Origin of the sequence: Flavobacterium calami (genome assembly GCF_038290035.1) — a bacterium.
GTDB lineage: Bacteria > Bacteroidota > Bacteroidia > Flavobacteriales > Flavobacteriaceae > Flavobacterium > Flavobacterium calami.
Genome location: NZ_JBBYHS010000008.1, coordinates 1 through 57,671, shown reverse-complemented (window position 1 = coordinate 57,671; position 57,671 = coordinate 1). Strand labels below are relative to the sequence as shown.

Annotated in this window: 42 protein-coding genes and 1 tRNA gene (1 of these 43 running past the window's edge); 24 read left to right on the top strand and 19 right to left on the bottom strand. The window is 33.1% G+C overall.

What is annotated here, in order from left to right; translation table 11 throughout:
- The 4 genes from AAEO57_RS08585 to AAEO57_RS08570 form a co-directional block, all read right to left on the bottom strand.
- Positions 1 to 1,615: the 5' portion of a DUF6909 family protein gene (locus AAEO57_RS08585; RefSeq protein ID WP_341691607.1), read on the bottom strand. The gene continues 62 nt to the left of window position 1, outside the view; only the first 1,615 of its 1,677 coding nucleotides appear in the window; the start codon lies at positions 1,613 to 1,615; its stop codon lies beyond the left edge, outside the window.
- A gap of 131 nt (positions 1,616 to 1,746) precedes the next feature.
- Complete coding sequence (locus tag AAEO57_RS08580; protein ID WP_341691605.1) at positions 1,747 to 2,463, bottom strand: ParB N-terminal domain-containing protein; 717 nt, start codon at positions 2,461 to 2,463, stop codon at positions 1,747 to 1,749.
- Positions 2,464 to 2,477: 14 nt separating this feature from the next.
- Complete coding sequence (locus AAEO57_RS08575; RefSeq protein WP_341691603.1) at positions 2,478 to 3,962, bottom strand: GH3 auxin-responsive promoter family protein; 1,485 nt, start codon at positions 3,960 to 3,962, stop codon at positions 2,478 to 2,480.
- A gap of 13 nt (positions 3,963 to 3,975) precedes the next feature.
- The gene (locus tag AAEO57_RS08570; RefSeq protein ID WP_341691601.1) at positions 3,976 to 4,473 is read right to left on the bottom strand and encodes a peptidase; all 498 of its coding nucleotides are present in this window, start codon (positions 4,471 to 4,473) and stop codon (positions 3,976 to 3,978) included.
- Positions 4,474 to 4,683: 210 nt separating this feature from the next.
- Here AAEO57_RS08570 and AAEO57_RS08565 point away from each other — a divergent pair, with 210 nt between their 5' ends.
- Together AAEO57_RS08565 and AAEO57_RS08560 are read left to right on the top strand one after the other, a co-directional pair.
- On the top strand, positions 4,684 to 4,860 hold the full coding sequence (locus AAEO57_RS08565) for a Sec-independent protein translocase subunit TatA/TatB (protein ID WP_163409457.1): 177 nt from the start codon (positions 4,684 to 4,686) through the stop codon (positions 4,858 to 4,860).
- Positions 4,861 to 5,092: 232 nt separating this feature from the next.
- The gene (locus AAEO57_RS08560; RefSeq protein WP_341691599.1) at positions 5,093 to 6,490 is read left to right on the top strand and encodes a glycosyl hydrolase family 8; all 1,398 of its coding nucleotides are present in this window, start codon (positions 5,093 to 5,095) and stop codon (positions 6,488 to 6,490) included.
- Positions 6,491 to 6,553: 63 nt separating this feature from the next.
- Here the strand turns inward: AAEO57_RS08560 and AAEO57_RS08555 are convergent, their stop codons facing one another.
- From AAEO57_RS08555 to AAEO57_RS08545, 3 genes are all read right to left on the bottom strand, one after another.
- Entirely contained in the window at positions 6,554 to 7,201 is a 648-nt protein-coding gene (locus AAEO57_RS08555; RefSeq protein WP_341691597.1) for a hypothetical protein, read from the bottom strand.
- Between the two features lie 127 nt (positions 7,202 to 7,328).
- Positions 7,329 to 7,958, bottom strand: coding sequence for a hypothetical protein (locus AAEO57_RS08550; protein WP_341691595.1), 630 nt, complete (start codon positions 7,956 to 7,958; stop codon positions 7,329 to 7,331).
- A 130-nt stretch (positions 7,959 to 8,088) separates the two neighbouring features.
- Positions 8,089 to 10,212: a Tex family protein gene (locus AAEO57_RS08545; protein ID WP_341691593.1), complete on the bottom strand. Its 2,124-nt coding sequence runs from the start codon at positions 10,210 to 10,212 to the stop codon at positions 8,089 to 8,091.
- 118 nt (positions 10,213 to 10,330) lie between these two features.
- Here AAEO57_RS08545 and AAEO57_RS08540 point away from each other — a divergent pair, with 118 nt between their 5' ends.
- Entirely contained in the window at positions 10,331 to 10,600 is a 270-nt protein-coding gene (locus tag AAEO57_RS08540; protein ID WP_341691591.1) for a DUF1294 domain-containing protein, read from the top strand.
- A 149-nt stretch (positions 10,601 to 10,749) separates the two neighbouring features.
- Here the strand turns inward: AAEO57_RS08540 and AAEO57_RS08535 are convergent, their stop codons facing one another.
- Positions 10,750 to 11,181: an RpiB/LacA/LacB family sugar-phosphate isomerase gene (locus AAEO57_RS08535; protein ID WP_341691588.1), complete on the bottom strand. Its 432-nt coding sequence runs from the start codon at positions 11,179 to 11,181 to the stop codon at positions 10,750 to 10,752.
- Between the two features lie 802 nt (positions 11,182 to 11,983).
- On the bottom strand, positions 11,984 to 12,217 hold the full coding sequence (locus AAEO57_RS08530; protein WP_341691586.1) for a putative signal transducing protein: 234 nt from the start codon (positions 12,215 to 12,217) through the stop codon (positions 11,984 to 11,986).
- A 174-nt stretch (positions 12,218 to 12,391) separates the two neighbouring features.
- Between AAEO57_RS08530 and rnr the strand changes: the two genes are divergently transcribed.
- From rnr to AAEO57_RS08515, 3 genes are read left to right on the top strand one after another with little or no spacing between them, the layout of a single operon-like run.
- Entirely contained in the window at positions 12,392 to 14,572 is a 2,181-nt protein-coding gene (gene rnr / locus AAEO57_RS08525) for a ribonuclease R (protein ID WP_341691584.1), read from the top strand.
- Between the two features lie 22 nt (positions 14,573 to 14,594).
- On the top strand, positions 14,595 to 15,263 hold the full coding sequence (locus tag AAEO57_RS08520) for a head GIN domain-containing protein (protein ID WP_341691582.1): 669 nt from the start codon (positions 14,595 to 14,597) through the stop codon (positions 15,261 to 15,263).
- 11 nt (positions 15,264 to 15,274) lie between these two features.
- A complete protein-coding gene (locus AAEO57_RS08515) occupies positions 15,275 to 15,952 on the top strand; it encodes a LysE family translocator (RefSeq protein ID WP_341691580.1) in 678 nt (225 codons plus the stop codon).
- Positions 15,953 to 16,164: 212 nt separating this feature from the next.
- Here the strand turns inward: AAEO57_RS08515 and AAEO57_RS08510 are convergent.
- Both AAEO57_RS08510 and folB read right to left on the bottom strand, forming a co-directional pair.
- A tRNA-Cys gene (locus AAEO57_RS08510) sits at positions 16,165 to 16,235 on the bottom strand.
- A gap of 94 nt (positions 16,236 to 16,329) precedes the next feature.
- Positions 16,330 to 16,689 (bottom strand): dihydroneopterin aldolase, encoded by a 360-nt coding sequence (gene folB, locus AAEO57_RS08505; RefSeq protein WP_341691578.1) that lies wholly within the window; start codon positions 16,687 to 16,689, stop codon positions 16,330 to 16,332.
- A gap of 106 nt (positions 16,690 to 16,795) precedes the next feature.
- On the opposite strand from folB, the gene AAEO57_RS08500 reads away from it, so the two are divergent.
- From AAEO57_RS08500 to AAEO57_RS08485, 4 genes are all read left to right on the top strand, one after another.
- A complete protein-coding gene (locus AAEO57_RS08500; RefSeq protein WP_341691576.1) occupies positions 16,796 to 18,913 on the top strand; it encodes a glutamine--tRNA ligase/YqeY domain fusion protein in 2,118 nt (705 codons plus the stop codon).
- 612 nt (positions 18,914 to 19,525) lie between these two features.
- Positions 19,526 to 19,852, top strand: a complete 327-nt coding sequence (locus AAEO57_RS08495; RefSeq protein WP_341691574.1) for a YtxH domain-containing protein — start codon at positions 19,526 to 19,528, stop codon at positions 19,850 to 19,852.
- 70 nt (positions 19,853 to 19,922) lie between these two features.
- Entirely contained in the window at positions 19,923 to 20,273 is a 351-nt protein-coding gene (locus tag AAEO57_RS08490) for a competence protein (protein WP_341691572.1), read from the top strand.
- 2 nt (positions 20,274 to 20,275) lie between these two features.
- Positions 20,276 to 20,527 (top strand): DUF6327 family protein, encoded by a 252-nt coding sequence (locus AAEO57_RS08485; protein ID WP_341691570.1) that lies wholly within the window; start codon positions 20,276 to 20,278, stop codon positions 20,525 to 20,527.
- 23 nt (positions 20,528 to 20,550) lie between these two features.
- On the opposite strand, the gene AAEO57_RS08480 is transcribed toward AAEO57_RS08485, so the two are convergent.
- Entirely contained in the window at positions 20,551 to 21,534 is a 984-nt protein-coding gene (locus AAEO57_RS08480) for an SPFH domain-containing protein (RefSeq protein WP_341691568.1), read from the bottom strand.
- A gap of 257 nt (positions 21,535 to 21,791) precedes the next feature.
- Entirely contained in the window at positions 21,792 to 23,297 is a 1,506-nt protein-coding gene (gene gltX, locus AAEO57_RS08475; protein ID WP_341691566.1) for a glutamate--tRNA ligase, read from the bottom strand.
- A 164-nt stretch (positions 23,298 to 23,461) separates the two neighbouring features.
- On the opposite strand from gltX, the gene AAEO57_RS08470 reads away from it, so the two are divergent.
- The 6 genes from AAEO57_RS08470 (at position 23,462) to AAEO57_RS08445 (ending at position 34,389) form a co-directional block, all read left to right on the top strand.
- The gene (locus AAEO57_RS08470) at positions 23,462 to 26,848 is read left to right on the top strand and encodes a hypothetical protein (RefSeq protein WP_341691564.1); all 3,387 of its coding nucleotides are present in this window, start codon (positions 23,462 to 23,464) and stop codon (positions 26,846 to 26,848) included.
- On the top strand, positions 26,845 to 27,264 hold the full coding sequence (gene ybeY, locus AAEO57_RS08465) for an rRNA maturation RNase YbeY (protein ID WP_341691562.1): 420 nt from the start codon (positions 26,845 to 26,847) through the stop codon (positions 27,262 to 27,264). The genes AAEO57_RS08470 and ybeY overlap by 4 nt, the downstream gene beginning before the upstream one ends.
- A gap of 556 nt (positions 27,265 to 27,820) precedes the next feature.
- Positions 27,821 to 29,692, top strand: coding sequence for a tRNA uridine-5-carboxymethylaminomethyl(34) synthesis enzyme MnmG (gene mnmG, locus AAEO57_RS08460; RefSeq protein WP_341691560.1), 1,872 nt, complete (start codon positions 27,821 to 27,823; stop codon positions 29,690 to 29,692).
- A 434-nt stretch (positions 29,693 to 30,126) separates the two neighbouring features.
- Positions 30,127 to 30,975, top strand: coding sequence for a class I SAM-dependent methyltransferase (locus AAEO57_RS08455; RefSeq protein ID WP_341691558.1), 849 nt, complete (start codon positions 30,127 to 30,129; stop codon positions 30,973 to 30,975).
- A gap of 451 nt (positions 30,976 to 31,426) precedes the next feature.
- Positions 31,427 to 32,005 (top strand): OmpH/Skp family outer membrane protein, encoded by a 579-nt coding sequence (locus AAEO57_RS08450; RefSeq protein ID WP_341691556.1) that lies wholly within the window; start codon positions 31,427 to 31,429, stop codon positions 32,003 to 32,005.
- A 104-nt stretch (positions 32,006 to 32,109) separates the two neighbouring features.
- Positions 32,110 to 34,389, top strand: coding sequence for a helix-turn-helix domain-containing protein (locus tag AAEO57_RS08445; protein ID WP_341691554.1), 2,280 nt, complete (start codon positions 32,110 to 32,112; stop codon positions 34,387 to 34,389).
- Between the two features lie 99 nt (positions 34,390 to 34,488).
- On the opposite strand, the gene AAEO57_RS08440 is transcribed toward AAEO57_RS08445, so the two are convergent.
- The gene (locus AAEO57_RS08440; protein WP_341691552.1) at positions 34,489 to 35,451 is read right to left on the bottom strand and encodes an HU domain-containing protein; all 963 of its coding nucleotides are present in this window, start codon (positions 35,449 to 35,451) and stop codon (positions 34,489 to 34,491) included.
- Positions 35,452 to 35,692: 241 nt separating this feature from the next.
- On the opposite strand from AAEO57_RS08440, the gene dprA reads away from it, so the two are divergent.
- On the top strand, positions 35,693 to 36,793 hold the full coding sequence (gene dprA, locus AAEO57_RS08435) for a DNA-processing protein DprA (protein WP_341691549.1): 1,101 nt from the start codon (positions 35,693 to 35,695) through the stop codon (positions 36,791 to 36,793).
- A gap of 78 nt (positions 36,794 to 36,871) precedes the next feature.
- Here dprA and trpS read toward each other — a convergent pair whose 3' ends face one another.
- Positions 36,872 to 37,846, bottom strand: coding sequence for a tryptophan--tRNA ligase (gene trpS, locus AAEO57_RS08430; protein ID WP_341691547.1), 975 nt, complete (start codon positions 37,844 to 37,846; stop codon positions 36,872 to 36,874).
- Positions 37,847 to 38,049: 203 nt separating this feature from the next.
- Between trpS and AAEO57_RS08425 the strand changes: the two genes are divergently transcribed.
- Positions 38,050 to 38,814 carry a lysophospholipid acyltransferase family protein gene (locus AAEO57_RS08425; RefSeq protein ID WP_341691545.1) on the top strand — a complete coding sequence of 255 codons (765 nt, stop codon included), beginning with the start codon at positions 38,050 to 38,052 and terminating at the stop codon, positions 38,812 to 38,814.
- Positions 38,815 to 39,320: 506 nt separating this feature from the next.
- On the opposite strand, the gene recA is transcribed toward AAEO57_RS08425, so the two are convergent.
- The 4 genes from recA to AAEO57_RS08405 form a co-directional block, all read right to left on the bottom strand.
- Positions 39,321 to 40,328, bottom strand: a complete 1,008-nt coding sequence (recA, locus tag AAEO57_RS08420) for a recombinase RecA (RefSeq protein WP_341691542.1) — start codon at positions 40,326 to 40,328, stop codon at positions 39,321 to 39,323.
- A gap of 156 nt (positions 40,329 to 40,484) precedes the next feature.
- Positions 40,485 to 40,997 carry an acyl-CoA thioesterase gene (locus AAEO57_RS08415; protein WP_341691540.1) on the bottom strand — a complete coding sequence of 171 codons (513 nt, stop codon included), beginning with the start codon at positions 40,995 to 40,997 and terminating at the stop codon, positions 40,485 to 40,487.
- 27 nt (positions 40,998 to 41,024) lie between these two features.
- Positions 41,025 to 41,408 (bottom strand): DoxX family protein, encoded by a 384-nt coding sequence (locus AAEO57_RS08410; protein WP_341691538.1) that lies wholly within the window; start codon positions 41,406 to 41,408, stop codon positions 41,025 to 41,027.
- Positions 41,409 to 41,415: 7 nt separating this feature from the next.
- Positions 41,416 to 42,564 carry a DNA polymerase III subunit gene (locus tag AAEO57_RS08405; protein ID WP_341691537.1) on the bottom strand — a complete coding sequence of 383 codons (1,149 nt, stop codon included), beginning with the start codon at positions 42,562 to 42,564 and terminating at the stop codon, positions 41,416 to 41,418.
- 450 nt (positions 42,565 to 43,014) lie between these two features.
- Here AAEO57_RS08405 and AAEO57_RS08400 point away from each other — a divergent pair, with 450 nt between their 5' ends.
- The 6 genes from AAEO57_RS08400 to AAEO57_RS08375 all read left to right on the top strand — a co-directional run.
- Entirely contained in the window at positions 43,015 to 43,467 is a 453-nt protein-coding gene (locus AAEO57_RS08400) for a hypothetical protein (protein WP_163409408.1), read from the top strand.
- Between the two features lie 183 nt (positions 43,468 to 43,650).
- Positions 43,651 to 44,943, top strand: coding sequence for a hypothetical protein (locus AAEO57_RS08395; protein ID WP_341691533.1), 1,293 nt, complete (start codon positions 43,651 to 43,653; stop codon positions 44,941 to 44,943).
- 106 nt (positions 44,944 to 45,049) lie between these two features.
- Positions 45,050 to 45,475: a hypothetical protein gene (locus AAEO57_RS08390; RefSeq protein WP_341691531.1), complete on the top strand. Its 426-nt coding sequence runs from the start codon at positions 45,050 to 45,052 to the stop codon at positions 45,473 to 45,475.
- The gene (gene sprC, locus AAEO57_RS08385) at positions 45,472 to 46,944 is read left to right on the top strand and encodes a gliding motility protein SprC (protein WP_341691529.1); all 1,473 of its coding nucleotides are present in this window, start codon (positions 45,472 to 45,474) and stop codon (positions 46,942 to 46,944) included. Before AAEO57_RS08390 ends, sprC begins: the two co-directional genes overlap by 4 nt.
- A 1-nt stretch (position 46,945) precedes the next feature.
- A complete protein-coding gene (locus tag AAEO57_RS08380) occupies positions 46,946 to 50,632 on the top strand; it encodes a PorP/SprF family type IX secretion system membrane protein (protein WP_341691527.1) in 3,687 nt (1,228 codons plus the stop codon).
- A 124-nt stretch (positions 50,633 to 50,756) separates the two neighbouring features.
- Positions 50,757 to 57,671 (top strand): hypothetical protein (locus AAEO57_RS08375; protein ID WP_423972144.1); only part of this gene is annotated, 6,915 nt, incomplete at its 3' end.

Sequence of the window (57,671 nt, the reverse complement as noted above, 5' to 3'; positions counted from 1 at the left end):
TAGTTCCCAAACCGCCTGATGCCAATGTGCTCCCTGTTTCTAAAGGATTATCTGATGCATAATATGCATATCGAACCTTGATATCCTGCGGAACACTTTTTCTGATTTTTGAAGCAGATTGTATGGCTTTTTGGTAATAAGAACCTTCCATTTCAAGGCCAATTACACCCCAGGTCGATTCATGAAAGAATTTTAACAACTCCCTGTTTTGTAATGAGGTTCCCAAAACGGTAACCATTGCACCTTCGTAAACGGCGATATCATTCCCTTCAAACATAGCACCTGTTAATTCATTTTCGAAGAAATAATTATCGGCTGTCCCTTCGTTAATATGTGCAGACGGAATCATAATGTCTCCTTTTCCTCCTTCAAGAATTCCGGCTTTACCCATTATTGAAACTGATTTTACATTTAGTAAAGTTTCTTTTTTATAAGGTTTCAAAAGTTCATCGATTGTTTCATAAGCCTGCTCGCCAAAAGCATAATCCATTACAATTATAACTGGTTTTTCTTCACCAACATTTGCATGCGTAAATGCTGTTTTTGACCAGTCAATTTTAGCCGTATCAAAAATCTGAACATCGATATTGGTTCCGGATGTATCCGGTAATGAAATCATTCCGTTTTTCAGAGCTAATTCTTCTACTAAACTTCTGGTTTCCTTGGCAGCAGATTTACTCAATTCTTCATAAATAAAGAAATCTGACTTGTCTTTAAATTTTGTTTTTAGCAAAGGCGTTGCAAAAATAGAATTCATAACGCTGTGCATGTTTGCACTGATTACATGAATGGGTCTTTTTAAAAGATTATTCGCTTTTAAAACTTCCTTGATATTGGTTGCCCAGATTTCACCGTGAATATGATGTCCTAAACGTTCTCTTAAAACAGGACTAAAAGTTATAGTTCTTTTATTGTTGTCAATCACTTCTTCAATAGCCAGTTTTCCGAGCCAGTAAATAACATGCAGAAAACGATCCGGAGCATTTTCAGATCCGAAAGCATCATAAATATCTAAAACTTCTTCGAATGTTCTGGCTAAAATATTGGCTACGTGAGAGATTGCTTTTTCTTTTTCAATCTGAGAAAGTTTTTTAGTCTGCGTTACAGCTTGTTCCAATTTTAGCCAGTCACGTGATACTTCTCCACCATCATCCAACAAAACCCTGTTTTTGATTTTATGAGATTCGATGAAAATAAATGTCAAATGGGTCAGAATATCGTAAATGTCTGAACGGCCACGAGTGATCTCCACATTCATTTGTTCCTCGTCGATTCTGTAGCAGTTTCTTCTTCTTTTTGGAGGAACAATTGGCTGAAAATGTGATTTAGAATAGCCTTCGTCTGAAGTTAAATTTATAAAACGGCATTGCTCAATTCCGATTGGAAGACGTTCAATAACGTACAAAAGCCCGTTTAATTCGACTTTTTCTTCAGCAATATTTCCGTAGATTTCAGGACGTAATGCCAATAATGATTCGCGCAAGCCATCGCCAGAAACACCCATTGGTTTATAAAAACCACGGTTGAATAAATGGCGCATCGTAATGTACATTCTTTCTATCGCCGCAGATGATTCCTGCGCTCTTGATCTTGATATATGTTTGGTTTCTTTCATGTTTTTTTATTTTAAAATCTTATGAAAAAGAGAGGATTTGGGTCGTTTCAAATAAACGAAAGTAGGAATTATATATGTCGTTTATGTAAATAGCAAATTTAGATATTATTAAATCCTCCGAATCTCGTAAATCACTTGTTGTTTTTTATTATATGATCGTATTCAAAATCCTTCAATATAGGTTTAATATATTTTAAAATTTCTTCTGTGTTATCTTCTTCATTTTCAGCATTTCTAATCCATACAGCAGGAATATTTATTCCTAATTTCAAATAAGCACTTAATTTATGATGACCATCTAAAATATAACTTGAACTGTAATAACCGGTATTTATATTATATGATTCAAAAACTATTATTTTAGGTCTAATTCCCTTTTCTATTAAATCAATATAATATTCTATTCTTTCTAAATTTAAATCTTTTTTAAGAATTGTAAAAAAGTAATCTTCATTTTCAAATGGAAATGGATAAAACCCATTACTAAACTTTTCAATTTCTGGAACTGATTCAGAATATATCACTTGATTTTCATGATGAAACGAACATTTTTTCAGATTTAATTCATTGAAAAAAATTTCATACTTTCCATTAGAAAATAAATCTAAAAAAGAAGTAATTGATTCTAAAATCTGATCTTCATTTCCATTTATTAAAACACTATCTAATTTATTTGTTAGTTTGTACCGGTCTTCACTTGCAAAATTTGAAATTGCATAATATTCTCCCACACTCCCTCTGCAATCAGGCCAGTTAACAACTAATGCTTGCTTAACTATTAAACAACTTAAAAAGCTATCTGACAATATTCTAATTATATTTTGTCCTCTGCTAACTTCTACTATCATTAAAAATCTAATTTTTACCTCAAATTATCCGCAATTTTCCTATCATTGGATAATCTCGGAATTTTATTCTGTCCACCTAATTTTCCCTGTGATTTCATGTATTCCTGAAATCCGTTTTTTGAAACTTTGGTAATGACTACTTTCTGCAAAACATTTCCTGTGATTAAATCATCGTAATAAATGTTTTGTTTTCGCATTGAATCATCAATTGCTTCGGCGAAAGCCTGCATGTTTTCCGGCTCTTTTTCAAATTCAATCAGCCATTCGTGATATGGTAATCCGCTGGATGGCGTAATTTGTGGAGCAACGGTAAATTCGTTTATTACGATATTAGTTTCGGCAGTTGCTTCTTTCATAGCGTTTTCAACTTCATTAGCAATAACGTGTTCACCAAAAGCAGAAATATAATGTTTAATGCGCCCTGAAACTATTACACGATATGGTGCCAGAGAAGTAAACTGAACAGTATCTCCAATGTTATATCCCCAAAGCCCCGCATTTGTAGAAACAATCAAAGCATAATTTATGCCCAGTTCTACTTCGCCAATTGTATATCTTTTTGGATTTTTGGTAAAGAATTCATCTGCTTTTATAAACTCGTAGAAAATACCTGAGTTCAGCAAAAGAAGCATTCCTTTTTGTTTTTGTGAATCCTGATAAGCAAAAAATCCTTCAGAAGCCGGAAACAACTCGATACTGTCTACTTTCTTACCAATAATCTGTTCAAATTTAGCGCGGTAAGGCTCGTAATTTACTCCACCGTAAATAAACAGACTGAAGTTTTTGAATATCTCGCTGATCTTTTTTCCATTGCTTTTTTCCTGTAATTTTTCAAAATACATCTGAACCCAGGATGGTATCCCTGAAATTACCGACATATCTTCTTTAATCGTTTCATCAACAATAGCATTAACTTTGGTTTCCCAGTCTTCGATACAATTCGTTTCCCAGGACGGCATTCTGTTCTTCTGCAAATATTTCGGAACAAAATGCGCGACAATTCCGGAAAGCCTTCCAAATTTGATTCCGTATTTTTCAGTCAGAATAGGGCTTCCCTGCAAAAAGATCATTTTTCCATCCACAAAATCTGCTTTCCCTGTTTCGTTTATATAATGAAGGATTGCATTACGTGCCGCTTCGACATGAAATGGCATCGATTCTTTGGTTAGCGGAATATATTTTGCACCCGAAGTAGTTCCGGAAGTTTTGGCAAAATAAATAGGTTTTCCTTTCCAGAGAATATTTTCTTCACCAACCTTAACTTTATCAATATATGTTTTTAAATCCTCGTAATCGCGAATCGGAACATTTTTCTGAAAATCTTCAAATGTTTTTATGCTATCAAACTGATGGTCTCTTCCGAATTCGGTTTCTTTGGCATTTTTTATCAGACTTTTAAAAACCTCAAATTGGGTTTCAACAGGCTTGTTTGCCCATCGAATTGTTTGATTGTATATTTTTCGTGCAAATATTTTTGCTGCTAATGATTTAATAGACATTCTTTTAAATATATTATTTTTTGCCGTTTTTGTTTTTATTCTGAGTCTTTTCGTTTTCAATTGCTTTTACCTCATCCCTTAATTTCAGTTCTTCTTCGGAGGCTTTCATATTAACTTCAGAAGCAGGCTCATCTGTTTCTGCCAAGATGGAGTCTTTGTTGAATTTTGCATATTCCAGTTCGCCTTTTAAAACCTTTTGTACACCCTGAATGTAAGCTTCATTTTTCTTTAAGGCCGTTTCAAGCGAATCTGATTTTATTGCCAGTTCGGTTGCATTTCGTTTCAATTCTGAAGATGAATATCCTGGAATAAATTCGCGAAGCGGTGTAAAAGCAATGATATAAGTTGTTACAGAAATTAAAAAAATACCGCCGAGAGTTAATACAACAAAAACATTCATTAAGGTAAGTCTGAATGAAAAAATCTCTTCAAAAGTATCTTCATTCAAAATAACCAGACGGTTTTTGATGAACAGTTTTTTTCTTAAATTTCTTTTCTTTTTCTTGACCATTCTGCTTCTTTATTACGAGCAAATATAGTAATTAATCGTCTTGTGAAAATGCAGGAAAAATAAGCCAATACACTTATTTATTGATTTTATAAAATATTTAACGCTGTCAAAAACAAATATTTTAAGTCAAAATCTCTTGTTGTTTGTATATTCTGTATACCTTTGCGGTAAATTTTAAAATCAATTTGCTTAGGCATTAAATATAAAACCATGGGAAGATTAGGTCTTACAGAAATCCTTGTAATAGTAGGTATTGTGATTTTACTTTTTGGAGGTAAAAAAATTCCAGAATTAATGAAAGGTTTAGGAAGCGGAATTAAGGAATTTAAAAATGCTGCCAAGGACGACCAGCCTGCTGCTAAAAAAGAAGAGGAAGAAGCAAAATAAAAATAAGCTTTTCAAAATTTATAATCCCGGATTACAATATTGTAGTCCGGGTTTTTTTTACCTTATTTAGTATACATAAATGATTTCTAAAAATGCCTTAAATAATCATTGAGTTATCCTTCATTAATTCATAACAGATTCTGGCATAACTAAAAATGAAATCGGAATTTCAGTTGTGTTTTTTTATTTATATAAAAAATCTTACTTTTATCGTCCCTAAATTTATATAAATATGAAAAACCTATTTCTATTGGTGAGTATTTTTCTATGTATCGAAAATTATTCACAAACAAAACCCTTCCCTGCCAATATTGTTTTTAATAATGGCTTAATGGCAACCTCAAAAAACAGTCAGGATGCTAAAACTAATTATGATACCTGGAAAGCAAATTTTGTCGAAGAATGTTCTAATGGCAGATACAGAGTAAAATTCAATTCCTGGCAAACAGTTTCTGAAGGTATTGCTTACGGAATGCTTTTAAGCGTTTATTCAGCTGACAAAACACTTTTTGACGGATTCTGGCTGTATTATAAAGATAATGTTAACAGTAATGGCGTTATGAACTGGAAAATTAACGGCTGTAACGTAGTCGATGGTCAAAACGGTGCTACCGATGCCGAGCTTGACGCTGCATTTGCTTTAATTGTTGCCGATTATCAATGGGGTAGCACCGGAACAATTAATTATAAAAATGATGCTAAAACTTTAATCACTACCATCAAAACCCATGAAATAGAAGCCAATACTTTTGTACTAAAACCGGGAGATGCTTTTGGAGGAAGCTCAATTACCAATCCTTCCTATTTTTCTCCTGCTTATTACAGAGCTTTTGGTGCTTTTACAAATGATACCGCTTTTTGGAATGCTGTTGCTTCCAAAGCTTATACGATAATCAATAATAATTTAACTCTAAATAACGCAGTTGGCGGATTAGTTTCTGACTGGTGTGATGGTTCTGGAAATTATTCACCAGAAGCGCAACCAAGAGGATATGTAAATGCCGGTAAAACCTATAACTATGACGCATGCAGAACGCCTTGGAGAATTGCTGTTGATTATTTATGGTATGGAACTCCGGAAGCAAAAACGTATTCCAAAAAATCTTCAGATTTTGTTAGAGTAACTCTTGGTGGAACGACAAATATCAAAGATGGTTACAATCAAAATGGAACACTAATTGGACAATACCACAACGCTCCTTTTGTGGGTGCTTTTGCCTGCGCAGCAATGGCTGGAGAAAATCAGAATCACTTAGATGCTTCTTATAACGATTTAAAAAGCATCAACGAACCTGACAATTACTTTAATCACACACTAAAAACATTATATTCATTTTTATTAACAGGGAATTTTTATTTGCCTCCAAGTGCTACTTTATCAAATGATCAGTTTGATATCGAAGAATCTACAGTATCACTTTACCCAAATCCGAGTGCAGATAAATTTACTGTTCTGGCTCCTGAAAATTCATTAATTACAGTTTTCTCTCCGCAAGGAAATCTTATTTCAGAGCAAAAAGCATCTGCTGAAAATACCGAAATTAATCTGGCTAATCAATCCTCTGGTTTGTATCTGATAAAAATTTCAAACGGCACTAAAACTGTCACCAAAAAAGTGATTCTAAAATAACCCTTAAACTAAAACTCCCAAACTACAAGTTGTAATTTGGGAGTTTTTGTATTGTAGATATTCTTACTTGCACTTGTTTCTTTCAAAAATACCAATCAGCTGTTCTAATGCTGTTTTAGTTTTAAAATCTTCTTTCTCAATAGCCGTAATCAATTTCGGACATCCTGCAAAAGCTTCTTTCGACATTTTTTTGATATTGGAACCTGTCTGCGTATGTACAGCTATACCTGCGCTGGATTTTAAAAAACCAAAATACAATTCATCTCCTTTTTTCTTTCCAAAATAATACGTCGTATCGCCAAATTGCCCTGAAGTTTTACCTTTTGAAGGATTGTATTGCATCGTTCCTGCAAAATCTACACAACCTACTTTTATGTCTCTGTCATAAATAATATAAAACCATTTTTTCTCTTTTGATTTAGAAAATTTTCCGGTAAAAGCATTTGCAGATGTTAAATACAGTCTTTCGGCTAAAAACTCATTTTTGTCATCATCTGTGAATTCTATTTTTTTGATTTCGGCACTTGCAATTTTTTCTTTTTTGGCTTTTTCATCTGTTTTGAAAACTACTTTAGAGTCACCACTTTCTACCAATTCTGCTAAACCTGCTTTTTTGGTTCCATCTTCCATATACAAAATGGCCTTAATAAATTTAGCATGACCAATAGTCGAAAATAAAACTGCAATCGCAATTAAAATAATTTTTTTCATGATTTGGGGATTTAATGATTCCTTACAAATGTATAGTTTTGGTAAGATATATTTTTGAAAAAATAAACAGAAACTCCCAAACCACTATTCCGTGATTTTGGAGTTTAAAATTTATATCAAAATATTTTTATTTACAATTTTGAAACTTATCAAAAATTTCAATTATTTGGTTTAATGCATTATCTGTGGTAAATGTTTCTTTTTCAATTGCTTCACTAATCTTTGGACAATCTCTAAATACTTCTTTACTCATTTTTTTTATTCTTGCATCTGTTCCTTGTGATTTCACAACATTTCCCATAGAATTATAACCAAATACTAAATGATCATTTCCTTTCTTCTCAAAGAAATAAGATGAATTGGCGGATCTAAAATTATTAGTTTTACTACTTCCCTTGTCATATCTTTTACCAATTTTGAACTCCTTATCATAAATAATATTAAACCAATATTTGTTTTTAGATTTAGAAAACTTTCCGGAAAAAACATTTAAACCAGTCAGATACAAATATTCCATTGTAATTATTTGACCTGATTCATATGTATAAACGATTTTACTGATTTCAGTACTGGAAATTTTTTCAGTTTTTGCGTTTTCCTCTGTTTTAAAATAAACTTTAGATTCGGTATCTTCAACTAGTTTTGCTAAACCAGTTTTTGGACTTCCATCTGCTAAATATAAAATAGCTTTATAGTATTTTGCATGTCCACTGACTGAAAATAGAACAGTAATTGCAATTAAAATTATTTTTTTCATGGATTGGGGTTTAATGATTTCTTACAAATATATAGTATTGGGAGAATTATTTAAAAGAAAACTCCCAAGCTACAACTGTAATTTGAGAGTTTTTTTATCTAATATTCCAGTTTTTGGAATTTGGGATTTTCTACAATATCATCGTTAACTGAATTCTCTTTCTGTCTTCATCAACCTCAGTAACCTTCACATCAACATGCTGATGCAATTTTACCACTTCATTTACATCGCTCACAAAACCGGCTTTTAGCTGTGAAATATGAACCAGTCCGCTTTCCTTGATTCCGATGTCAACAAAACAGCCAAAGTTGGTAATGTTATTCACAATTCCCGGTAAAATCATTCCGGTTTTCAAATCTTTGATCGATTTTACATTGGCATCAAACTCAAAAACCTTTGCAGACTTTCTTGGGTCCAATCCGGGCTTTTCAAGCTCTTTTATGATATCTTTCAGCGTCAATAAACCAATTTCAGGTGTTACGTACTTTTCGGGCTTAATAAGGGCTGTTTTCTCTTTATTCGCAATTAAATCATTCAAAGAAATATTCAAATCTTTCGCCATCTTCTCCACAACCGGATAAGCCTCCGGATGTACCGCCGAATTGTCCAGCGGATTTTTAGCATTTGTAATTCTGATAAACGCCGCACCCTGCTGATAGGCTTTATCACCCAATCGAGGTACTTTTTTTAGCTGTTTTCTGTCTTCAAAAGGTCCGTTTTCAGAACGGTATTGTACAATGTTTTCAGCCAGCTTCTCTCCTATTCCACTCACATAACTTAGTAAATGTTTACTCGCTGTGTTGATATTAATCCCAACCGAGTTCACGCAGCGAATTACGGTATTATCCAGTTCCTCTTTTAGTTTAGTCTGGTCAACATCATGCTGGTACTGCCCTACTCCAATCGCTTTTGGGTCGATTTTCACCAATTCGGCCAGTGGATCTGAAAGTCGTCTTCCGATAGAAACCGAACCACGAACGGTTACATCATAATTAGGAAATTCTTCTCTCGCAATTTTAGAAGCCGAATATACCGAAGCTCCAGCTTCTGAAACTATAAAAACCTGTATCGGTTTATCAAATGCAATTTTTTTGATGAAAAATTCGGTTTCTCTTGAAGCAGTTCCGTTTCCTATCGAAATAGCATCAATCTGATATGCATTGACCATCGAACGGATTTTCTTGATCGCCATTGTTTCCTCATTTTGAGGCGCATGGGGATAAATGGTTTCGTTGTATAATAAATCGCCTTTTTCGTCGAGACAGACAACTTTACAACCGCTTCTGAATCCCGGATCAATCGCTAAGATTCTTTTTTCTCCCAACGGCGGTGCCAATAAAAGCTGTCCTAAATTGTTGGCAAAAACCTGAATTGAGTTAGCATCAGCTTTTGCTTTGGCTTCCTGCAACGTTTCATTTCCAATTGCCGGATTCAGTAAGCGTTTGTAACTGTCTTCAATCGCTAATTGCAAATGAGCTGTGGTATTATTTTGTTTTTTAATAATGATTTCGTCAATAATATCGTAAGCTTCATCTATATCAACATCAATTTTCATTTTGATAAAACCTTCATTTTCTGCACGCAGCATCGCCAGTAAACGGTGCGCCGGCGCTTTTGTCAATGGTTCTTCCCAATCAAAATACTGACTGAATTTTTGTGCGCCTTCTTCTTCGGCTTTCTTTTTTACCACTTTTGTAGCAATGGTCGCTTTTCGCTGAAATAATCTACGAAGCTGTTTACGAACATAAATATTCTCGTTAATCCATTCGGCTACAATATCTCTTGCACCCTGAATAGCAGCTTCTTCGTTAATCACATTTTCATTGATGTATTGTGTCGAAATAAAATCGATATCAGCATCACTTTCAGATATAATCAGTTTAGCTAAAGGCTCTAAACCAAATTCTCTGGCTACATCAGCCTTTGTTTTTTTCTTCTTTTTGTATGGAAGGTAAAAATCCTCGATTTCTTGTAAATCAAAGCTTTCTTCAATTTTTTTCTTCAATTCTGGTGTAAGCGCTTTTTGTTCTTCAATAGATTTTAAAACAGCTTCTTTACGTTTTATAAGTGTATCATAATCTTTTTGAAGTTTGGCAATCTGCTCAATAACCGTTTCATCAAGGTTTCCTGTTGCGTCTTTTCGGTAACGCGAAATAAACGGAATTGTACAATCTTCTGCTAATAATTTTACTGTGTTTTGAATACTGACTGCGGGCGCCTGAACAGACTTGGCAATGAATTGAATGTTTGTCATTGTATGAATGAGATAATGTGTCAATTAGAAAATCTGATAATTATTTCCATTTTTAACTCTATTTCAAATGGTCTTATAATATGGCTAAAATAATATCTTTGTTTTTAATTTTAAGCCAATGGAAGTTTTATTACTCTATTTTTTATTTATAAATGTTCTCGCTTTTGTCTTCGCCGGATATGACAAGTTTCAGGCTCGAAAAAATAATAGACGGATTCCTGAAAACACATTGTTTCTCATGGCTTTAACCGGAGGCTCTCCAGGGTTATTAACAGCGATGTTATTATTCAGACATAAAACGAGTAAAACTTCTTTTATTGTGAAGTTTTTGCTGATTTTAGCAATTCAGGCAGCACTTATAACTGCCTTTATGAATTACAAAAAGTAGATATTAACATTGTTGATAACTCAACAAAATGCTTTTAAAAACATTTTTAATATATTGAATTATAGGTAATTAAATAAAAACCGGACAAATTAAAAAATCTGCCCGGTGTGTTTATATATGGTGCGAAGCACCGAATTTTTTTGACTTTTTTATGAACAAGCAATTTTATTCACTCTGTTTTGATGTCTTCCACCCTCAAATTCAGTAGATAAAAAAGTTTCAACCATTTCAACCGCTTGTGCAATTGATGTAAAACGTGCCGGAATACTTATAATGTTAGCATCGTTATGTAAACGAACCAAAACTGCAATTTCTTTAGTCCAGCATAATCCGGCTCTTACTTTCGGATGTTTATTAACAGTCATTGCTATTCCGTTACCGCTTCCGCAGATTACGATTCCAAAATCAGCTTTTCCTTCAGATACATCAGTCGCAACAGGATGTCCAAAGTCAGGATAATCTACAGAAACTTCATTATCAGTACCATAGTTAGTTACTTCATACCCTTTTGCTTCAAGCATTGCAACAATTGCTTTTTTATACTCCGGTCCTGCGTGATCGTTTCCTATCGAAATTTTCATTTTAAATACTATTAAGTTGTGTTGTGCAAATTTAATTAAAGAATACGGAAGTAAATCTTTTTAGAAAGGAAAATCTATATTTTCGTCACAAATTCACGAATATTAAAAAATTTTAAAAATCTATAACTTCTATTAACATACTATTTAAAAAAATTTCGAATTCGTATATAATTCACAACTATATATAAATCAAACTCTTATATGGTTATTAACAATTTTAATAACTTCATAAGTATCTCATAATCAATAAAGAATAAACATAATATTTGTTAAAATTTTAAGGTGTTAATAGTCGTTCGTAATTCGTTGATATTCAATTAACTTTAAGTTAACAGGAAATGTTAATAAGTTCGAAAAGAAAATTAGAAGTTTTTTTTGGTTGTTTCAAAAAAATACTTAATCCAAAACTGGAATTAAATATGCAAGAAAAGTTTCATGAATTTTTGGAAAAGTTATCAATATCAAAAATACCATTTTCAACAGAAATCAACATATCAACTTATCTACAAAATGAATTCATTTTTGGTTGTCAACCGTTGTTAATTAAAATACAAAAAGTCTTATAAATTAATCATTTAACCAAAAATAACTATGTTGATAACTCCCAATAACTAAGAGAAACTTCATTTCAATACTTTTAAAAATGAATTTATTCGACATATTAACACACTATAATAACCATCAAATTTTTTTAAATTTTTAAAAATCTTTTTTGTTGTATTTAATATATGTTGAAAACTAAAAAAGTTGAAAAGGAAAAAAATATTTTGTTGAATTGAATTTGACTCTGTTTTGAATTGTTTCAGACGATTTTGAGAGGATTGTTAAGATTATCCAGAATTTCCTGAACTTGCTCGAAATCGTTTGGATGCACTTTAAGTTTGATTCCGCCTAGCGCTGTCGTATATAACGGAACGACTGATAGCGTCATTTCGTTTTCAAAAAAATAAGGAATTCCTTCCTGTTCCAGCAAATGTTTCAGGACAACAGTTTCGTATTCAAAATTGAATATGGCGATCGTTTTAAAGCTTTCCATAAAAGTTTTTTTAGTAGAGATACGAAAGAGAATTATTTAAAATTTGTCATGCGTTTAGAGTTAAATATACGAATTACAAATGACCTTTTAAAGTTATAATTTTAATAATTCTAATTCCTAAAATCTGTTATCTGATATCTTATTTGTAATTTTAAACCTTATAAGAAAAGATATATGAGTAAGAAAATTAGAAAGCCGATAAAAAAAGAGAAGGATTTCTCTGGAAAAATACTTAAGATTTTATCGCAAAGTGCTAATAAAACATTTAATTACAAACAGATAGCAGCAAAGCTTGAACTTGACGATACAAAAAGCAGAAACCAGATTATAAAAGATTTAAAACTTCTTGCTGCTTCCAAAAAAATTATAGAAACAGAACCCGGAAAGTATTTAGTAAAAGCAATCAGTCAGGATTATTACGAAGGAACAATAGATATGACGAGTAGAAAAACCGCATATTTTATTTGTGATGAGTTTGAAGAAGATGTTTTTATTCCGACCAATAATCTGAATCGTGCTTTGGACAAAGACAAAGTAAAGGTTTATGTGTATAACAGAAGAAAAGGAAAAAGACCTGAGGGTGAAGTAATTGAAGTTCTCGAAAGAGATAAAACAGAGTTTGTAGGTGTTATTGATATGCAGCCCAATTTTGCTTTTGTATCGACAGCAAATCCTAAAATGTATACGGATATTTTTATTCCAAAAGATAAAATTGGTGAAGCAGAAAACGGAGATGTAGTTTTAGTAAAGATTGAAGACTGGCCAAAAAGAGCTGATAGTCCGTTTGGATCTGTAATCAGAGTTTTAGGAAAACCTGGAGAACATAATACTGAGATTCACGCTATTTTGGCTGAATATGGTTTACCATCAGATTTTCCGGTAGAAGTAGAGGTGTATGCGCAAAAAATAGATACTTCGATTCAGGAATATGAGATTGCAAAACGTCGTGATATGCGTGATACGCTTACGTTTACGATTGACCCGAAAGATGCCAAAGATTTTGATGATGCCTTGTCTTTCAAAAAGTTAGAAAACGGAAACTTCGAAATCGGAATTCATATTGCTGATGTTTCTCATTATTTGGAAGAAGGAACAATTCTGGATGATGAAGCCTATCAACGAGCAACTTCGGTTTATTTGGTCGATAGAGTAGTGCCCATGCTTCCGGAAGTTTTATCTAATTTTGCCTGTTCGCTTCGCCCAAATGAGGAGAAATATACGTTCTCTGCAGTATTCGAAGTTTCACCAACTTCACAAGTTATCAACCAATGGTTTGGAAGAACAGTAATTTATTCCGATCAGCGATTTGCTTATGAAGAAGCACAATATATCATTGAAACAAAAGACAATACGATTCCGATTGATATTTCAATTACCGGAGAATCTTATGTGGTTTCAGATGAAATTGTGGAAGCCACTTTAAAATTAGATGAATTAGCGAAGATTTTAAGAAAGAAAAGAATGCAGAATGGTGCTATTTCTTTTGATAAAGTAGAAGTAAAATTCAACTTAGATGCTGAAGGAGAACCAGAAGGAGTATATTTCAAAGTTTCAAAAGATGCCAATCATTTGATTGAAGAATTCATGCTTTTGGCCAACAGAAAAGTGGCAGAATACATTGGTAAACAGAAGAAAACCTTTGTTTACCGTATTCACGACGAGCCAAATGAAGACAAATTAATTGCAATGGCAACAGTAATTGCTAAATTTGGATATAAAATTGATTTCAGAAACAAAGGCGATATTTCAAAATCATTGAATGCTTTGATGGAAGAAGTTAATGGTAAAAAAGAGCAAAATTTAATTGATACTCTTGCTATTAGAAGTATGAGTAAAGCCAAATATTCGACAGATAATATTGGGCATTATGGTTTAGCTTTTGATTATTACAGCCATTTTACATCGCCAATTCGTCGTTATCCGGATGTTATGGTACACAGATTACTTCAGTATTATCTGGATGGAGGCGCTTCTGTAGATGAAGAAACGTACGAAACCAAATGTCTGCATTGTTCTAATATGGAAAGTTTGGCAACAAATGCGGAACGTGATAGTATCAAATACATGCAGGTTAAATACATGCAGGATCATCAGGACGAAGAATTTTTGGGAGTTATTTCAGGAGTTACAGAATGGGGAATTTATGTAGAAATCGTTTCTAATAAATGCGAAGGAATGGTAAGAATCAGAGAAATCAAAGATGATTATTATACTTTTGATGAAAAGCAATATGCCCTGGTTGGCGCTACATCAAACAGTATTTTACAATTAGGAGACGAAATTTATGTTAAAGTAAAAAATGCTGATTTAGTAAAGAAACAACTTGATTTCCATTTTTTAAGAAGAGCAGAATAAACATTAATTTAAAAATAAAAGTATGAGAAAGCTAATTATAGGAGCAGCAATTTTATTTATACAAATATCTTTTGGTCAGGTTACCAAAACGTTAGGAGATTTTGATACCGTTAAAGTTTTTGATAAATTACACGTAAAATTATCAGAATCGAATGAAAATAAAATCGTTATAAAAGGAGCAAGGGAAGCAGAAGTTGAAGTTGTTAATAAAAATGGTATTTTAAAATTGAGAATGCCATTTCCAAAACTTCTTTCGGGAAATGATCTTGATATTACTTTGTATTACAAACATATAGAACTGATTGATGTTAATGAAGGTGCAAAAGTAGTTAGCACAGAAGCTATTAAAGCTACTTCATTTAAGGTAAGTGCCCAGGAAGGGGGAATAATAGAAGCAGATTTAAATGTAGATAAACTAAAGGTAAGTTCTGTTTCAGGTGGTTCAATTACTTTGACAGGAAAAGCAGAAAATCAGGATGCAAGTTTAGGAGCAGGTGGTTATTTGTTAGCAAGTAAATTAAATACTTCTCAGACTACTGTAAGCGTTTCTGCGGGCGGAAAAGCAGATGTGAATGCTTCTACCCTTGTCGATGCAAAAGTGAGCGCAGGAGGCTCTATTTATATTTATGGTAAACCAAAACAAATCAACCAAAAAACAGTTTTTGGAGGTAAAATTGAAGAAGTAAAATAACAAATATATTGATGATAAATGATATTCTGGCTGGGCTGCCATGGGGTCTTTTTTTAAGCTTTATGGTTGGTCCGGTATTTTTTGTACTATTAGAAACCAGTATTACAAAGGGATTTAGAGCTGCAATAGTCTTTGATTTCGGGGTAGTATTAGGTGATGTTTTTTTTATAGCAATTGCTTATTTAGGAAGTTACAGACTGATTTCGAGTTTAAAAGATGATCCCGCTCTTTTTATTTTTGGTGGAATAATCATGTTTGCCTACGGTATCATTTCTTTTATAAAACTAAAGAAAGAAGAAAAAATAAATGATGAAGAAATTGACCGGGATATCATTAAAAGAAATTACACCAGCTTGTTTGTAAAAGGCTTTTTCCTCAATGCGATTAACATTGGAGTCCTTGGTTTCTGGCTTGCGGTTATTATTTCTGTCGGACCAAAATTACAGATGCAGACATCCAGAATGATGACTTTTTTTACTTCAGTAATTGTTACTTATTTATTGGTTGATTGTCTTAAAATAGTATTAGCCAAACAATTAAAATCTAAAATGACACCTACAAATATTCTAAAAATTAAAAAAGGAATCAGTATTGTTTTGATGGTTTTTGGAATTGCTCTAATGATTCAGGGCTGGTTTCCAAAAGAAAAAGAAATGGTTAAAAATGCTTTTGAAAGAATAGAAAAATAGTTTGTTAATAATTCAAAAATATAAAATTAAGCCTCTGAATTTTAGAGGCTTTTTTGTGTTTATAAGTGTTGATTTAGAACTTTGTCAAAGTTTTAAACTTTGACAAAGTTGATTGTTAGAAAAGTTTTTTAAGTTTAGTTTGTCATTTCAATGACAAGAATGTGAAAAAATTAGGCACAAAAAAAAGAGACACATTTCTGTATCTCTTTTTGAGGCATCGTCCGGATTCGAACCGGAGTAGGAGCTTTTGCAGAGCCCAGCCTAGCCGCTCGGCCACGACGCCATTGCTTGAACGGATGGCAAAAGTAACTAAAATCTTTAAAATTCAAAAGTTTCGAATAAACTATTTTAAAAAAATGCAGTTTTAGCTGAAATAATTATTTTCTTATTTCTGTCATTTTTATAGTAACTGACTCAACATCACCACCAATAGGAGGATTTATTTTAGAAACCCAAACTGTTGTTTTTTCTACAGTTGCTATCTCTGCCAGTACGCGAATATTGATTCTTTTGGCTACATGTTCTAATAAATGCGAACGAATTGCCATTTCTTCAGTCACAATTTTGTTTAAATGAACGTAATCAACAGTGTCTAAAAGATGATCTGTTTGGGCTGATTGCTGTAAATTGGTTTTAATTTTAAGATCAACAGTGTAATCAGATCCAATTTTTCCTTCTTCTATCATACATCCGTGATAAGAAAAAGTACGGATATTTTTTAGTTTTATAATTCCCATTTTTATATTGTTTCACGTTTAAAGTTTCAGGTTATGTGCCACTTAAATAACTTTAAACCTGAAACCTGAAACCTTTTTTTTATATTTGCTAAAATTACTATAAATAATGGCATCAGAAGATAAATCACTCAATTTTATTGAACAAATCATAGAAGAAGATCTGAAATCTGGTCTTTCAAATTCTAAATTGCGCTTTCGTTTTCCACCAGAACCAAATGGTTATTTGCACATTGGACATGCAAGTTCCATTGCATTAAATTTTGGTTTAGGAATTGATTATCAGTCACCTGTAAATTTACGCTTTGATGACACAAATCCGGAAAAAGAAGAACAGGAATTTGTTGATGCTATTAAAAAAGATGTAGAATGGTTAGGATATACCTGGGCAGAAGAATGTTATGCTTCAGATTATTTCCAACAATTGTATGACTGGGCAGTTTTATTAATTAAAAAAGATAAAGCGTATGTTGACAGCCAGACTTCTGAAGAAATGGCAATTCAAAAAGGAACTCCAACTACTACTGGAACCGATAGCCCGTACAGAAATCGTTCTGTTGAAGAAAACTTAGATTTATTCGAAAGAATGAAAAATGGTGAATTTGAGGCTGGTACGCATATTCTTCGTGCTAAAATTGACATGAAATCAACAAACATGTTAATGCGTGATCCTATCATTTACAGGATTTTACACAAACATCATCATAGAACAGGAGATACCTGGAAAATCTATCCGATGTATGATTGGGCACATGGACAAAGTGATTATTTAGAAGCCATTTCACATTCATTTTGCACACTGGAATTTTTACCTCACCGTGAATTATACGATTGGTTTTTAGATCAGATTATAGATGAAAACAGAATACGTCCAAAACAAAGAGAATTTGCCAGACGTAACTTATCACATACCGTTGTTAGTAAAAGAAAATTACAGCAACTAGTTAAAGAAAAGCATGTTAACGGTTGGGATGATCCAAGAATGTCAACCATTTCTGGATTAAGAAGACGCGGTTATACTGCTGCTTCATTGCGTAATTTTGCTAATACAATTGGTATTGCAAAACGTGATAATTTAATTAATGTATCAGTTTTAGAGTTTTGTATTCGTGAAGATTTAAACAAAATTGCACCTCGTGTAATGGCTGTTTTAGATCCTGTAAAACTGGTAATTATCAATTATCCGGAAGGAAAAGAAGAGTGGCTGGAAGCTGAAAACAATCAGGAAGATGAAAATGCAGGTTTCAGAAAAGTGCCTTTTTCTCGTGAGTTATATATCGAAAGAGAAGACTTTTTAGAAGAAGCTCCAGCTAAATTTTTCCGATTGACTTTAGGAAAAGAAGTTCGTCTTAAAAATGCATATATCATTAAAGGTGAATCTGTTATAAAAGATGCAAACGGAAACATTACAGAAATTCATGTGACTTATGATATCGATTCTTTAAGTGGAAGCGGAACTGAAGCAAGCCAAAGAAAAGTGTCTGGAACATTACATTGGGTTTCAATTCAGCATGCTCTTGAAGCAGAAGTTCGTTTGTATGATCGTTTGTTTACAGATGAAGCACCGGACAGTTATAAAGACAAAAATTTCTTAGATTTTGTAAATCCAAATTCGTTAGAAATTGTAAAAGGATATGTTGAACCAAGTTTAGCAACAGCTCAAAATGAAGACAAATTTCAATTTCAACGTTTAGGATATTTTACTGTTGATAAAGACTCAACTCCTTCAAAATTAGTATTTAACAAAACTGTTGGATTGAAAGATGCCTGGGAAGAAAAGGGTAAAAAAGAAGAAAACAGTATTAATAATTCTTTAAAAGAAATCAACAAATATTTCAAAGTTGAAACAAAACCTGAACGAATTGCAATTGAAAGTGCGATAGGGGAGAACATCAAAAATATTTCAAGTTTCTCATTGATACAGAATTCTTTAAAGAAGAATATCAACAATAATAAGGCTTCACTTTTGTTTTCTCAGTTTATTTTGAAATATTCAAACTGGAAATCTGCTGATTTTGAAGAAGAAGATATTAAGAAATTGTATTCAATGTCTTTAAAAAGTGAATCAACTTATGTGCGATCAAAAGCACTTTTGAATTTAAGAGATATTGAAAGCGAAAGTTTGAGAAATCAGTTTTCTGATGAAATTTTCAAATTATATTCAAATCCATCAAAAAATGCTTCTGAAAGAGAAATTGAAATTCTTGCTGAAGTAGCTAAGAAGTAATATCAATTTAATTTATTAAAAGCGCTTTTATAAGCGCTTTTTTTTATTATATAAATTTACTATTTAAATTTTAAAAATAATAATTTTTATAGATTATAATTCACTTACATAAATTGATTTTAAAATAAAATAAAAATTTATTGGATACAGAAATTCATCTTTTTTATTTAAGTTTATTAAAAGTCTTTATTTTACTTATTTTATTTTTTCTTCCTAAAATGTTTTAAAAAAACTAAAATTAAAGTTTTTTCTTATTTTTTATTATTATAATTTTTTCTTATTGATTATTTTAAAGTTTAATTTTTTTATTATTATTTATAAAATTTATTTTAAATTATATTATTATAGTTTTTATATATTAAATTTAACCTTCATATATTGTTTTTAAGATGTTTTTATAAATGAATTGACTTGGTGTTCATTTTTAAAATTATTGTTTATTTATGAGCTTTATTTTAATTTTTAACTTCTATTAGACCAGTTTTAAGGCTAATTAATATATAATGGTTCATAAAACTGCTATTTTTATTTAAAGAAGGTCAAAAACGAAATTTTAAGTAATTTAAAAATTAAAAATTGGTATCTTTATATATCAACTTAAAATTTTATATTATGTCAAGTAATTCAAAAGCAATTGCAGCTATTTTAGCAGGTGCTGCTGTTGGTGCAGCAATCGGAATTTTATTGGCTCCGGATAAAGGTTCTAAAACAAGAGCGAAACTCAAAGAAGGTTTTGATGATGTAAAAAATAATTTGAAAGATTCTTTTGAAGCCAGTTCTGAAGTTCTTCGTGAGAGATTTAAAGGTGCTACTCAAGACATTGATGGAACATTTGATGATTTACTTTCTAATGTAAGTTATAAAACAGAAGAGGTAATTACTTTCCTGGAATCAAAATTAGCTGATCTAAAAGCACAGAACGCTAAACTCCAAAAATAATAAATATATGAAACACAAAATATTCCTTTTGTTTAGGAAGTTTTGTGTTTCTTTTTAATACTCCTAATATATGGCTTTTGAAGATTTAAAAGAAAATACAGAAGACGTTCAGGATAAGGTTAAAATTTATCTTGAAAGTCATTTGGCTTATTATAAACTTTGGGGTTTCAAGGTTGCAATGAAATCGACAACTTTGATTTTTAAGTTTACTTTGATTTTGTTGTGTTTCAGTATGGTTATGATTTTTGGTTCTTTTGCTGCAGCTTATGCTTTTGGCTCTTTGTTTGAAAGTAATGCTCTCGGATTTTTAACAGTTGGAGGAATCTATTTAGTTATAACTATTTTGCTTTTCTTTATCAAAGATAAAATGGTTGAAGGGCCAATCTTGGAAAAATTTTCAGAAATCTTTTTTAACGATTAATTATGGAAAGAAAAAAATACTCTTCGTATGCTGAGATTGAGAGACATCTGGAAATTCTGAAACTCGAGAAAGAAATTAATTATCAAAAATTGGTTTTGAGTTTTCAGAAGACTAAGGAAAGTATCACACCGCAAAATATTGTAAATGGTTTTGTTTCATCTTATACAGATTATTTTAAAAATTCGTATCCAAAAATTTTGCCATCAGTTTTGACTTCCATTATAAGTTGGTTTATTAACAAAAAAAGAGGCTAAATTGCCTCTTTTTTATTTCATAATTATTGTTGAACATCTGGTTGAACATCGTCTTCGTAACCAGATTGGGGTTGAATTGGCTTTGGTTTTTCTACTTTTTTATTGTGTTTCTTCATCATTTCACCAACCTGATTTGATGCTGAAAATGACGCGACCATATTATTTAGCATATCACTCCCGGCTTGTGGAGAATTTGGTAATAAAATCAAATTAGAATTAGCATCAGCTCCAATTGCCTGTAAAGTATCATAATGTTGCGTTACAACAATTAGGGCAGAAGCTTCCTGAGAATTAATTCCCACATTATTCAGAACTTCAACACTTTCTACAAGACCTCTTGCAATTTCACGACGCTGATCTGCAATACCCTGACCTTGTAAACGTTTACTTTCTGCTTCAGCTTTTGCTTTTGCAACGATTCTGATTCTCGAACTTTCAGCTTCAAATTCAGCTGCGGTTTTTTCTCTGTCGGCAGCGTTGATTCTGTTCATTGCATTTTTCACCTGGATATCCGGATCAATATCAGTCACCAAAGTATTGATGATATCATAACCGTAAGTTGTCATTGCTTCGTTCAGTTCTCTTTTTACTGCAATGGCAATATCATCTTTCCTTTCAAAAACATCGTCCAGTTTTAGTTTAGGAACTTCGGCACGAACCACATCAAATACATAAGCCGTAATCTGATCGTGTGGATATTCCAGTTTATAAAAAGCATCGTATACTTTTTCCTGAATCACCTTAAACTGAACCGAAACTTTCATTTTGATAAAAACATTGTCTCTGGTTTTGGTTTCAATAATAACATCTAATTGCTGAATTTTAAGATTTACGCGTCCTGCAATTCTGTCAACAACCGGAATCTTAAGTTGTAAACCAGAATTTCTAACACTCTGAAATTTTCCAAATCTCTCGATAATTACAGAGGATTGTTGTTTTACTGTAAAGAATGAAGACATGAAAATGAAGAATGCTAATACTAAAAAGATAATAAATGCTGTACTCATGGTTATGTGATTTATATTTATGATTCTGGTAAATTACGAAAATTCTTCTAAATTAAAATTTTAAAATATTAAAAAAACGCTAAGTACATTTATTAGATGTTACTTAGCGTTTGCTTTTTTTTGAACCATTAAGGTGTTAAGAAAATTAAGGTCAAGCTTTGTCAAGAGAATAAAGCTCAGCTTTATGAAACTTAAATTTTATACTATTTATATCATCAAGAAAAGCTTAATTCACTTAATATCTTAATGGTAATTTTTTACAAAGTAGAAATTGCTTTCTGAATTCTCGAAATAGTTTTTTCTTTCCCGATGATTTCAACAATGTCAAATAGGTGAGGACCTTTCAATGCTCCAACCAAACTTAAACGGAAAGGTTGCATTACTTTACCCATTCCGATTTCATTTTTAGTTAACCAATCTTTTACAATTGCTTCAATATTTGCAGAAGTAAAATCTTCGATATTTTCTAAAACAGAAATCAATTCCTGCATCAAAGTTGGAGTTTCTTCTTTCCAGTTTTTACCTGCTTTCTCATCATAAGATGTTGGAGCCTGGAAAAAGAAATCTGTTAGCTCCCAAAAATCAGAAACGAAATTGGCTCTTTCTTTAATTAAAGAAACGATTCTCGTAAGATCATATTTAGAAACATCAATACCTTTTTCTTCTAAAATAGGAGAGAAGGTTTTCACTAAATCACCATCATTTCGTTTGATTAAATATTGATGATTGAACCATTTAGCTTTTTCAATATCAAATCGAGCTCCTGCTTTATGCACTCTATTTAAATCAAATGCTTGACATAGTTCTTCTAATGAAAATAATTCTTTGTCTGTTCCGTCATTCCAGCCTATCATTGCTAGAAAGTTTATCATTGTTTCAGGAAAATATCCAGCTTGTTTATAACCAGATGAAACGCCTTCTTCTGTTTTCCATTCTAAAGGAAATACAGGGAATCCCATTTTGTCTCCATCTCTTTTTGATAATTTACCATTTCCAATTGGTTTTAAAATCAAAGGTAAATGAGCAAATTCTGGAGCTTCCCAACCAAATGCTTTGTATAATAAAACGTGAAGAGGCATAGATGGCAACCATTCTTCACCACGAATTACATGTGAAGTTTCCATCAAATGATCATCAACAATATTGGCTAAATGGTAGGTTGGCATTCCGTCACTTTTGAACAAAACTTTATCATCCAAAAGATTAGTTTCAAACTTAATATCGCCACGAATAATATCTTTCAAATGTAAAGTTTCATCAACCGGAGTTTTAAAACGGATTACATAATGTTCTCCATTTGCAATTCTTTTAGCAGTTTCTTCTTCAGAAATTACTAACGAAGTATCTAGTTTTTCACGGTTTGTATGATTGTAAATAAATGTTTTTCCTTCTGCTTCATGCTGTTTTCTATGAGCATCTAAAGATTCAGGAGTATCAAAAGCATAATATGCCCAGCCCGAATTGATCAGCTGATCTGCATATTGCTGATACAAATCTTTACGATCGCTTTGTCTGTACGGACCAAATTTTTCATTTTTTCCAACCGTTTCTTCAGGAGCAATTCCTAACCATTCCAGCGCTTCCATAATGTAAGCCTCTGCACCTGGAACAAAACGTGTCTGATCTGTATCTTCAATTCTCAGATAGAAAACACCGTTATGTTTCTTTGCAAATAAATAATTAAATAGGGCAGTACGAACTCCGCCAATATGTAATGGTCCAGTCGGACTTGGTGCAAAACGCACACGAACTTGCTTTGACATTTGTTTAAAATTTTGATGCAAAGATACAATATTAGTCAAAAGCCAAAAGTCGAAAGTCTGAAAGGTTTTAAGCTGTGTGCTAAACTTTTGACTTTCGACTTTTGGCTTTCAGACTTATTATTATAATTACTACTTTTATAGGTTATAATTAAAACAGATTTATTTTGAAAACATCATCTGCAATATATCAAAAGTTAGAGGCTTTCATTAAGAAATATTATGCCAACGAATTGATAAAAGGGATATTACTTTTTACTGGTTTTGGATTGTTGTATTTTCTTTTTACGCTTTTTATAGAATACTTTCTTTGGTTGAAACCTCTTGGAAGAACTTTTCTGTTTTGGTTATTTGTTGGAGTTGAAGTTTTCCTTTTAGTCCGTTTAATTCTGTTTCCGTTATTCAAATTATTCAAACTTCATAAGGGAATAGATTATACTCAGGCTTCAAAAATTATTGGAAATCATTTCACGGAAGTGAGCGATAAGCTGACGAACTTTTTACAATTGTCTTCTGAAAATAATGCTGAAAGTTCTGAATTGGTTTTGGCTTCAATAGAACAAAAAGCAAATTCACTACAACCAATTCCTTTTGGAAATGCAATCAATTTTAAAGCGAATAAAAAATATTTACCATTAGCTTTAGTTCCAATTTTGCTTTTTGCAGTGTTTTATATTTCTGGAAATAGCAATATTATTTCTCAAAGTTTGAATAGAGTAGTGCATTTCAATTCTGCTTTTTTACCACCAGCACCTTTCAAGTTTGTGGTTTTGAATTCTAATTTACAAGCTGAACAAAATAAAGATTTTGTGATCAAAATGGAATCTGTTGGAAACGTAGTTCCAGAAAATGTGATGATTCATATTGGAAATGAAAGCTATTTTATGGAATCTTCTCAACCTGGAAAGTTTGAGTTTAAAATTGAAAAACCTTCTGAAGATCTTCAGTTTTCTTTTGAAGGAAATTCAGTGGTTTCAGAAGAATATGAATTAAAAGTAATCACAGTTCCATCAATTGCAAACTTTGAAATGGTTTTGAATTTCCCTTCTTATCTAAAGAAAAAATCAGAAACAATTCAGGGAACTGGAAATGCAATTGTACCTGAAGGAACGACGGTAACTTGGAAAATGAATACCAAATCTACACAAGAAGTGGTATGGAAAAGAGAGAACGAAGTATTTAAGTTTAATAAAACAGAAAATGAGTTTAAATTGGCTAAAAATATTAGTCAAAATACAGAATATCAAATTCTTACGTCTAACGATAAGGTTAAAAACTACGAGAAATTAGATTATCAGCTGTCTGTAATCAAAGATCAGTATCCATCAATATCAGTTGGTCCTGCACCAGATAGTTTGAAGCTGGATAAAAACTATATTTTAGGAAGATTGGGTGATGATTACGGACTAGCAAAACTACAAATTGTATACTACGAGCGTAACAAACCTCAATCTGCAAAGCGTGGAAACATTCCTGTAAAGGCTGGCGTATTCGATCAGTTTGTTTTTAATTTTCCAAGCAACCTTCCGGTAGAAGAAGGAGTGTCTTATGAATACTATTTTGAAGTTTTTGATAACGATACACCTCATGGATTTAAGAGTACCAAGTCTTCTACATTTTCAGATCGTGTAGCAACAACAGATGAAATTCAGGATCAGGAATTACAACAGCAAAATCAAAACATCAATAGTTTATCTAAATCTTTGAAGAACCAAACGAAGCAGATTTCAGAGATGGATAAACTTCAGAATACCGGAAAAGAAAAAGATAATTTAGAGTTTAAAGACCAGCAGAAGATTAATGATTTTATCAAACGTCAAAAACAACAAGACGAAATGATGAAACAGTTTTCTGAAAAGATGAATCAGAACTTAGATAAATTTAAGGATGATAAGAAAGATAAAACTGCTGAAGATTTACAAAAGCGTTTGGATAATGCTCAAAAGGATTTAGAAAAGAATCAGAAATTATTAGACGAATTGAAGAACTTAAACGATAAATTAAACAGTGAAGAACTGTTTGATAAGATGGAAAAGTTCAAACAAATCAGTAAGAACCAATCTCGTAATTTAGAGCAATTGGTTGAGTTAACCAAACGTTTTTATGTTTCTAAGAAAGCAGAACAAGTTGCTGAGAAACTAAATAAATTATCAGAACAACAGGAACAATTGTCTAATAAAGAGAAAGAAAACACTAAAGAGAAGCAAGATGAAATCAATAAATCTTTTGATAAGATTCAGGAAGATTTAAAAGACTTGAAAGAAGAAAACAAGACTTTAAAGAAACCTTTAGATATTCCATCTGATGCTTCTAAAGAGAAAGAAGTAGACAATGATCTTAATAAAGCTTCTGAAGAATTGAGTAAAAAGAATACTTCCAGTGCTAAGCCAAAACAGAAAAGTGCGGCAAAGAAAATGAAGTCTATGGCTCAGGAAATGCAGAATGAAATGGAAGGCGGTGAGCAAGAACAGATGGAAGAAGATGTTGCAATGCTTCGTCAGATTCTGGATAATCTTTTAGCTTATTCTTTATCACAAGAAGACGTGATGAAACAGTTCAAAGCAATGAAATTAGGTTCCTCTACATTTACAAAGAACATCAAGATTCAGCAGAATTTGAAACAACAGTTTAGACATGTTGATGATAGTTTGTTTGCACTTTCATTACGTAACCCAAAGGTAGCAGAAGACGTAACTAAAGAAATTGGAAACGTACAATACAACATGGACAAAGCAATTGAAACTTTAACTGATGTTCAAATTCCTAGAGGAGTTTCACACCAACAATATGCTGTTTCATCTGCTAATAAGTTAGCCGATTTCTTGAGTGATCTATTAAATAATATGCAGATGTCTATGCCTAAACCAGGAGCTGGAAAACCAAAACCTGGTGACGGACCTGGAATGCAATTGCCAGATATTATTCAGAAACAAAAAGGTCTTGCCGATAAGATGAAAGAAGGAATGAAGTCAGGACAACAACAGGGAGATAAACCTGGTGAAGGTAAAGATGGAAAGTCTGGACAAGGACAAAGCGGGCAGGGTAAAGAAGGTCAAGGAAATAAAAATGGGGATAAAGGTTCTTCTGGTAAAGATGGTAAGAATGGAAAAGGAGAGAAGAATGGTAATGAAGGAGTCGATGGAGAAGGCGATGCAGAAGCTATTATGGAGATTTATAAAGAGCAAGTTAAACTTAGAGAAGCATTACAAAAAGAATTAGCAAAGAAAGGTTTTGATGCTCAAGGCAGATCTATCATAGATCAGATGAAGCAATCTGAAAAACAAATTTTAAATAAAGGTTTTAAGAATGAGAACTTACAGCGTATACTAAATATTCAACAAGAACTATGGAAATTAAACAATGCTGTTCAGCAACAAGGGCAAGATACGAAAAGACAATCTGAAACAAATAAGGCTGAATTCAGCAATCGTTCAAATGCTTTACCAAGTTCATTATTGGAATATTTAAACAGCGTTGAGATATTAAACAGACAATCACTACCTTTGCGCTCGAATTTTAATCAAAAAGTTCAGGAATACTTTAATACAAAATGATAAATTTTAATTACGAAACAGATTTTACTTTAGGAGACGAGCAGGCTTTTAGCGACTGGTTAAGTGCAGTAATTGTTTCTGAGAACAAGAATGAGGGAGAGATCAATTATATATTTTGTGATGATGAATATCTTCATAAAATCAATGTAGAATATTTAGATCATGACACTTTAACTGATATAATTAGTTTTGATTATTCAGTTGGCAACGAGTTGAATGGAGATATTTTTGTATCTATCGAACGTGTTGCAGACAATGCTAAAGATTTTAATGTTTCATTTACTGAAGAACTTAAAAGAGTATTATCTCATGGTATTCTACATTACTGTGGATACAAAGATAAGTCAGAGGAAGAAGCTCAATTAATGAGACAAAAGGAAGAAGAGAAAATGAAGATGTTTCACGTGGAACAGTAATTAAATCTCTTTTTTTGTATAAATGTTCCACGTGAAACATTTTGGTTTTTGATTTTTTAAACGTTCCACGTGAAACATGTTTAAATAGGGTAATTGAATTTTTATAACGTTCCACGTGGAACGTTATAAAAGAGCTTAAATAAAAGATTAAATCGTTCCACGCGGAACGATTTTTAGGTTTGAATTTTAAAGAGAAAGAGAAAGATGTTTTATATGGAACATGGTTTAAAAATAATCTTTGAGAATTTAGAATGAAAGTTTAGAATGAAAGTTTAAAAATGTTTCACGTGAAACATTTTTGCCGAATATTCAGATTTGGATGTTCTGTTTTAAAAGTTCTGATTTGAAAGTTCTGATTTGAATGAAGTGAAATGTTTCACGTGAAACATTTTCATTGATATCAGAATTTGAGAAATCCAGTTGGCACGTTTTGGTTTGAACTTGAAACCTGAAACTTCAAACTTGAAACAAAATAAAAAGTTCCACGTGGAACAAGTAAGAAATAAATTTAATTCTGAAAACCGCGTTAGCGGTTTTTGGAGAATAATAAAACAAAATGTTTTTAGAAGAATACGATGTTATTGTGGTTGGTGCAGGCCATGCTGGTTCTGAAGCTGCGGCTGCGGCTGCAAATTTGGGATCGAAAACTTTATTGGTTACAATGAGTTTGCAGAACATAGCACAGATGTCTTGTAATCCTGCGATGGGTGGAATTGCAAAAGGACAGATTGTTCGAGAAATTGATGCACTTGGAGGATATTCAGGAATTGTTTCAGATAAAACTGCCATTCAGTTTAAGATGCTGAACAAATCAAAAGGACCTGCAATGTGGTCGCCAAGAGTTCAAAGTGATAGAATGCGTTTTGCTGAAGAATGGAGAATGATGTTGGAGGCAACTCCAAATCTTGATTTTTATCAGGAGATGGTTAAAGGGTTAATTATTGAAGACGGAAAGATAAAAGGAATTAGAACTTCGCTTGGCGTGGAGATTCGTTCCAAATCTGTTGTTTTGACAAATGGTACTTTTTTGAATGGTTTAATTCATATCGGAGAAAAACAATTCGGAGGAGGAAGAGCAGGAGAAAGTGCTGCAACAGGAATTACCGAAGATTTGATCCAAGCAGGCTTTGAAGCTGGAAGAATGAAAACAGGAACGCCACCTCGAGTAGATGGACGTTCTTTAGATTATTCTAAAATGAATGAAGAAAAAGGAGATGCAAAGCCAGATAAGTTTTCTTATTCAGATTTGACAGCTCCGTTAACGCATCAGCGTTCTTGTTACATGACCTATACTTCGTTGAACGTTCATGATATTTTGAGAGAAGGTTTTGATCGTTCTCCAATGTTCAACGGGAGAATTAAAAGTTTAGGTCCAAGATATTGTCCTTCTATTGAAGATAAAATAAATCGTTTTGCAGATAAAGAACGTCATCAACTTTTTGTTGAGCCAGAAGGATGGAATACTTGTGAAGTTTATGTAAACGGATTTTCAACTTCGCTTCCAGAAGATATCCAATTTAAAGCACTTCGTTCTGTAGCAGGTTTTGAAAATGTGAAATTCTTTAGACCTGGTTATGCGATCGAATATGATTTCTTTCCACCAACTCAATTAAAGCATACTTTAGAAACGAAATTAGTTGAAGGGTTATATTTCGCTGGTCAGATTAATGGAACAACTGGATATGAAGAAGCAGCTTCTCAAGGCTTGATGGCTGGAATAAATGCACACTTAAAAGTGCACGAAAAGGATCCATTAATTTTAAAACGTGATGAAGCATACATTGGAGTTCTAATTGATGACTTGATTACAAAAGGAACTGAAGAACCATATCGTATGTTTACATCAAGAGCAGAATATAGAACATTGTTGCGTCAAGATAATGCCGATTTCAGATTGACTCCAATGTCATTTGAAATTGGTTTAGCTTCTGAAGATCGTTTACGAAGAATGGAAAAGAAATTGAACGAATCTGAAAAGATGGTTCAGTTCTTCAAAGAAACAAGTGTTACGATCGCCGAAACAAATCCTATTTTGGAAGCGAAAGAATCTGCACCAATTTCTCAAGGAGACAAAATGTTCAAGATTTTTTCTCGTCCGCAAATTGAATTAGAGGATATGTTGAAATTCGATAAAGTTTCAGCGTATATCGAAGAGAATAATCTGGATGAAGAAATTGTAGAGCAAGCGGTAATTCAGGTGAAATATTCTGGATATATCGAAAAGGAAAGAAATAATGCAGATAAGCTAAATCGTTTGGAAGAAGTAAAAATACCAGACAATTTCGATTATAATAAAATCAAATCAATGTCTATTGAAGCAAAACAGAAATTAAGCAAGATTCGTCCTGTGACCATTTCTCAAGCTTCAAGAATAAGCGGAGTATCACCAAGTGATATTTCTGTGCTTTTGATTTATATGGGAAGGTAAAAAAAGTTTTCACTCTCAGTTTTCAGCTTCCTGTTTTTACTAAGACTGTAAACTAAGACTGTAAAATTTTTAATGTTCCACGTGAAACTTTTTTGATTTATATTTTGGAATTGATTATAAATCTAAAATGTAAAGTCAGAAATCTAAAATTGTTGCTGTTCCACGTGAAACCTTTTGCTGGGAAAAGAGTGATTTTTTGAAATAATTTGAATTATCAATGTTTTCTGATGCAAACAAAAATTAGATTCGAAAAGGATATTGTTTTGCAAAGAGATGAATAAGGTAGATTTGCAATTATGATGAAATTATCAATTTTGAAGGAATAAAAAAGGAATTTAGAATAATAAAAGAAAAAATAAAAAAATCCTAAAAACGATAAAATTCCGTTTTTAGGATTTGCTATAAATTAAACCCAATATCTATAAAATTTAAAAATGAACGTTTTAAATAAAAAACATTTTCTTACGGTAAAAGACCATTCTGTTTCAAAAGAAATTTTTGATTTGTACTACGATGAAGAATTAGATATGCTAATTACTTCGCCACAGCCCGAACTTCAAAATTTGGGTAAATATTACGAAAGTGAAGATTACATTTCACATACAGATAACAAACGTTCGTTATTTGAAAAAGCATATCACTTTGTAAAAAATATTGCGCTTAAGAACAAATTGAATTTAATTAATAGCGAGCAAACGCAAAAAGGCAAACTTTTAGATATTGGAGCTGGTACCGGAGATTTTTTATTGACTGCAAAAAATGACGGATGGAACGTAATTGGAGTTGAACCGAGCGACCGTGCAAAAAATATTGCAAAGCAAAAAGGAATTTCATTTGTTGAAGAAATCAATGAACTTGAAAATAATTCTTTTGACGTAATTACAATGTGGCATGTTCTTGAACACGTTCCAAATTTAGAATTGCAAATCCGGGAATTGAAGAGTTTATTAAAGCCAACTGGAACATTAATTATTGCGGTTCCAAATTTCAAATCCTATGATGCAAAACATTATGGTGAATTTTGGGCAGCTTTTGACGTGCCGATTCATTTTTGGCATTTTTCCAAAAAAGCGATAAAATGTCTCTTCGAAAAAGTAGACATGAAATTGGAAAAAGTACTTCCTATGAAATTTGATTCATTTTATGTGAGTCTTCTTTCTGAAAAATATAAAACCGGAAAAATGAATTTTATCAAAGCATTTTTTATCGGTTTAAAATCAAATTTTAAAGCATCGGGAACAAAAGAGTATTCGTCTCACATTTATGTGCTAAAAAACAGCTAAAACGCAAAATAAGCGCATTTAAGACCCTTTTTTTGGTTTAAATAGGGTTTTGGTTGTTTGTTTCAAGAAAAGAGCTCTCGGAAAAGCTATAAAAGTCATTTTTAATAGTGATATTTTATAACTTTTTTTGTACCTATAAAGAAAAATAATACCTGAAATTATTGCTCTTTTTAGGTTTTTTTCGGGTTTATTATAAATTCAATTTTTATGAATTTATTAATATAAAAAAAAGTATAAATATTGATTCATTTCAGGCATTATAAAAAAATGAAATTTTGAAAATATATAGATTCGGATTTTTTATTTGTTCTTGTTACAAACTGTGAAAATTTGAGAATATTAGATTTTTAATTTTTTACCTCAAAAAAACAGCATTTTTTAAACTTTATGTGGATGCTATTTATTTTTTTATATTTTTGTCTTTCATACATAAAAAAATAGAATTCAGAAAATGAAAAAAGCATTAGTAATTATCGCGCTTTCGGTTTTGGTTGTTTCATGTAATAAAACAGCTGAAGTAAAGGAAGTAAAAACAGCTTACGTAGATACTTCGGTTTTGATGAAAGAGTACACTGAAGCTAAAGACTTAGAAGCAAAATACAAAGCACAATCAGAAGAAAAAGGAAGACAACTACAAGCTGAAATAAACCGCTTTAGACAAGATGCTGCAAATTTTCAAAGTCAGGCTCAGGCCAATGGTCAGCAATGGGCTCAGCAAAGAGGTGCTGAATTACAAAAAAGAGAACAGCAATTGGGTTATGCCCAACAACAATTAGCACAGCAATTACAGCAGGAGAGTGGTGTTGAAATGGATTCTCTTGTAAGCGGAGTGAAGAAATTCATCAAAGAGTATGGTAAGAAAAACGGATATTCTTATATTTACGGAACAGGCGATGCTGCAACAGTATTATACGCAGAAGATAAGTATGATATTACAAAGGAAATAGTTAAAGCTTTGAATGACAAGTATAAAGCACAACCAAAAACAGATAAAGCCCCTGCTAAAGAAGGTGAAGAGGCTAAAAAATAAATGCCAAAATAACTAACCATTTAAAAACCTAAATCTAAACTAAACAGATTTAGGTTTTTTTATTTTATAAAAATGCGATACTTTTAGTTTTCAATACGCGCCCAATGCAAAACGTCTCAGAAGCAGCTGCTTACACCTTACAATTTATTAATCAAACGCAAAGATCTATATTCCTGACAGGCAAAGCAGGTACAGGAAAAACAACTCTTTTGCGTGAAATCATTGCAACTACACATAAAAATACTGTTGTTGTTGCCCCAACGGGTATTGCTGCCCTTAATGCCGGAGGTGTTACGATTCATTCCATGTTTCAATTGCCTTTTTCTGCTTTTATTCCATCTCATGGAGAAAGTTCTAAGTTTACAGAAACTGTTAAATTTGAAAACAAAGAATCTTTGCGTCGTCATTTCAAAATGAATAATGTGAAGCGTAATGTAATTCGAAATATGGAATTGCTAATAATTGATGAAGTAAGTATGCTTCGTGCCGATCTGCTTGATGCTATTGACTTTATGATGCAGACGGTTCGTAGGAATACGCAGGCTTTTGGAGGTGTTCAGGTGCTTTTTATTGGCGATTTACTGCAATTGCCACCTGTAATCCGGGATGAAGAATGGCGAACTTTGCGTAATTACTACAAAGGAAAATTCTTTTTTCATTCACATGTTATTCAGCAAAATCCGCCGCTATATATTGAATTATCAAAGATTTACCGTCAAACAGATGATTCATTTATCTCAGTTTTAAATAATCTTCGCAACAATACAATTACATCCGAGGATATTCAGGTTTTAAATCAATATGTAAAACCTGATTTTGACTTAAAACTTAATCCGGGTTATATTACATTAACCACACACAATGCAAAAGCTGATTCAATTAATGAACAGGCAATCAATGATTTATCAGGAAATGAATATAATTATCAGCCTTTTATTGTTGGGGATTTTCCTGAAAAAATATTCCCGGTTGAGGAAAACCTGAAGTTAAAAGTTGGGGCACAGGTTATGTTTGTTAAAAATGATCTGTCTTTTGACAAAAGGTATTTTAACGGAAAAATGGGTGTTATAAAATCGCTTTCACCAGAAGAAATTTTTGTTCATTTTCCGGAAGAAAATAAAACTATCGAAGTAGAGAAGTACGAATGGAAAAATATTCGCTATAAAATAAATGAACTTACAAAAGAAATAGAAGAAGAGGTTTTAGGAACATTTGCACATTATCCACTTAAACTAGCCTGGGCGATTACAGTACATAAAAGTCAGGGATTAACCTTTGAGAAAGCTGCGCTCGATGTATCGCAAGTTTTTCTTCCCGGACAGGCCTATGTAGCCCTTTCACGTTTAACGTCTTTAAAAGGGCTTATTTTGCTTTCTCCGATGCGAATGAATGGTATTTCGAATGATCTCGATGTAATGGATTATGCTTTAAACAAAGCAACTGAAGACGATCTCAAAAATTCACTTCATTTTGAAACCAAGAATTTCATTCATAACTATTTGATTAACAGTTTTAACTGGATAGATTTGGCACAAGAGTGGCGCAATCACCGATTTAGTTACAATGAAAATGCATCCGGATCAGAAAAAGCAAAGCATTCTCTTTGGGCGTATAAGCGTTTGGATTCTATTGAAATGCTGGCAAATCATTCGCAAAAATTTGTTGTTCAGCTCAATAAAATCTTTACTGCAGAAACAGTTGATTTGTTATTTGTGAAAGAAAGGGTAGAGGCTGCTTATGATTATTTCTTCAAGCCAATGGATAAACTGGTTACAGATATTTTACAAAAAATGGCTGAAATTCAAAAATTTAAAAAAGTAAAAGAATTTTATGAAGAATTAGCTTTTTTGGATGATTTACAGACGAAAGCTGTTTTACGTTTAATGAAAGCTAAATTATTAATTGAAATAATGGTTTCCCGTGAAACAGTGTGCAAAGAGAAACTAACTTCTCCTGCTATAAAAAATTATAAATCGGATAAAGTTTCAAAAATCAGAGAAGACTTTAAAATGACCAATACCGATATGTTTCAGGTCGATGAACCCATGATAAGGTATTCATCAAAAAAGGTCGCTAAAAACGATGAAAAAGGCCCAAAAAAGACTACTGTTGAGGAAACGCACGATTTATGGTTAGAAAAAAATTCAGTTGAAGACATTGCCCGTATTCGAAAGCTTTCAGTTCAAACCATAGAAACTCATTTGGTAAAGTTAATTCAGGCCAAAAAAATAGAAATTTCAGATGTTTTGCCTTATGATAAAATTCTTGCTTTGCGTGAAGCTTTTCAATTTTATCAGGAAGAATCTTTAGGACCTTTAAAGGATAAATATGGAGAAGAATTTACATGGGATGAGCTTAAAATGTTCAAAGCCAGTATAAATTAATTTCTAGAACGAAATTGATATAAAAAAATTATGTAAAATAGGGTTTTATTATGTCGGAAAGTAAAAAATCCTATTCGTTTTGAATAGGATTTTTTTGTTTTATAGGTTTTCGATTAAAATCCAGGCATCAGGATTTTCAGCTTTTCGAATTTCTTTTTGTGCATTTTCAGCCTCACGCATAGTAGTATAACTTCCATATAAAACTGGAAATAGACCATGTTTGTTTTCGCCTAGCATTCGGGCTTCATAACCATTTTTAATTAATTGATTGTAAGCTTTTCGTGCATTCGCTTCGCTTCTGAAAGCGCCTGCAATAATGTGATAAGGCATTGTTTTTTCAACTGTTTCTGTTTTTGAAGTATCAACAGAAAGTGTTACTGCCGGCATTGGATTCTGAATCAGGAAAGTAGCTTCCTGAATTTTATTCTGTACTTTTTTCTGAACAGAACTTTCGACAACTAATGTTTCTGCAGCAATTTGCTTTTGATATAAAGGGTATCCAATACTTCCTGTTATTCCAAGTGCCAGCACAAAGATAGCTGCATATTTCAAATAAGAATTGGAAGATTTTCTCTCCTCATTTTCGTATAATTGAACAGGCTGTTTCTTTTCAATTCTTTCGATTTCTTTTTCAAAAATTTCTCTCTTTACCAATGGGGAAACGAAAGGGCTCAATCCGAAAGATCCTGATAAATAATTGTTTTGCTGATTTGGACTGAAAACTAATTTATTATCATTATTTAAACGGATTTCTCCAATATTTTTCAAATACAATATACCATTCTCTTCTAATTCTTTTTGCCAGTTCAAAACTTCAAAAGTGATGGAACTTACAGCAAAACCATAAGATGTTTTTTCAGCATTTGCTATATGATTTGCCAGCAAACCGTCATTGTTTTTGATTTGACTGTTAAAAGAGATCAATTTTTTAGGAGGAAAAAACGAATTTGTGCTTTCATTTAGCTGTGCCGGCTGAACTTCGGTTAAAAAGGCACCAAATCCTGGGACCGTTACACACTGATAACGATATAATAACTGCGAGATGTATGTTTCGATTTTCATAATAACAAAGTTATACATACAATATAGTTATCAAAAATTTATTCACAATTTTTATTAACAATCGAATATATTTTATAGATAATTGATATTTAGTAATTTAAATATTTTATTATTCTATCAAGAACATATTTAATGACTCAAAATTTTATTTTTTGAAAGAATTTACTTCTATTTGTATTTTTGTTTTTTATATGAAGAAATCCTGTTTATTAAAAATACCTTCCTCAGAAAATTATAAGCCATGACAGAACAAGATTTATTTTATTTATTAGCCTTGCTCAGAGTTGAAGGTGTTGGAGATATAATGGCCAAAAAACTATTAGCAAATTTTGGAAATGCTGAAAATATCTTCAAGGCAAAGAATAGTCAGATTGCTGCTGTAGATGGTGTTGGGGCAGTATTATTGAAAAATCTAAAGGATAAAACTGTTTTTGAAAAGGCAAGTCAGGAACTGAAATTCATCGAGCAAAACAATATTAGAACATCTTTCTTTCAGGAAGAAAATTATCCTGAGCGGCTGAAACATTGTATTGATTCTCCTGTTTTAATTTTTTCTGCAGGGAATATAAATTTACATAACAATAGAATAATCAGTATTGTAGGTACGAGACAAATAACGTCTTACGGAATTGAATTTTGCAGAAATTTAATAGAAGATCTTGCACCTTTAAATCCTGTAATTGTGAGCGGCTTTGCGTATGGGGTTGATATCGTGGCACATCAGCTAGCGATGGAAAATGACTTACAAACTATTGGAGTTCTGGCTCATGGCTTAAATCAAATTTACCCCAAAGCGCATAAAAAATATATGGCTAAAATGGAGGAAAATGGCGGTTTTATAACAGAGTTTTGGAGCTCAACGAATCCTGATAAAGAAAATTTTGTAAGACGTAACAGAATCGTCGCAGGCATGTCTGAGGCAACAATTGTAATTGAATCTGCAGATAGGGGTGGTTCGCTAATTACAGCCAATATTGCAAATGATTATAACCGTGATGTTTTTGCTGTCCCGGGTCGTGTAACAGACAAATACAGTCAGGGTTGCAATCAATTGATAAAAACTCAGAAAGCGAATGTACTAACCAGCGCTGCCGATTTGGTTTATATGCTTAATTGGGATATAAAAAGTGAGATAAAACCAGTTCAAAAACAATTATTTGTAGATTTAGAACCTGATGAACAAAAGATTTATGATTTTCTACTAAAAAATGGTAAAGAATTGCTTGATATTATTGCGCTTCAATGTGAGTTACCAATTTATAAAATATCAGGGATGTTATTAAATATGGAGTTGAAAGGTGTCATTAGACCATTGCCTGGGAAATTGTTTGAGGCGATATAAATTCAAAAAATTACCACGAATTACAAATGTTTTTCTTCTATTGATTAATGAAGATTTTAATGTAATTCGTGATAAAAATTATTTTTCAAATCCCAGAGTTTCTCTCACTTTTGCTAAAACGCCATCAGCAACAACAGAAGCTTTGGCTGCACCTTTCTTCAATAAAGAATCAACTTCGTCAAGGTTGTTAATATAGTAATTGTATTTTTCTCTTTCATTTTTGAATTTCTCTGTAATCAGTTCAAACAAAGCTTGTTTGGCATGCCCGTAACCGTAATTTCCTCCTAGATAATTCGCTCTCATTTCGGCTGTTTGAGTTTCACTTGCCAATAAAGAATAGATAGCAAAAGCATTACAGGTATCCGGATTTTTTGGAGCTTCAAGCGGAGTACTGTCAGTTTCAATGCTCATTACCTGTCTGCGTAAAGCTCTATCGTCCAAAAAAATATTGATGATATTATTCGCAGACTTACTCATTTTACCTCCGTTTGTTCCCGGAATTAGCATGATATTTTCCTGAATTTTGGCTTCCGGAAGCACGAAGGTTTCGCCCATTTGATGATTGAAACGAGAAGCTACATCACGAGTAATTTCAAGATGCTGTAATTGATCTTTTCCAACCGGAACAAATTCGGCATCATACAATAAAATATCAGCAGCCATTAGCATCGGATATGTAAAAAGTCCCGCATTAACATCATCCAAACGATCCGATTTATCTTTGAAAGAATGTGCTAAAGTCAAACGTTGATATGGAAAAAAACAGCTCAAATACCAGGTTAATTCAGCTGTTTGAGTCACATCTGACTGTCTGTAGAATGTAACTTTATCAGGATTTAAACCGCAGGCAAGCCATGCTGCTGCAGTACTGTAAGTGTTTTCTCTTAGCGTTTTACCATCTTTAATTTGTGTAATAGAATGTAAATCAGCTATAAACAAATACGATTCGTTTGCCGGATTATTTGATAATTCAATTGCCGGTATAATTGCTCCTAACAAGTTTCCTAAGTGTGGTGTTCCGGTACTCTGAACGCCGGTAAGTATTTTTGCCATTCTGGTTTCTTATTTCTAATTGCAAAGTTCGCAAACTTTTTTGCAAAGCACGCAAGGTTTATTTTTTTTCTTATGCAAAAAATAGAAAGTTTTCTAAAAGTTCTTCCAGATTTTAGTTTTTTATTTTCATAAAAGACAAAATATTCTAAAAATCTTGTTGTCCAAAAATCCATAATCACAACTGTTTTCTTACATTTGAAGCTATGAAAGTTTTAAAAATTATTTTTTGGATTTTATGGCGCATTTGGTTTTACATCCTAATGGCCATTCCAATATTGATTATGCTGCCATTTTTACTGGCTTCAATTATAACTGAAAGCGGTTATCCGTATTTCTTTAAAATGGCCCGTATTTGGGCTAAATTCATTCTTTTTGGTATGGGTTTTTATTATAAAATCGAACGTTTACAAAAACTCGAAAAAGGTAAAAGTTACATGATTGTAGCCAATCATACCTCAATGACAGACATTATGCTGATGCTTGCCATTGTAAAAAATCCGTTTGTTTTTGTTGGAAAAAAAGAACTTGTAAAGATTCCTTTATTTGGATTTTTCTATAAAAGAACCTGTATTTTAGTGGACAGAAATTCTTCTAAAAGTAAAAACGAAGTGTTCAAAAGAGCCCAAAGCAGACTAAATAAAGGTTTGAGTATCTGTATTTTTCCTGAAGGGGGAGTCCCGGATGACGAATCTATTTTGCTTGATGAATTCAAAGACGGCGCTTTTAGACTCGCAATCGATCATCAAATCCCAATTGTACCTATTGTTTTTGCGGATAATAAAAAGCGATTTTCCTATACTTTTTTAAGTGGAAGTCCAGGTAAGATGAGGGTCAAAATTTTACCATTTATTGAAACCAAAGGTCTTACATCCGAAAACAGGAAAGATCTTCGTGATCAAACCAGACAACTGATTTATAAAGGATTACTTGAGTTTAAAAAAACAAAAAAGATTCTTAAAACCAATTAAATAATAAACCCGGCATGTTCATTTTGAATTTGCCGGGTTTAATTTTGAATTAAAAACCCCTTTTTATTCAAAATTTATCTGTGAATTATTTTTTCTGAAATAAATCGTAGTATTTTCTTTAATCTCAATTTGGTTTTTCTCCGGTTTATTTTCAACATAATTTTCATGATTAAAATAGTAACGGTTGATAACAGTGCGTTTGAATTAAAAATCTCAAATTGTCAATATTATTATAAAACGAAAAATGGTTCCCTAAAAACCTGAAAATTGCTTAAAACCTAATAAAAACCCGTTAGCACGAAACTAACTAACGGATTTTTATAACCAACCAAATTTATTCTAAAAAGTTTTCGAATAGTATTATGACAAAATACATATCGAAGTTTACGTTACCTATTAGATTATAAATTTTCAAAAAGGTTGCGTCTTTAATTAAAAAAAATAAAAAACCCAACAGATTTAAAATCTGTTGGGTTATAAGATGTTAATTTTGAGAATATTATAAATTAAGCATTTGCTAATTCTTTCATGTATTCTTTTATTTTTACTTCTAATTCTTCAGCTAATTCAGGATTATCTTTAATCAAAGTTTTAACCGCATCACGTCCTTGTCCTAGTTTGGTTTCTCCATAGCTAAACCATGATCCGGCTTTTTTAACTATATCAAATTCAACAGCTAAATCAAGGATTTCTCCCGTTTTAGATACACCTTCACCGTACATAATGTCAAATTCTGCCGTTTTAAATGGAGGTGCAACTTTGTTTTTGACAATTTTCACCTTAGTTCTGTTTCCAATTACGTTTTCACCATCTTTGATTTGTGCAGAACGACGAATATCTAAACGTACAGAAGCATAAAATTTCAATGCATTACCTCCGGTTGTCGTTTCTGGGTTTCCAAACATCACCCCTATTTTTTCTCTCAATTGATTGATAAAGAAAACAGTACAGTTTGTTTTACTGATAGTTCCGGTAAGTTTTCTCAAAGCCTGTGACATCAATCTTGCATGAAGCCCCATTTTTGAATCTCCCATTTCTCCTTCAATTTCACTCTTTGGAGTTAATGCTGCAACAGAGTCTATTACAACAATATCTATAGCCCCGGAACGTATAAGGTTTTCTGCAATTTCTAAAGCTTGTTCCCCATTATCTGGTTGTGAAATGATCAGGTTTTCGATATCCACACCTAATTTTTCAGCATAATTTCGGTCAAAAGCATGTTCAGCATCTATAAAAGCAGCGATTCCGCCTGCTTTTTGTGCTTCTGCAATTGCATGCAAAGTTAGTGTGGTTTTACCAGACGATTCCGGACCGTATATTTCAATTATTCTTCCTTTTGGATAACCATTTACTCCAAGAGCTAAGTCAACACCAAGTGAACCAGAAGAAATTGTTTCAACTTCTACAATGGCTTTGTCGCCCATTTTCATTACGGTTCCTTTTCCGTAGGTCTTATCAAGTTTATCAAGCGTAAGTTGTAACGCTTTTAATTTAGCATCTTTGTCTGAACTCATTTTCTTTTATCTAAAATGTTATAATTTTTTTCTTTTTCTTAGTAAATCAGATTGTTAACAGCACTGATTTGGTTTTTTGGAAGACTTATAATTTTGTAAAAATACTTCTTTTTTTCGATGTAACCACGATATCGAAGGTATAAAAAAGTAAGATTTTTAAGATATAAACAAGGCCCTTAATTCTGAGGCATCTTCCGGTTTTATTTTGCCAGCCAATAATAAACTTAATTGTTTTCTGCGCAAAGCTGCTTCAAAACGTAGTATTTCAAGTTCGGTTTCAGGTACAATTGGAGGCACTTCTACAGGTCTACCCGTATCATCAACCGCTACAAAAGTATAAATGGCTTCATTGGCTTTTGTTCTGTTTCCGGATTCACGGTCTTCTACCCATACATCGATAAAAACCTCCATAGAACTTTTAAAAGATCTTGAGACTTTTGCTTCAACAGTTACGACACTTCCCAGTGAAATTGCCCTGTTAAAAGCAACGTGGTTTACAGAAGCCGTAACTACAATACGCCTTGAATGTCTGCGGGCTGCAATGCTGGCAGCTCTGTCCATCCTGGCTAATAATTCGCCACCAAAAAGATTATTTAGAGGATTTGTTTCACTTGGTAAGACTAAATCGGTTAAAATAGTTAAAGATTCTGAAGGGTGTTTTGGATTCATTTTTTTGTAATTTAAAATAATAGCCGATTAGTTCAGCCAGTACACAGCCATAACGGCCGGAATAAAATAGATAACAATTGTTCTCGCTCCATCATAATCTTTTGCCAGACGTTGGCCGAAAAGCATCATTAATAAACTAATACATGAAAATACAGCTCCGTAAAAACCGTAATCACGACCACTTTTTGTAAGAAGCTGAATAATTCCAACAGCACTTAAAATACCGGCAATTAATTCTACAACTAGCAAATGAAGAAGAGCAAGTGGTACCTGGTTCTTCAATCTTGTCTGGGCAAAATGCTCTTTCATCCAGGAGACATTATCTTTCCAGTAAAAAATTTTTTCATAGCCAGATTGTAAAAAAGTTAAGGCTAAAAAAGCTAACATTAAAATTGAGGCAGCATTATTCATTTTAAAACTATTTTTTATGAATTAAACGAGTTAGTTTTATGGACAAATCGGTTAAGATTATTTTGGCATTTCCGTTTCTTTCAATATGATACATAGCATCAGAAAGTTCTTTGAAAATCTCGTGAATATTATTTCCATTAACAAAAGGAGCAAAATTTTCAAGTTTAAATTTGTCAACTTTTGGCTCAATATAAACCAGACTGGGTGTCTGATAATTTAGTAAAAGTGCCTGTCTGAACATTTCGATACAAAACTGAATGAATTTTTTCTGGCTTTCACGCCCCAAAGCAGCAATCTCTTCACTCCAGGAAATTAAATCCTGAATGGCAGCTGCATTTCCTTTTGCACGGAAGGCTGCACGTACCCAATTGACAAACCATTGTTCGAAAGGATATTCAGTATCATCTTCCTTTAACAAATGCAGCGCCTTATTGAAGTTACCCTGAGCCTGATGTGCAATTTTTTTTGCGTAATTTGGATCTGCATTTTCTCTTGATACTAGAGCCTCAGCAATCAATTTTTCGGGAATTCCGTTAAAATGAATTACCTGGCAACGTGATCGTATCGTTTGTATAATATCTTCTTCGTTTTCAGAAATCAGAATAAAAATAGTTTTATCAGAAGGCTCCTCGAGTAGTTTTAGTAATTTGTTTGATGCGGCGATATTCATCTTATCGGCCATCCATATAATCATGATTTTGTAACCGCCTTCATAAGATTTTAAGGAAAGGGATTTTAAAACTTCCTGAGCATCTTCAACCCGAATTTCACCCTGTTTATTCTGAACACCCAGAATTTTATACCAGTCAAATAATCCTCCATAAGGCATCTTTTGAATAAATGTTCGCCAGTCCTGAATAAAGTCAAGACTTTTTGGTTTTGTTTTTACATCTTCTGTCGTTACGGTCGGATATATGAAATGTAAATCCGGATGTGAAATATTTAAGAATTTTAAATTGCAGGAATCGTTTCCATTTTCGTTTTCACTACCTGTATTGCCACACAAAATATATTGGGCGTAAGCAATAGCGGTAGACAATGTACCGCTTCCTTCAGGGCCAATGAATAATTGTGCATGAGGAATTCTTCCTGAAGAAGCACTTTTTATCAGGTGGTTTTTGATGTGATCCTGTCCTAAAATTTGAGAAAATTGCATGAAGCAAAGATATAAGAAAATGAATGAGTCGGAAATATTATAAATCAAACTTTAAAAGATTCGTTTTTATTTCCAAATTAATGCGATCCACACTTGCCCAATTGTTAATTTTTATTTTGCCATGTTTTGTTAATATTGAGATTTTTTGAATGTGATATTAAGAATTTTTTGTTAATACTTTTTTGCTCAGCAGGATAGAAGCAGGTTTTTTTTGTGTAATATATTTGTGAAAAATAATTGTTTTTTAAACGAATTCAAGATAAAATCTTACATAAATAAACTTCGGCAAAATCAAAGGAAGCAATTGTTAAGGTCTTATTTTACAGGGTATAAAGAATTTTTTTAAGTTTTTTTTAAGTCTTTTTTATAAAAAAAAAAATATTAAAGTTGCAGATTAAGTTAATTTATATATTTTTGTTTTCATCAACAACAAACTTTTAATAAGAATATATGAAAGGGAAAATTATTTTTTTAAGTGCATTTTTTTTATTGACTACAGGAGCTATTTCAGCACAAGCTAAAAACGCTCCAAAAAGTATAATTAGTACAACAGCTCTTATTCGTAAATACCATGATCAAAAAGAATTAAGCGGTATGCAAAAAGGAGAATTATTAGAGTTGTATATCGAACGTATCAAAGTATTGGTAAAAACACTTCCTTACATTGCTTTGGTTACTAAACCAGGAGTTACTATGGCAGACTTAGGTATCCCGGACGATAATGAACATAAAAAATCTTTAGAAAATCAAGCATTAGGAACTACTACTTTCTTAGATACTACTGTAGATTTTCAAAGAAAAATGATGCCTTATTCAGATAAAGCAAATTTAATAGCAGCAATTTTATTTTACGAAGGAACTTTGAAATCTTTACATGAATTCAACGAATTGAATGAAATGTAATTTTTGAATAAATTTTTAAAACCTTTTTTGAAATTGTTTACCTACCCATGAATTAAATTTCATTTAACATTTAAAAAAAAGGTCTTAAAGCTCGTTTTCGAAGTATTCTAAATTTTTTAGAAAATTCGGAATGAGTTTTTTACGCATACCCAAATTTATTATTAACCCTAATACCCCCTTATCATGAAAAAATTTACTCAAATTATCTGTGTTTTTTTGACAGTTGCCAGTATGAGTGCTCAACAAGAAAAAGGAATTATGGGCTACACCAACTGGTTGAATAACTGGACCGAATTTAAGCCTAACAAAGTCGAATACAGTGAAGCAAACCAGATTTTAGCTGGAAATATTTCAACAAACACAAAGTTACTTAAGAAAAATGTGTATGTTTTACAGGGAAATGTTTATTTAACTAACAATGCAGTTTTAACAATAGAGCCAGGAACTTTAATTATTGGTGATTTTGAAACTAAAGGAACGTTGGTAGTCACAAAAGGTGCATCGATAGTCGCAGATGGTTTAGAAACAGATCCTATTGTTTTTACATCTAACAGAAGCCAGAAAAAAGCAGGTGACTGGGGAGGAATTGTAATTCTTGGTGACGCTCCAATTAATAAATTTGGAAACGTTGGTTCTTATAATTTAGATCTTGATCCTACACTTACTACGTATGGTGGTGATAATGTAGCAGGTAATTCAGGTATCTTGAGATTTGTGAGAATTGAATTTGCAGGAAAAAAAGTAAAAGGTTCGGGAACATTTAACGGACTTACTTTAGCTGGAGTAGGTAATAAAACGATTTTAGAAAATGTTATGGTAAGCTACTCTGGTGGTGACTCATTTGCATTTTTTGGAGGTGACCTGAATGCCACTAAATTAGTTTCTTATAAATCTATTAATGATGATTATAAGTTTACTCAGGGAGTTCAATGCCGTCTTCACAATTCATTAGCAGTAAGATCTTCTTATTTATCAAGTAATAAAGATGGATCTCGTTGTATGGAAGTTGCTTCTTACGAGAAAAAAAGCGAAACAGATTTTACTAAAAAACAAACTTTGGTTGTAGCATCAAATATTACAATGCTTAATGACAGCGAAAATATTAATGCAGATATACAGTCAGGTTTAGTAAAAGAAGCGGTTTATATCGCTGAAAACGCTTCACTTCAAATGAAACGTAGTGTAATTTCTGGATTCAACCCAGCTGTTTTACTAGACAGTAAGACAGAAATTAACGATGCCAATCTTAAGAAAATCAAATTTGAGGAAATGTATTTCAACCTATGTAAAGGAAACATCTTTACCGAGTTCAATTCTAATAATGAAGACTTAGAGAGCTGGTATGGTAATAGTGTATTCTTTAACGTATACTCTCAAAGTGATAATAAAGAAACTTTTATAGATATTTTTAATCCAAAGAAACCAGACTTCAGACTTCAATTAGGAAAAATTACTGCTTCTAGCGGTAATAGATAAATACATTTAGATTTTTATTTCAAAGCGTAAATTTTATTAATAAAAAGTCCCCAGACAATTTATGTATACGTCTTATACAGGACCCAAATAAAGATCAAAATAGAATATGGCCCCAAGTATTAAAAAGTATTTTATATATACAATATTTTTGGTTTCCCCTTTATCGTTAAGTTTATATGCCCAAAGCAAAATTGAAAAGACAGTCTCTTCAAATATTGCTGCTGGTAAATCTTCTTGTGCGCTAAAAAAATTAAACCAAGCAACAGCAATTACACCTGTAATTATTTTAGATAATTCTAAACAGTTTATAGTAGAGCTATCCATCCCCAAGGATAGCTTTGCTGTAGTCGCTGAAGGAGTTGATAAATCAAATACAGATGTCAAAACCCCAGAAAATCCGTCCAAAAATATCGCAACATACTCAGCGCTTGCAAAAGATATTATTGAAAATTATAAATATGATTTTTCTGAAACGTTTATAGATATTTTGTTTTTTGAAGATATAGATCTGGCAAGAATTCGCACTATATGATGAAAAAAACTACTCTTTCTCTGATAAAATCATTGCTTTTTTTAGGAGTTTTTTTAATTACCGTTTACCAATCTAATGCACAGGCTACAATTTCAGCAAGTAAATCTGACTTTGTAAATATTTGTGCAGGAGACATAGTAAACGGCAAACCCTTTAATGAGTATTATGCAAATTTTACATACAGCGACTTCGCTGCTGATGTAACTTTTGACGTGGAAATATCAGACGAAAATGGTGTTTTTTTAGCTACTCCGCTTTTAGCTACTAAACTTGAAGTTACTAATGTTTCAGCTACGCAGCAGAGAATAAAATTTGCTATTCCGGTTGATTTAAAAGGGTCTGATAGTTACAGTTTAAGAATACGGAGCAATAAAGGTGTCAATAGTCAAAGAATTAGAAATTTACTTAATATTGATTCTTTTTCTGTTTACTATAAAAATTATGTAGATTCATTTTCTATCAATAATCAGGGAGCTACTGCTTCTTTTTGCAGTGGAGGAAGCATGACGCTTTCTATTGACAATCCTACTCCGGCTATAACAGAATCTTCACCGGTAAATTATCCGAATTTAAAATACATCTGGTATAAGGATGAAGTTGTTGTTTCAGGACAAAGCGCTGCCAGCTTAACGGTGAATACTCCTGGTAGTTATTATGCAAAAATTGATTATGGCAAGTGTTCTGAGAATAACTGGAGTTCTAATCGTGTCACGGTTACCAGTTCATCAGGATCCGGTGCTTCAGTTTCAATTAGTTCAAGCTTAGGAAATCCTTTTTGTGCAAACGGCGGAAATACCATTTTAACTGCAACATCCGGAAATAGCTATATCTGGAAAAAAGACGGCGTAGTAATAAGTGGTGTAACAAGCCGTACTTATGCTACAAGTGAAGCTGGTGTTTATACAGTTGATGTTAATTTTGGAGGTTGTTCGGGATCAGGAAGTATCAATCTGATTAGTAATAGTTTTGAGGCGAGTATTGATGCACCTGAAGAATTTAAACTTGAAGAAGGTGAAACCAGAAGTGTAACTGTAACTGATGATGCTTCAAGCCCAACTTATGAATGGTATAGAAATAATAATGTTATTGCAGGGGCAACAACTGATACTTATTTAGTTTCTTTCGCTGGAACTTATAAGGTAAAGATTTCTCAGGCAGGTGGATGTATTTCTACCAAAGAATTTAGTTTTAAAGTTCAAGGGGATTTTGGATCTTCTTCTGTTATTCCAAATATCATTAAACTAAGTGGTGATTCAAATCCATATTGGAATATTCCTGAGATTTATAAAAACGAAAGCACAAAGGTTATAATTATAAGCTCTAATGGAGAAAAGGTTCTGGACGTTGTCAATTATCAAGGTGATTGGCCTCAGACAGGATTAGATATTAAAAATGTAAATCCGGTATATTACTATGTCATTAAAGGCGATGCAGGTGAAAAAAAAGGATCAATAACGGTGCTAAAATAATATGAAGAAAATTTTACTATTCTTAACTTTATTTTGCGGGTTATCACAAATACTCTACTCTCAGGAAGCAAATGAGGGTGGAGTTGTTTCGTTTTCATTACCTGTCCGAAATTCATTAAAGTTTAATAGATATTTAATCAACCCTACATTTAGTTTTGTACGTGAGCAAAACCCAACGGTAAGTTTTTATAATAAGAGACAATATGTACAATTTGATGATGCTCCTAATACCTATCTTTTCAATTATTCTGGACGTTTAAAAGAAAATGACGGATATGCAATAGGTTTATTTCAGCAAAATTACGGTTTGATGACTGTTTTTGGTGGAGTTTTCAATTTTGCGCACAATATTGTTTTACAAGAGGACAGTAATTTGACTTTTGGATTAAATGTAGGTGCTTATCAAAGTGGTTTGGACAAAGGAAAAATAATTTCTGATGTTCCGATAGAAGGTGATTACCCATCAAATAATTTACTTGCTGTTAATCCGGGTATTAATTACGGAACTGCTTTTCTGGATTTCGGTTTATCCATGAACAATTTAATACTATATAATTTTGGTTCAGGAATGGTAAAAGAAGATCCTGACAAAGCTATTCAGTTGCATGCCATGTATACAGGATATATTGATACTTACGGATTTTTTGATCAAAGCAAATTTTCGGGAATTGTAAAAACAGAAATTAAAAAAGACAAAACCATTATTTCAGGACTTGCCATGATTACAATGCCTCAAGGAGTTTGGGCACAGGCAGGTTACAACACTTTGTACGGAATTTCTGCGGGTTTAGGGGCTAATATTACATCCAATATTGCAATAGAATACAATTATGAAAGAGGTTTTGGTAATCTCGCAAATTTGGGTTCTTCTCATGAGTTTGTTATTGCATATAAATTTAAAAATACAAGTTATTATTATGGTGACGATGAAGAGGGTTCTTTAATAGATACTTCTAAGCCAAAAGCTGTAATTGCCAAAAAAACAACCGCACCTGTTACGAGGGTTGATGGAGCTACAAAAGCAAAATTAGCGGCAGAAGCTAAAGCGAAAGCTGATGCAGAAGCCTTAAAAGCAAGACTGGCTGCAGCAGAAAAAGTTAAAGCCGATGCAGAAGCTACTGCAAAAGCTAAATTAGAAGCCGACAATAAAGCAAAAGCCGATGCAGAAGCATTAAAAATCAAACTAGCAGCTGAAGCAAAAATAAAGGCAGATGCAGAAGCAACTAAAGCAAAATTATTAGCAGAGGCTAAAGCGAAAGCAGACGCTGAAGAAGCGAAACGTAAAGCAGAAGCAAAAGCAAAAACAGAGGCTGCAGATTTACAATCTATTATTGCTGCTGATGCTAAAGCAAAAGCCGATTCAGATGCGCTTCAGGCAAGATTAGCAGCAGAAGCTAAAGCAAAAGCAGCAGCAGAAGCTAAAACTAAAGCAGCGAAGGAAGCGGCAATTAAAGCAAAAGCGGCAGCCGATGCCAAAGCAAAAGCAGCTGCATTAGCAGCAGAAAAAGAAAGACTAGCAGCAGAAGCTAAAGCGAAAGCCGATGCCGAAGCGAGAGAATCTAGAATTGCGGCAGAAGCTAAAGCGAAAGCTGATGCAGAAGCATTACAAGTAAAATTAGCAGCGGAGGCTAAAGCGAAAGCCGATGCAGAAATATTAAAAGCGAAATTAGCAGCAGAAGCCAAAGCAAAAGCCGATGCAGAAGCATTACAAGCGAAGTTAGCAGCAGAAGCTAAAGCGAAAGCCGATGCAGAAGCATTACAAGCGAAGTTAGCAGCGGAAGCCAAAGCGAAAGCCGATGCAGAAGCATTACAAGCGAAGTTAGCAGCAGAAGCTAAAGCGAAAGCCGATGCCGAAGCATTACAGGCTAAGTTAGCAGCAGAAGCTAAAGCAAAAGCGGATGCAGAAGCATTACAGTCTAAGTTAGCAGCAGAAGCTAAAGCGAAAGCCGATGCCGAAGCATTACAGGCGAAGTTAGCAGCAGAAGCTAAAGCGAAAGCTGATATGGAAGCTTTACAAGCAAAATTAATTGCTGATGCTAAACTGAAAGCTGATGCAGAAGCAACGAATAAAGCGAAGGCTGAAGAAGAAGCCAAAAAGTTAAAATTAGCTGAAGAAGCTAAAGCAAAAGCTGACGCCGAAGCATTACAGGCGAAGTTAGCAGCAGAAGCCAAAGCGAAAGCTGATGCCGAAGCATTGCAAGCTAAGTTAGCAGCAGAAGCCAAAGCGAAAGCCGATGCAGAAGCATTACAGGCTAAGTTAGCAGCAGAAGCCAAAGCGAAAGCTGATGCAGAAGCATTACAAGCGAAGTTAGCAGCAGAAGCTAAAGCGAAAGCCGATGCCGAAGTATTACAGGCGAAGTTAGCAGCAGAAGCCAAAGCAAAAGCTGATGCAGAAGCACTACAGGCGAAGTTAGCAGCAGAAGCCAAAGCGAAAGCCGATGCCGAAGCATTACAGGCTAAGTTAGCAGCAGAAGCTAAAGCAAAAGCTGATGCAGAAGCATTACAGGCGAAGTTGGCAGCAGAAGCCAAAGCAAAAGCCGATGCAGAAGCATTACAGACTAAGTTAGCAGCAGAAGCTAAAGCAAAAGCTGATGCAGAAGCATTACAAGCGAAGTTAGCAGCAGAAGCTAAAACGAAAGCCGATGCAGAAGCATTACAGGCTAAGTTAGCAGAAGAAGCTAAAGCAAAAGCTGATGCCGAAGCATTACAAGCGAAGTTGGCAGCAGAAGCTAAAGCGAAAGCCGATGCCGAAGCATTACAGGCTAAGTTAGCAGCAGAAGCCAAAGCAAAAGCCGATGCACTGGCTGCTTCAACTCAAAAAGATGAAACGGCAAAAGAGATTGATAAATTGACACTATCGATTGAAGATTCTGGAAAAATCCAGTCAGATTTAATTGCGAAATTCAATGCTACTGTTGAAAGTAAGCAAAGGGATTTGAATGATATGAAAGAGGAAAATGATTTGAGTGAAAAAGGGATTTATAAAGAGCCGAAACCATTTAAGAGTGTTGCAGCAGAAAATAGTATGATTGAGTCGTTAAAAAGCCAAATCGCTGATGCTAACAGAGCTCAAAAGGATGCTATAGCTAATTTGACAAATCTATATAACGAAAGACTTAAAAAGGTTCCTAATAAAGATGATGCTTTAAACAGAGCTTACTTAGAAAAAATCAACGAATTGAAAGCGGCTCAATTAAAAGCTGAAAAAGACAATATTGAATTAATTGCCAATTTAGAGCGCATTAAAACGGAAACTGAAATTGAGAAAAAACGTAGAATTAAGCGAGCAGCTTATGAAAATGATCAGGGAAGATATGCTCAGGATCTTGCCGCTCTTAAACGTATAAAAGAAACGACAAAATTAAGCAGTACGCCATTGACTGAAAGTGATTTTGATTTTGGTGAAGATCAGTCAAATATGCAGATTATTAAGAATATTAAAAATTCTGAGAATGGTTATTACTTAATTCTTGCAGTTCACAACAGTGTTGAAAAACGTGATCAGTTTTTAACAAATGCAGTAGCTGCAGGACGTTCAGATGTTAATTTCTTTTATGACGTGTCAACTAGTAAATATTATATTTATTATGAAAAATTTGAAGGTTTATCAGATGCTCAAAAGGCTATGGAAGCAAAAGGTAATAAGCCTTATAACGGAAAAATGGCAATAGTAAAAGTTGAAAATTAATAAGAATAGGAATAAAGAATACGGTTCTTTTAGGACCAAAAAAATAAATATTTTTAAAGTGCTAAGGTTTTATTTTCTGAAGCCCCTTAGATAGTAAAACCAAGCCCCAAAAAAAGTAAATACCATGAAAAAACCTACTACTTTTAAACCAGCAGAATTGGTTGTTGCAATGATTACAAATTTTGTATTGTTGGCTAAAAACCTGTTTATTGATTTAAGCATTCTTTTTTTCTACAAAGAAGAAGTAAAGTATTTAAAAGCAATAAAAATCAAGAGTACAGCTATTCTTGTGTTTTTCTTATTTTTTGCTTTTAATATTGTTCAAGCACAGGATCCGGTTGGAACAAAATTTTCTGCCAGGCTCGATGATGGTAAAGGTAATAAGTATTTTAAAGTTCAGGGTGATGTTAAATTAATTGGTAACTCTATTCTAAGACCAGACGGAGAAAGATTACCATATAATGGAACTAAAAACAATAATGATCTTAATGCAGTTTATATAGATATAGATGGCGATGGTAATACAACAAGTTCAAGTAGTGCCAATTTGCTTATCAATAATGGCTGTAAAAGAATTGTATTTGCCGGACTTTACTGGTCAGCAATGTATCCTAATGAAGTAGCTAATGGCGATTCCAATTGTTTTAATTGTGGAACTGCCCCAAGAGATGATTGGAATGAGGTATTATTTAAAATGCCTAATAGAGCTTATGAAAGAATTGTAGCAGATAAAGCGAACCCTAGAGAAGTGATATTTAAAGGTTCAAATGCTAATGATTTTAATAATGGGGTCTATGTTTGCTTTAAAGATGTAACTGCTAAACTTCAGGGATTGACTGAGGCAGACGGAGAATATACAGTTGCTAATTTAAGAGCTACCAGAGGAATCAGACGTGGTGGAGCTGCGGGTGGTTGGACATTAGTCGTAATTTATGAAAGTCCTACAGTAACCAGTAAATATATTTCTGTTTTTGATGGAGCTCAAATGACGAACGTGGATCCGGGAACAAATCAATTATTAAAAGTTGATATTCCAATTAGTGGATTTCAGACAGTACGTGATACAAATATTCCTGTTATAGCAAAAGTTGGTGTAGCGGCATTAGATGGAGATCTTGACAGAAAAGGGGACGGTTTATTATTTAGAAATGGGTTGGTACCTACAAGTGCACTCAATAGCTCTTTCACTCCTATTACCAATTCACTTAATCTAACAACACTTAGCCCTGAATCAAATTCTAATTTCTTTAATGCTTCAATCACGGTTGATAACGCTCATGTTACAAATCGTAACCCGGCGAGTCAAAATAATTTAGGTTTTGACATTGACTATTTAGAGATTCCTAATCCAAATAACACAGTAATACCTAATGGAGCAACTGAAGGAACCTATAGAATGTTTACAAATACTTCAGGAGCAGATGGTTATGCTGCCTTTGTAACTACTTTTGCTGTAGAAATTATTGAGCCTAAAATCACTCTAACCAAAGAGGTTTTTGATTATTCTACAACTCCCCCTACTAATATGGGTAATAAGGATGTTACTCTAGGTAAGGAATTAAATTACGTGATTGGCTTTCAAAATCAGGGTAATGATAATGCGATCAACTTTACCATAACAGATAAGTTACCGATTAACACTAAATTTAATTATCCTGCTGATATAATTGATTTACCACCGCCTATTGTTATTGGTCGTACTACATATAGAGTGACTCATACTTATGATGCGGCAACTCGTACAATTACATTCACTATTCCAAAGGAATATGTAGAAGTTAAAGATCCAAGATATACTATCCGTTTTAAAGTTAAAGTAGTAGAATCTTGTAGTGAGATTAGTGATGTTTGTTCTAATGTTGTTAGGAATGAAGCGTTATCAAAATATAATGGTTTTTTTAATAGTAACATAGATTATGGAGATTACAGTTTAGATTCTTATACAAACTGTAATATTGGAATTCCACAATCTACAAACTTTTTAGTTGATGTTGATGACTGTAAGTTTGAAAGAAACGAAGTATTATGTGGTACCAGTATTCAAATAAAAGCAGCCAACGGATACAGTAGTTATTCATGGTCAACAAGCCCAACGGGAACACCTGTAATCGGAACCGATCAAACATTAACAGTGGTAAAAGAGGGTGTTTATTATGTAAAAAATACTGCTCCGGCACCTTGTTTGTCAATAGCCGAAAAGTTTACGGTAACATTACCAAATGGATTATTAGAAAATCCTGTATTGCCTTATGCAAGGGAGCCTTATGCAGGAAATATTACAGTGTGTCCAGATAACGGTAAATTATTGCCAAATTTATTTTTATGCGGTGCAGCTGATTTTAGAGATATTAGAACAGGTATTTCAGCAACCGGAACTACAATGGTTTGGGAAAAATTAAACGAAGGCAGTTGTACTGCTGTGGCAAATGATAAATGTGCTAATGAAAATGCATCCTGCACCTGGACAGAAGTAGGTACAGGGCCAAATTATCGAGCTGATACAAAAGGACAATATCGTTTAACAATTAAATATCAAAACAATTGTGTTAATCAGTTTTATTTTAATGTTTTCAAAAACGAAGTAAATCCTACTGTAACTTATAACGATATTTATTGCAATACAAAAGGTAAAATTACAGTAAATGGTCTTCCTACTGGATATGTATATAGTCTGACTAAAAATGGTACGTATACTAGTACTAATACATTTACAATAAATACAGCTGGAAACTATACGGTATATATTAAACAAACAGGAGTAGTAACAAACCCATGTATATTTGAAGTTTCTGTTAATATTGTAGACAGAAAATTAGAAGTTGAAACGATTGTAACACATCCTGTATGTTTTGGAGATAAAGGAAGTATTAAGGTTAATACTTCTGGTGTCAGAGGACAGTATTATTATGAACTTTTCAGAAATGGAAATTCTGTACAAAAAGTAGGTCCTGTTGCATCTGGAGATTATACTTTTAACAATTTAGATCAGGGAGGTTATTCTTATACGGTAAGAACAGACGATGGATGTTCATATACAAATTATTATGTTGCCATTAATCAATCTGCAGGTGAAATAATCGCTTCTGCAGCTATAACAAGACCTTTAACAGACTGTACTACTGGAATAATAAAGATTACGGCTTCGCAAGATAGAAATTGGAGTAATTCTTTTTACTATTTTGTAAATGGATCATCGACATTCCAGACTTCTAATGAAATTGAGGTTACTACTGCAGGGCTATATACTATAAGAGTAGTTGGAAATAATAATTGTGAAAAAATAGTAACTATTGATGTTCCAAAAACCCCTAAACCAACTTATGATATTGTTGCTCCTACGAACATCAATTGTTATGGTGAACCAGCAGAAATAAGAATTAACCTGACAAGTTCAACTGCAGGTTACACTATGGGGTATAGTATTAATGATGGAGCAACATACCAAACGAGTCCTGTTTTTACAAACTTGACTCCTGGTACTTATAAGGTTAAAGTTAGATATAGTGTAACTTATCCGGTTTCTTATCCTCCTTATACAGAAACACAACATTGTTCTGATCCTTCACAGACGGTTACTATAACAGGACCTACTTCATCGGTAACTGCTTCTGCAGGTGTTGCTGAATTAGCAGGATGTGGACCTTTGGAGAATGGACTGCCTACCGGATTAATAAGATTTACCAATGTAGAAGGTGGAACAGCTCCTTACGAATACAGTTTTAATGGTGGAGGAAGCTGGCAGGCTTCACCTGAAAAGTTTGTTGTATCTTCGACAGTCCCTTACGATTTGCGTGTAAGAGATAAATTTGGATGTTTTTATAAAATTCCTTACAATGTCATTTTAGATCCTAAACCACAGGATCCTTCTATTGACAATAATATTACTCCAATATACAATTGTGATGGTTCGGCTACGGCAACAGTTGTAGTAAATACTCCAACAAGTAGTGGGTCTACCTATACTTATGAGTATTATCTCAAAAAAGATGGTTCAGCAACTGCTGTTCCAAATAATCCAATAACAAGTAATGTCTTTAACAATGTTCCAGCGGGTAATCATAAGGTTATTGTAAAATATAATATTCAAACAGTTTCTACTTATAGTAACTTATTGCAGGAAGATTTTGGAAATGGTGGAGATACTCAATCACCGGGGATCAATTCACTTTATTGTTGGGAAAAGCAGGATGGAAATACAGATGCATTCGCTAGTTGTCCAGCAATTGACGGTTGGCATTCATGGCTTTTAAATGATGGTGATTATGTGGTAACAAATGCATTATTACCAGATCATGATCCAGATTTTAGATGGATTTTGCCTAAAGATCATACAGCTGTATTAAATAATACAACTGGAATCACTAATGGAAGATTTTTAGCTGTTAATATTGGTGAACTTCAAAAAGGAGCTGTTTTGTATAGTAAGACAATCAATGATATTTTGCCTTATCAAGATATGAGTGTGTCTTTGTATATGATTAATTTACTTAAAGAATCCAATGCTTTGGCATCTCCTCAGTTAACCGTAAGATTGGTTAAAAATGGAGTTGTAGTTGGAACCCCAATAGATTTTCCTTTAATTCCAAGAGATGAAAAATGGCATTCAACAACTGATTTAGCAGGTGGTCAAATTTTTAAATTAAATCCAGGAAATAATACATCCTTGGAGTTTCAAATTTTATCCAACTTAGCTGAGATACAGGGTAATGACTTAGCTATCGATGATATTCTTGTTTATCAGGTACCAAAAGCCTGTGGAAACGAAATTGAAATTCCTGTAGTTGTTAATACCAATGGTGCGTTTACAGTGCCAACACCTGGTGTTAAGGATACAACATGTAGTAATACTAATGACGGAACTATAACTATTTCGGCTTCTAATTTTGGAACAGGTTTCTTTTATTCTACAGATAATGGTGCGAGTTGGGACAATTCAACAACTTCGCCTGTAACCGTTACTAAAGGCGCAGGAACATATAAAGTAATTGTAAAAAATGACGTTGCTGGAACTTGTCAGTTTTCATTTGAAGCTGTAATTAAATCGCCTCAGGCAATACTTATTGTTAAAGTTGATAAAACAGCAGTAACTTGTGCTCCATCTCCAGATGGATCAATAACCGTTACAACAGTTACAGGAGGTACAGGAAGCTATCAATATCAATTAAGTGATGCTTCAGGTATTGTGAGAGTATTCCAGTCAGGTAAAACTTTCGCAGGCTTAGGAGAAGGAACTTATAAAGTCATGGTGAAAGATGCAAACGGATGTTTATCTCCTGCATCTGAAGATATCGTAATAACCAGAACAACCGGGCCAACAGCAACCCTGGCAGCTTCAAGTGATTTGTGTTATACACCTTCTAACCCTGCTAGTTTAGTTGTTACTGTGACAGGAGGATTATCTCCTTACACTTATAAATTAGATAATAATACTCCAATTACTACTAATACATTTAATAATGTTGGAGTTGGTACACATACAATTGTAGTAACTGACAGTAATAATTGTACAGCGACTATCTCAAATATTATTATTCAGCCAGAACTAAAATTAACTGCAAGCTTAGCTCAGGATTTAACTTGTTTGGTTAATGCTTCTATTACATCAGTTGTAACAGGTGGTCATACAGGAGCTTATACATATACTGTATCTCGCAATGGAGCTACGGCTACCGCAGCCTCTTTCCCTTATACAGCTACGCAACCTGGAAATTATGTGTTTACAGTTACAGACAGTAAGGGCTGTACTGCAACAAGTAACACGGTTGTAGTTTCTCCAAAAACAACACCAGGTTTAACATTTGGTAAAACCGACATTACTTGTAATAATGCAAATGATGGCACCATTACAGTTACGGGAACCAATGGATTTACATCGGTTTATACTTATGCAATTAAACTAAGTTCTGCATCTACTTATACAACTCAGACAACAAATCAGTTTGCTGGTTTAGCGGCGGGTACTTATAATATTAAAGTAATTGACAGTAAAGGTTGTGAATCTGCAGTAAGTAACGTTACTATTCTAAACCCAACAGCAGTTGGAGGAACGATTAGTGCTACAGAATTAGGTTGCAGCAGTACAGGTACTGTACCAGCTGTTGTTACAGTTGTAGGTTCAGGAGGTTCAGGATCTTATCAATATAGCTTTAACGGAACCACTAATTTTACTTCAAGCAATACATATTCTACCAGTTCAGCAGGAACTGTAACGGCGTATATTAAAGACAGTAAAGGTTGTTTATTGAATCCACCTTTGGAGATAGTAATTAATCCGAGGTCATCTATTACAGGTATTAATGTATTATTCGATACAGGATTAGAGTGTCCGGCTTATGAAGCTCATGTTAAATTTCAGGCAATAGGAGGATTATCACCTATTCGTTATCAAATTATTGCTGGTCCTGCTGGCTATAGTTCTGCTATCGTATCAGATGGAGAATTTAAAAACCTTAAGCCAGGCGATTATATTTTCAGGGCTACTGATAAAAACGGATGTAGTTTTGATTTGAATTATAAGATAAAAAGTACACCGGATGTGGTTGCAGGAGGTTCTGTATTAACGCCAATTAAATGTTTTAACGGAACAGGTACTCTTCAATTCACAGTAAATGGTGTAAAAGACAGAGGATATGATTATGTAATTAGAAATGCAGGAGGAACTGTAATTCAGAGTGCTAATAATGTTAGTGAAACTGTTACTACTATCAATGTTACTGCTGCACAACCAGCAGGTGTTTATACAATTACAGTAACCGACAGAAAAACTAGTTGTCCGGCTACTTATAGTTTGACACTAACACAGCCATCAGCGGCATTATCAGCAACAGTTGCCCAGGTGAATGCAAACTGTAATGTTGCGACATCAAAAGTTACAGTAACGGCTGCAGGAGGAACACCGGGTTATACTTATGCTTACAAGCAAAATAATGTTGCACCAGTTGCGGCGGATTATGTAGCAAGCAACAGTGCAGACTTGAACCCTGCGACAAATACGCAATGGGATGTTTGGGTGAAAGACCTGAACGGGTGTACGGTTAAG

Excerpts from the sequence above, each read along its gene's own strand:
- AAEO57_RS08580 (WP_341691605.1), bottom strand. The coding sequence starts at position 2,463 with ATGATAGTAGAAGTTAGCAGAGGACAAAATATAATTAGAATATTGTCA.
- AAEO57_RS08575 (WP_341691603.1), bottom strand. The coding sequence starts at position 3,962 with ATGTCTATTAAATCATTAGCAGCAAAAATATTTGCACGAAAAATATAC.
- AAEO57_RS08570 (WP_341691601.1), bottom strand. The coding sequence starts at position 4,473 with ATGGTCAAGAAAAAGAAAAGAAATTTAAGAAAAAAACTGTTCATCAAA.
- AAEO57_RS08565 (WP_163409457.1), top strand. The coding sequence starts at position 4,684 with ATGGGAAGATTAGGTCTTACAGAAATCCTTGTAATAGTAGGTATTGTG.
- AAEO57_RS08560 (WP_341691599.1), top strand. The coding sequence starts at position 5,093 with ATGAAAAACCTATTTCTATTGGTGAGTATTTTTCTATGTATCGAAAAT.
- AAEO57_RS08555 (WP_341691597.1), bottom strand. The coding sequence starts at position 7,201 with ATGAAAAAAATTATTTTAATTGCGATTGCAGTTTTATTTTCGACTATT.
- AAEO57_RS08550 (WP_341691595.1), bottom strand. The coding sequence starts at position 7,958 with ATGAAAAAAATAATTTTAATTGCAATTACTGTTCTATTTTCAGTCAGT.
- AAEO57_RS08545 (WP_341691593.1), bottom strand. The coding sequence starts at position 10,212 with ATGACAAACATTCAATTCATTGCCAAGTCTGTTCAGGCGCCCGCAGTC.
- AAEO57_RS08540 (WP_341691591.1), top strand. The coding sequence starts at position 10,331 with ATGGAAGTTTTATTACTCTATTTTTTATTTATAAATGTTCTCGCTTTT.
- AAEO57_RS08535 (WP_341691588.1), bottom strand. The coding sequence starts at position 11,181 with ATGAAAATTTCGATAGGAAACGATCACGCAGGACCGGAGTATAAAAAA.
- AAEO57_RS08530 (WP_341691586.1), bottom strand. The coding sequence starts at position 12,217 with ATGGAAAGCTTTAAAACGATCGCCATATTCAATTTTGAATACGAAACT.
- rnr (WP_341691584.1), top strand. The coding sequence starts at position 12,392 with ATGAGTAAGAAAATTAGAAAGCCGATAAAAAAAGAGAAGGATTTCTCT.
- AAEO57_RS08520 (WP_341691582.1), top strand. The coding sequence starts at position 14,595 with ATGAGAAAGCTAATTATAGGAGCAGCAATTTTATTTATACAAATATCT.
- AAEO57_RS08515 (WP_341691580.1), top strand. The coding sequence starts at position 15,275 with ATGATAAATGATATTCTGGCTGGGCTGCCATGGGGTCTTTTTTTAAGC.
- folB (WP_341691578.1), bottom strand. The coding sequence starts at position 16,689 with ATGGGAATTATAAAACTAAAAAATATCCGTACTTTTTCTTATCACGGA.
- AAEO57_RS08500 (WP_341691576.1), top strand. The coding sequence starts at position 16,796 with ATGGCATCAGAAGATAAATCACTCAATTTTATTGAACAAATCATAGAA.
- AAEO57_RS08495 (WP_341691574.1), top strand. The coding sequence starts at position 19,526 with ATGTCAAGTAATTCAAAAGCAATTGCAGCTATTTTAGCAGGTGCTGCT.
- AAEO57_RS08490 (WP_341691572.1), top strand. The coding sequence starts at position 19,923 with ATGGCTTTTGAAGATTTAAAAGAAAATACAGAAGACGTTCAGGATAAG.
- AAEO57_RS08485 (WP_341691570.1), top strand. The coding sequence starts at position 20,276 with ATGGAAAGAAAAAAATACTCTTCGTATGCTGAGATTGAGAGACATCTG.
- AAEO57_RS08480 (WP_341691568.1), bottom strand. The coding sequence starts at position 21,534 with ATGAGTACAGCATTTATTATCTTTTTAGTATTAGCATTCTTCATTTTC.
- gltX (WP_341691566.1), bottom strand. The coding sequence starts at position 23,297 with ATGTCAAAGCAAGTTCGTGTGCGTTTTGCACCAAGTCCGACTGGACCA.
- ybeY (WP_341691562.1), top strand. The coding sequence starts at position 26,845 with ATGATAAATTTTAATTACGAAACAGATTTTACTTTAGGAGACGAGCAG.
- mnmG (WP_341691560.1), top strand. The coding sequence starts at position 27,821 with ATGTTTTTAGAAGAATACGATGTTATTGTGGTTGGTGCAGGCCATGCT.
- AAEO57_RS08455 (WP_341691558.1), top strand. The coding sequence starts at position 30,127 with ATGAACGTTTTAAATAAAAAACATTTTCTTACGGTAAAAGACCATTCT.
- AAEO57_RS08450 (WP_341691556.1), top strand. The coding sequence starts at position 31,427 with ATGAAAAAAGCATTAGTAATTATCGCGCTTTCGGTTTTGGTTGTTTCA.
- AAEO57_RS08445 (WP_341691554.1), top strand. The coding sequence starts at position 32,110 with ATGCAAAACGTCTCAGAAGCAGCTGCTTACACCTTACAATTTATTAAT.
- AAEO57_RS08440 (WP_341691552.1), bottom strand. The coding sequence starts at position 35,451 with ATGAAAATCGAAACATACATCTCGCAGTTATTATATCGTTATCAGTGT.
- dprA (WP_341691549.1), top strand. The coding sequence starts at position 35,693 with ATGACAGAACAAGATTTATTTTATTTATTAGCCTTGCTCAGAGTTGAA.
- trpS (WP_341691547.1), bottom strand. The coding sequence starts at position 37,846 with ATGGCAAAAATACTTACCGGCGTTCAGAGTACCGGAACACCACACTTA.
- AAEO57_RS08425 (WP_341691545.1), top strand. The coding sequence starts at position 38,050 with ATGAAAGTTTTAAAAATTATTTTTTGGATTTTATGGCGCATTTGGTTT.
- recA (WP_341691542.1), bottom strand. The coding sequence starts at position 40,328 with ATGAGTTCAGACAAAGATGCTAAATTAAAAGCGTTACAACTTACGCTT.
- AAEO57_RS08415 (WP_341691540.1), bottom strand. The coding sequence starts at position 40,997 with ATGAATCCAAAACACCCTTCAGAATCTTTAACTATTTTAACCGATTTA.
- AAEO57_RS08410 (WP_341691538.1), bottom strand. The coding sequence starts at position 41,408 with ATGAATAATGCTGCCTCAATTTTAATGTTAGCTTTTTTAGCCTTAACT.
- AAEO57_RS08405 (WP_341691537.1), bottom strand. The coding sequence starts at position 42,564 with ATGCAATTTTCTCAAATTTTAGGACAGGATCACATCAAAAACCACCTG.
- AAEO57_RS08400 (WP_163409408.1), top strand. The coding sequence starts at position 43,015 with ATGAAAGGGAAAATTATTTTTTTAAGTGCATTTTTTTTATTGACTACA.
- AAEO57_RS08395 (WP_341691533.1), top strand. The coding sequence starts at position 43,651 with ATGAAAAAATTTACTCAAATTATCTGTGTTTTTTTGACAGTTGCCAGT.
- AAEO57_RS08390 (WP_341691531.1), top strand. The coding sequence starts at position 45,050 with ATGGCCCCAAGTATTAAAAAGTATTTTATATATACAATATTTTTGGTT.
- sprC (WP_341691529.1), top strand. The coding sequence starts at position 45,472 with ATGATGAAAAAAACTACTCTTTCTCTGATAAAATCATTGCTTTTTTTA.
- AAEO57_RS08380 (WP_341691527.1), top strand. The coding sequence starts at position 46,946 with ATGAAGAAAATTTTACTATTCTTAACTTTATTTTGCGGGTTATCACAA.